This is a genomic window from Paracoccus benzoatiresistens, from assembly GCF_026913015.1.
Classification (GTDB): Bacteria; Pseudomonadota; Alphaproteobacteria; order Rhodobacterales; family Rhodobacteraceae; genus Paracoccus; species Paracoccus benzoatiresistens.
This window is the reverse complement of the sequence record NZ_JAPTYD010000030.1, coordinates 1-42,694: the sequence shown is the minus strand read 5'-3', so window position 1 is coordinate 42,694 and position 42,694 is coordinate 1. Positions and strand designations below refer to the sequence as shown.

General features: G+C 66.9%; 39 protein-coding genes. 19 read left to right on the top strand and 20 right to left on the bottom strand.

Features of this window, described 5'->3' with window-relative positions; translation table 11 throughout:
* A partial coding sequence (locus tag OU682_RS16395) for a Crp/Fnr family transcriptional regulator (protein WP_268943266.1) occupies positions 1 to 373 on the bottom strand: 373 nt, incomplete at its 3' end.
* Positions 374 to 426: 53 nt separating this feature from the next.
* Here OU682_RS16395 and OU682_RS16390 point away from each other — a divergent pair.
* Positions 427 to 636 carry a hypothetical protein gene (locus OU682_RS16390; RefSeq protein ID WP_268943265.1) on the top strand — a complete coding sequence of 70 codons (210 nt, stop codon included), beginning with the start codon at positions 427 to 429 and terminating at the stop codon, positions 634 to 636.
* Between the two features lie 97 nt (positions 637 to 733).
* Positions 734 to 1,474: a Crp/Fnr family transcriptional regulator gene (locus OU682_RS16385; RefSeq protein ID WP_268943264.1), complete on the top strand. Its 741-nt coding sequence runs from the start codon at positions 734 to 736 to the stop codon at positions 1,472 to 1,474.
* Positions 1,475 to 1,627: 153 nt separating this feature from the next.
* Here the strand turns inward: OU682_RS16385 and OU682_RS16380 are convergent, their stop codons facing one another.
* The 3 genes from OU682_RS16380 to OU682_RS16370 form a co-directional block, all read right to left on the bottom strand.
* Positions 1,628 to 2,080: a c-type cytochrome gene (locus OU682_RS16380; RefSeq protein ID WP_268943263.1), complete on the bottom strand. Its 453-nt coding sequence runs from the start codon at positions 2,078 to 2,080 to the stop codon at positions 1,628 to 1,630.
* 172 nt (positions 2,081 to 2,252) lie between these two features.
* Entirely contained in the window at positions 2,253 to 2,849 is a 597-nt protein-coding gene (locus OU682_RS16375) for an exopolysaccharide biosynthesis protein (protein WP_268943262.1), read from the bottom strand.
* Positions 2,850 to 2,868: 19 nt separating this feature from the next.
* Entirely contained in the window at positions 2,869 to 3,270 is a 402-nt protein-coding gene (locus OU682_RS16370; RefSeq protein ID WP_268943261.1) for a c-type cytochrome, read from the bottom strand.
* A 277-nt stretch (positions 3,271 to 3,547) separates the two neighbouring features.
* On the opposite strand from OU682_RS16370, the gene OU682_RS16365 reads away from it, so the two are divergent.
* The gene (locus tag OU682_RS16365) at positions 3,548 to 4,063 is read left to right on the top strand and encodes an Hsp20/alpha crystallin family protein (protein ID WP_268943260.1); all 516 of its coding nucleotides are present in this window, start codon (positions 3,548 to 3,550) and stop codon (positions 4,061 to 4,063) included.
* A gap of 363 nt (positions 4,064 to 4,426) precedes the next feature.
* Here the strand turns inward: OU682_RS16365 and ppsA are convergent, their stop codons facing one another.
* Positions 4,427 to 6,859, bottom strand: a complete 2,433-nt coding sequence (gene ppsA / locus OU682_RS16360) for a phosphoenolpyruvate synthase (protein ID WP_268943259.1) — start codon at positions 6,857 to 6,859, stop codon at positions 4,427 to 4,429.
* 440 nt (positions 6,860 to 7,299) lie between these two features.
* Between ppsA and OU682_RS16355 the strand changes: the two genes are divergently transcribed.
* Positions 7,300 to 8,526, top strand: coding sequence for an SIR2 family protein (locus OU682_RS16355; protein ID WP_268943258.1), 1,227 nt, complete (start codon positions 7,300 to 7,302; stop codon positions 8,524 to 8,526).
* A gap of 51 nt (positions 8,527 to 8,577) precedes the next feature.
* Here the strand turns inward: OU682_RS16355 and OU682_RS16350 are convergent, their stop codons facing one another.
* Positions 8,578 to 8,895: a DUF2934 domain-containing protein gene (locus OU682_RS16350; RefSeq protein ID WP_268943256.1), complete on the bottom strand. Its 318-nt coding sequence runs from the start codon at positions 8,893 to 8,895 to the stop codon at positions 8,578 to 8,580.
* Between the two features lie 169 nt (positions 8,896 to 9,064).
* Positions 9,065 to 10,138: a class I SAM-dependent methyltransferase gene (locus tag OU682_RS16345; protein WP_268943255.1), complete on the bottom strand. Its 1,074-nt coding sequence runs from the start codon at positions 10,136 to 10,138 to the stop codon at positions 9,065 to 9,067.
* A 136-nt stretch (positions 10,139 to 10,274) separates the two neighbouring features.
* Between OU682_RS16345 and OU682_RS16340 the strand changes: the two genes are divergently transcribed.
* The 4 genes from OU682_RS16340 (at position 10,275) to OU682_RS16325 (ending at position 13,961) form a co-directional block, all read left to right on the top strand.
* Entirely contained in the window at positions 10,275 to 11,288 is a 1,014-nt protein-coding gene (locus OU682_RS16340) for a GlxA family transcriptional regulator (RefSeq protein WP_268943254.1), read from the top strand.
* 228 nt (positions 11,289 to 11,516) lie between these two features.
* Positions 11,517 to 11,966 carry a hypothetical protein gene (locus OU682_RS16335; RefSeq protein WP_268943252.1) on the top strand — a complete coding sequence of 150 codons (450 nt, stop codon included), beginning with the start codon at positions 11,517 to 11,519 and terminating at the stop codon, positions 11,964 to 11,966.
* Between the two features lie 93 nt (positions 11,967 to 12,059).
* A complete protein-coding gene (copM, locus tag OU682_RS16330; protein WP_268943251.1) occupies positions 12,060 to 12,566 on the top strand; it encodes a CopM family metallochaperone in 507 nt (168 codons plus the stop codon).
* Positions 12,567 to 12,671: 105 nt separating this feature from the next.
* Positions 12,672 to 13,961, top strand: coding sequence for a PQQ-dependent sugar dehydrogenase (locus OU682_RS16325; protein ID WP_268943249.1), 1,290 nt, complete (start codon positions 12,672 to 12,674; stop codon positions 13,959 to 13,961).
* 248 nt (positions 13,962 to 14,209) lie between these two features.
* Here the strand turns inward: OU682_RS16325 and OU682_RS16320 are convergent, their stop codons facing one another.
* From OU682_RS16320 to OU682_RS16295, 6 genes are all read right to left on the bottom strand, one after another.
* Positions 14,210 to 15,436 (bottom strand): serine hydrolase domain-containing protein, encoded by a 1,227-nt coding sequence (locus OU682_RS16320; RefSeq protein WP_268943247.1) that lies wholly within the window; start codon positions 15,434 to 15,436, stop codon positions 14,210 to 14,212.
* A gap of 214 nt (positions 15,437 to 15,650) precedes the next feature.
* Positions 15,651 to 16,220 carry a histidine phosphatase family protein gene (locus OU682_RS16315; protein WP_268943246.1) on the bottom strand — a complete coding sequence of 190 codons (570 nt, stop codon included), beginning with the start codon at positions 16,218 to 16,220 and terminating at the stop codon, positions 15,651 to 15,653.
* Entirely contained in the window at positions 16,217 to 17,326 is a 1,110-nt protein-coding gene (locus tag OU682_RS16310) for an MBL fold metallo-hydrolase (RefSeq protein WP_268943245.1), read from the bottom strand. The genes OU682_RS16315 and OU682_RS16310 overlap by 4 nt, the downstream gene beginning before the upstream one ends.
* Positions 17,319 to 18,392, bottom strand: coding sequence for an ABC transporter ATP-binding protein (locus OU682_RS16305; RefSeq protein ID WP_268943244.1), 1,074 nt, complete (start codon positions 18,390 to 18,392; stop codon positions 17,319 to 17,321). Before OU682_RS16305 ends, OU682_RS16310 begins: the two co-directional genes overlap by 8 nt.
* Complete coding sequence (locus OU682_RS16300) at positions 18,380 to 20,080, bottom strand: ABC transporter permease (RefSeq protein ID WP_268943243.1); 1,701 nt, start codon at positions 20,078 to 20,080, stop codon at positions 18,380 to 18,382. The genes OU682_RS16305 and OU682_RS16300 overlap by 13 nt, the downstream gene beginning before the upstream one ends.
* Positions 20,077 to 21,048, bottom strand: a complete 972-nt coding sequence (locus OU682_RS16295) for an ABC transporter substrate-binding protein (RefSeq protein WP_268943242.1) — start codon at positions 21,046 to 21,048, stop codon at positions 20,077 to 20,079. Before OU682_RS16295 ends, OU682_RS16300 begins: the two co-directional genes overlap by 4 nt.
* Before the next feature lie 130 nt (positions 21,049 to 21,178).
* Between OU682_RS16295 and OU682_RS16290 the strand changes: the two genes are divergently transcribed.
* The 3 genes from OU682_RS16290 (at position 21,179) to OU682_RS16280 (ending at position 23,714) form a co-directional block, all read left to right on the top strand.
* The gene (locus OU682_RS16290) at positions 21,179 to 22,741 is read left to right on the top strand and encodes an alpha/beta fold hydrolase (RefSeq protein WP_268943241.1); all 1,563 of its coding nucleotides are present in this window, start codon (positions 21,179 to 21,181) and stop codon (positions 22,739 to 22,741) included.
* Positions 22,742 to 22,851: 110 nt separating this feature from the next.
* On the top strand, positions 22,852 to 23,214 hold the full coding sequence (locus OU682_RS16285; protein ID WP_268943240.1) for a nuclear transport factor 2 family protein: 363 nt from the start codon (positions 22,852 to 22,854) through the stop codon (positions 23,212 to 23,214).
* A 113-nt stretch (positions 23,215 to 23,327) separates the two neighbouring features.
* Entirely contained in the window at positions 23,328 to 23,714 is a 387-nt protein-coding gene (locus tag OU682_RS16280; RefSeq protein WP_268943239.1) for a cupin domain-containing protein, read from the top strand.
* Positions 23,715 to 23,758: 44 nt separating this feature from the next.
* Here OU682_RS16280 and OU682_RS16275 read toward each other — a convergent pair whose 3' ends face one another.
* Positions 23,759 to 24,649 (bottom strand): LysR family transcriptional regulator, encoded by an 891-nt coding sequence (locus tag OU682_RS16275; protein WP_268943238.1) that lies wholly within the window; start codon positions 24,647 to 24,649, stop codon positions 23,759 to 23,761.
* Positions 24,650 to 24,815: 166 nt separating this feature from the next.
* Between OU682_RS16275 and OU682_RS16270 the strand changes: the two genes are divergently transcribed.
* Positions 24,816 to 25,715 carry a DMT family transporter gene (locus OU682_RS16270; RefSeq protein ID WP_268943237.1) on the top strand — a complete coding sequence of 300 codons (900 nt, stop codon included), beginning with the start codon at positions 24,816 to 24,818 and terminating at the stop codon, positions 25,713 to 25,715.
* Between the two features lie 15 nt (positions 25,716 to 25,730).
* Here the strand turns inward: OU682_RS16270 and OU682_RS16265 are convergent, their stop codons facing one another.
* Both OU682_RS16265 and OU682_RS16260 read right to left on the bottom strand, forming a co-directional pair.
* Entirely contained in the window at positions 25,731 to 28,109 is a 2,379-nt protein-coding gene (locus tag OU682_RS16265) for an AI-2E family transporter (protein ID WP_268943236.1), read from the bottom strand.
* A gap of 109 nt (positions 28,110 to 28,218) precedes the next feature.
* Positions 28,219 to 29,886, bottom strand: coding sequence for a Na/Pi cotransporter family protein (locus tag OU682_RS16260; RefSeq protein ID WP_268943235.1), 1,668 nt, complete (start codon positions 29,884 to 29,886; stop codon positions 28,219 to 28,221).
* A gap of 271 nt (positions 29,887 to 30,157) precedes the next feature.
* Between OU682_RS16260 and OU682_RS16255 the strand changes: the two genes are divergently transcribed.
* The 5 genes from OU682_RS16255 (at position 30,158) to OU682_RS16235 (ending at position 36,091) form a co-directional block, all read left to right on the top strand.
* The gene (locus tag OU682_RS16255; protein WP_268943234.1) at positions 30,158 to 31,549 is read left to right on the top strand and encodes an APC family permease; all 1,392 of its coding nucleotides are present in this window, start codon (positions 30,158 to 30,160) and stop codon (positions 31,547 to 31,549) included.
* 114 nt (positions 31,550 to 31,663) lie between these two features.
* The gene (locus OU682_RS16250) at positions 31,664 to 33,685 is read left to right on the top strand and encodes a CheR family methyltransferase (protein ID WP_268943233.1); all 2,022 of its coding nucleotides are present in this window, start codon (positions 31,664 to 31,666) and stop codon (positions 33,683 to 33,685) included.
* Between the two features lie 78 nt (positions 33,686 to 33,763).
* Complete coding sequence (locus OU682_RS16245; RefSeq protein WP_268943231.1) at positions 33,764 to 35,329, top strand: sensor histidine kinase; 1,566 nt, start codon at positions 33,764 to 33,766, stop codon at positions 35,327 to 35,329.
* A complete protein-coding gene (locus OU682_RS16240) occupies positions 35,326 to 35,703 on the top strand; it encodes a response regulator (RefSeq protein WP_268943230.1) in 378 nt (125 codons plus the stop codon). Before OU682_RS16245 ends, OU682_RS16240 begins: the two co-directional genes overlap by 4 nt.
* A 49-nt stretch (positions 35,704 to 35,752) precedes the next feature.
* Positions 35,753 to 36,091, top strand: coding sequence for a hypothetical protein (locus OU682_RS16235; protein ID WP_268943228.1), 339 nt, complete (start codon positions 35,753 to 35,755; stop codon positions 36,089 to 36,091).
* An 82-nt stretch (positions 36,092 to 36,173) separates the two neighbouring features.
* On the opposite strand, the gene OU682_RS16230 is transcribed toward OU682_RS16235, so the two are convergent.
* Positions 36,174 to 36,809: an arylesterase gene (locus OU682_RS16230; RefSeq protein WP_268943227.1), complete on the bottom strand. Its 636-nt coding sequence runs from the start codon at positions 36,807 to 36,809 to the stop codon at positions 36,174 to 36,176.
* 82 nt (positions 36,810 to 36,891) lie between these two features.
* Between OU682_RS16230 and OU682_RS16225 the strand changes: the two genes are divergently transcribed.
* Both OU682_RS16225 and OU682_RS16220 read left to right on the top strand, forming a co-directional pair.
* Positions 36,892 to 37,614: an ABC transporter ATP-binding protein gene (locus tag OU682_RS16225; RefSeq protein WP_268943225.1), complete on the top strand. Its 723-nt coding sequence runs from the start codon at positions 36,892 to 36,894 to the stop codon at positions 37,612 to 37,614.
* Entirely contained in the window at positions 37,611 to 40,136 is a 2,526-nt protein-coding gene (locus OU682_RS16220; protein ID WP_268943224.1) for an ABC transporter permease, read from the top strand. Before OU682_RS16225 ends, OU682_RS16220 begins: the two co-directional genes overlap by 4 nt.
* 19 nt (positions 40,137 to 40,155) lie before the next feature.
* Here the strand turns inward: OU682_RS16220 and OU682_RS16215 are convergent, their stop codons facing one another.
* The 3 genes from OU682_RS16215 to OU682_RS24280 all read right to left on the bottom strand — a co-directional run.
* Positions 40,156 to 40,812: a hypothetical protein gene (locus OU682_RS16215; protein ID WP_371832265.1), complete on the bottom strand. Its 657-nt coding sequence runs from the start codon at positions 40,810 to 40,812 to the stop codon at positions 40,156 to 40,158.
* A 3-nt stretch (positions 40,813 to 40,815) separates the two neighbouring features.
* Positions 40,816 to 42,213, bottom strand: a complete 1,398-nt coding sequence (locus tag OU682_RS16210) for a selenium-binding protein SBP56-related protein (protein WP_268943223.1) — start codon at positions 42,211 to 42,213, stop codon at positions 40,816 to 40,818.
* Positions 42,214 to 42,617: 404 nt separating this feature from the next.
* Positions 42,618 to 42,694, bottom strand: a 77-nt coding sequence (locus OU682_RS24280; protein WP_218629015.1) for a 4Fe-4S dicluster domain-containing protein, incomplete at its 5' end; no start/stop codon positions are given.

Genomic DNA, 42,694 nt, shown 5'->3' with positions numbered 1-42,694 from the left:
CCTGCAGGATGAGGCGCTCGAAGGGATCGCGCCGGAAGCACAGCACCTTGCTGTCGGCGGCCGCCTCGATCGCATAAGGCATCGGCCCGTCGAAGATCCTGCCGAACATGTCGCCGTCCATCAGCAGCGCCACGATGTGCCGGCGGCCGTCCGGAAGCAGCTTCTGCATGCGCAGGATGCCCGACTGCACAAAGCCCACGAAGGCGGCGGTGTCCCCGGCCACCAGCACGGACTGCCCCGCAGGATAGCTGCGGACCTGGCAGATCCGCTCCAGCAGATGCAGGGTGTCCGGAGCAAGGCGCGAGAATGGCGCAAGGTCCAACCGCTTTCCCTGGCTATCGCCATTCCCCCCGGAAGCGTAGACCTCGCTCATCTGCTGCTTCCTTCTTGCCAAGCCGCCGCCGGTCATAGCCGTTACCGGACTCAATGGTCTTTGATTTTCATTGTAGGCAAATTTCCGCCGCGGGACTGGTCGCGGGTTTGTTTCCTATGGGCCGATTGCGCTTCGTCAACGCACAGTCCGAATTGAGGCGCATCATCCAAATACAACGACCGGCCAGCCTGCTGCAGGGCTTCTTTCGACACTCAGCCTTCAAGAAGGACTTACCCGATGCGACGGTCTTTTTCCTGTCTTGAGGACGGAACGCATAATGGCGCTGTTGTCGGTCATCCTGCGGTCGCCTGTGCCGCCTGCCACTTGGCCGCCTCGGCCGTATGCCGCGCGATGCGTCACATGAAAAAGCCCGCTTGGCCCACGGTGCGCCGCTTGCCGCGCGATACGGTTCTCTCGGGCGAGGATCGGATGCTGTCCTGGGCCGGCGTTCTGAAGACCGGTTTCCTGCGGGTCGAGCATGTGACCCGCGACGGGCACAGGAACGTTCTGGCCCTTTATGTGCCGGGCGATCTTGTCGGCAACTGGACGGGAAGAACGGACTTCCACACCGTTGAAGCCGCCACCGATGTCGAGATCTGCAGCTTCGATCCAAGGCGGATTGCCGGGCTTCTGGAGCAGGACACCTGCACCAAGATCTATGTCCTTCAGGAACTGGCCAATACGCACCACCGCCTGTTGAACCTGATCTGGTCTCGCGGTGCGTTAAGCAGCTTCCAGAGAATTGTCGCCTTTCTTGTGGCCGCTATGGAGATCATGCCTACGACGCGACGATCCGATGGCAGTGCCACGGTCAGGATGGAAATCTCCAGAAGGGACTGGGCGGCTCTTTGCGGCACGACGGTGGAGACGATCTGCCGGACGCTGAAGGACCTGTCCAAGGCTGATCTTGTCCAGCAGGTTGAGCCGGGTCTCTACGAAATCAGAAATGTCAGGATGCTGATGCGGCAAGCTGGCATGGAACATGAAACGATCTGGTCGCCTCGGGTCCGTCAGGACCGCGCAAGGCCTTACTGGGATGAGCTTCATGAAGAAAACGATACCTTCGGGCAGAGCGTGGGGCTGAAGCGGACAAAGGGTTGAAGGCGCCAGCATATCGGGCGGGATATCAAGTTGTCATGGTCGGAATTGTATCTTTCAGACGCTGGATCGAGAATGTCGAAGCCCAGCCATCTGTTTGGGACTGGAATTTTCCCTGTCTTATGAAGTCACTGATACGCGCGCCATTAACCGCGATTACTGCTGGATGCTTTCCAGATACAGCGCGATCGACAGGATCTTGCCCCGGACTTCAAGTACCACGTCCTGATCGCTGGCGCCTCCGGCATGCTCATGAGAAAACAGTGTGCCGAAGATCGGCATCACCCCGTCATGCCCACGCTTTTCCGTGCGGCCGTCGATGATCTGGATGACCTCGAGCATCGGAAACCTGCCACCGTTGCGTGCGGCAAGGTCGGTCAGCGCCGGCACGGGGATCCTGAACACCTCGGACACGGGTCCTTTTCCATCGGCCTTGGCGCCATGGCATCCGGCGCAGGAGCCGGCATAGAGATCGGCTCCGATGTCCCGGTCCTGCGCAAACGCGCCTCCGCCGGCGATGATGACTGCGAGGATAAGGGGAAGTCTCATTTTGATGCCCGGAACAGAGATGGATCGGGCCAGCATGAACCTCTGCTTCTCGCCGGGCATTGACGGCCGTCATTGCGCGGCATCCCATGCCAACGGGAGATCGGCCAGAGGGGCTTGGCTTGATCCTCGCCTCCGGCCTTCATGGGGGCTCGCAACGCCCGAGAGCCATGGCAATGCTGCCGGGGAGCGAGGCCGAAGTCCGAAGCGGGACGGCCCTTCTAGACAGTCTGGATCACGTCCCTTCCAGCCACCAGGCAAGCCCTGACAGCGCGAGGATTAGCGAGGCAAGGACCAGAACTGATCCGGCCACGCCGATCACAACAAAGAGGCCGTCGCGCCGCAGCAGGCCCCAGGCCAGCAACGCCAGGCATGCTGCGGGCGCCATGTTGAAGAGAGGCAAAGGCAGCAACAGGATCATCGACAGAAGCAGGCACAGCCCACCCACGGCACGGTCACGCCCGACGATGCTTGTCCAGCGCGGCCGGGACAGACGCTCGCCCCGCGCGACCAGATCGGCCAGCCTTGTCCGGACAATCGTGACCAGCGATGGCGAGAGCGGATAGCGGCCAAGCCAGGCAGGCAGGCGGCCGTTTTCCCCGTTCAGCATCAGATGAAAGGAAACCGCCGCCATGGGCAGGCCCAGGATGGCAGCCATGCTGGGCAATGGCAGCGGCAGCGCCTCGGGCAGCGCGAGGATGAGCAGCGCAAGGCCATGGACGCGCGTGCCAAGCTCTCGGGCCAGATCCGAGATCGACATCGGCTGGTTGTCAGGCAGGGCGCGCAAGCGGGCGGAAAGCGGCTGTTCGTCCGAATTCCCCGCATCGCCCACCGATATCCATCAACTCCGATCAGGGTTTCTGCAGCTGTTCAAGGTACAACGCGATCGTCAGAATGCGACCGTTGCGATCCACAATCGCGGTCATCTGGTCATAATAGCCCAGGTTCTCTTCGTCGAAAAGCGGCCCGAAGTCCGGCATCGGTCCGCCGTGAAGCTTGTCTTCGCGCGTGCCGTCAAGCTGGTGGACCACATCGAGCATCGGGAATTCGCCCCCGTTGCGCGCGGCAAGGGCGGTAAGATCCGGCACCGGAATCTTGAGAAACCGGGCAAGCGTGCCATCGCCGGTCGCATTCACGCCATGGCAATAGGCGCAGTAATAGCCATAGAGCTGCGCACCGGGCGTGACTTCTTGTGCATGTGCGACGCCGGCAGTGGCGGCGATGAGGGACAATCCCAGCAGGAAGAAGCGCATCGTGGACTCCATCTGACATGCTGCCATGGTCGCCTGCCGCCGGGCGTTTGCATTGATTGCCGTCAATCCTGCTGGAGGTTGCCCGACGCAAAAGTGGGCCGCGACATCAAGAAAGAGGCCCGCTGTTGATCCTGATCAATGTGCGCGATCGCCTGGCAAGGCTTGATACCCCTATCCGCAGGGCGGCAAGGAACTTCCGAGCTTCCATGCGGATCCCAGAGACAGGCCCTTGGAACATGTCGGCAGGGGCGTGCCTACCTGCTTTGAGGAGTGTGCAATGACAAAGAACACCCAGGTTTCCGTCTCTCAAGCCCCTCGAGCGTCCGGTCTTGATCCGGACATCTGGCCCGGTTTCGGCAACCTGCGCAGCGAGATGGACCGCCTGTTCGAGGTCTTTGAACCCCGCGGATGGTTTGGCCGCAGCCTGCCTGCCCTGGGGCAGGACCTTGCTGCGCTGCGGCTGGCGCCTGCCGTCGATCTGGTCGAGAAGAATGGCGGCTACGAACTTTCCGCCGAATTGCCGGGCCTTGACGCCGAGAATGTCGAGGTGAAACTGGCCGGCGGGGTGTTGACGATCCGCGGCGAGAAAAAAGAGGCCAAGGATGAGGAGCGCAAGGATTATCACCTCAGCGAGCGCCGCTGGGGAAGCTTCCTGCGCCAGATCCGGCTGCCCGAGGATGTGGACGACAGCAAGATCGAGGCAAGCTTTGCCAATGGCGTGCTGACGGTGTCCTTGCCCAAGTCCGAAAAGGCAATCGCGGCCGAGAAGAAGATCGAGATCCGGGCCGCGTGATCGCCTGGATCCCGGGAACGGGCACGGCCGGCCCGCTTTTCGGCAGAGTTCCCGCGGCGGCTGTTGATATGTTGCGCGTGTGAGTCTTTTTGCCCCGCAGGGCGGGCGTGGCGTCCTTGTACGCCACGCCCGTTAATCAAACGGAAATCCCCCACGTCATTCGAATCAGCCGGCGGCTTGCGTGCTGCTGGTGCAACGAAGTTGCCCGAAAATTGTCTCACCAGACCTTCGTCCCCCCGTGGCAACAATATGTCTGCCATGCGCGGCACGCGCAGGGATCCCGCGAAGGCGATTGGCTGACGAAAATTCCATTTTCCGACATGAAGGTTGGTGACAGGCGGCTTCCAGGCAGGGGGGAAACCGTCAGGTGACCTTTCCTGTCCCGGAACCCGCCTTCCCGGAAGCTCTGCTTCCGATTTCCCGCTCGGCGGCGGCAACATGCGCCTTGACAGCCAGAAAGCTGTCCGGCGTGACCGAGATGGAATCGATTTCGGCCTGCACCAGGAGCCGCGCGAAGGCCGGGTCGCTGCTGGGCGCCTGGCCGCACAGACCGACCTTGCGCCCCGCCTGATGCGCTCGGGCGATCACGGTTTCTATCATCCATTGCACGGCGGGGTCGCGTTCGTCGAACAGGGCGGCAAGCTCGGCCGAGTCGCGGTCCACGCCCAGCGTCAGCTGCGTCAGGTCGTTCGACCCGATGGAGAAGCCGTCGAACCGCCGGGCGAATTCCTCTGCCAGGATCACGTTCGAGGGGATCTCGCACATCACGTAGATCTCCAGACCATCCTGCCCACGCACCAGCCCTGCCTCGGCCATGGCGGCAAGGACCTGGTCAGCCTCTTTCGGGGTGCGGCAGAAGGGCACCATGACAAGGACGTTCCGAAAGCCCATCGTTTCGCGCAGGCGACGGATTGCCCGGCACTCCAGCAGGAAGCCGTCCCGGTAGCGGTCGGAATAATAGCGCGAGGCGCCACGGAAGCCGATCATCGGGTTCTCCTCGGCCGGCTCGAACTGCGCGCCGCCCAGGAGGCCCGCGTATTCGTTGGTCTTGAAGTCGCTCATCCGGATGATGGCGGGACGCGGATGCACCACGGCCGCAATGCGCGACAAGCCCCGCGCCAGGCGATCCACGAAGTAGTCTTCCCGTTTCGCATATCCCTGCGTCAGGCTCTCGATCTCGGCCTTCACGGCCGGATCCTGCAACGCGTCGAAGCGGGTCAGGGCAAGGGGATGGATCCTCACGGCATTCGAGACCACGAATTCCATCCGCGCAAGTCCCACCCCGTCAGAGGGCAGCCACCACCAGCGGAAGGCTGCGGCGGGATCGGCAAGGTTCAGCATGACGTGGGTGCGGGTGGCGGGGACGGCGGCGGGGTCCAGTTCCTCGACCGTGAAGGCGGCGGTGCCCTCGTAGACGATGCCCTCCTGGCCCTCGGCGCAGGACACCGTGATCTGCTGGCCGTCGCGCAGAAGCCCGGTCGCGTTCCCCGCGCCGACGATCGCGGGCAGGCCCAGTTCGCGGCTGACGATGGCGGCGTGGGACGTGCGGCCGCCGTGGTCGGTGACGATGGCGGCGGCGCGCTTCATGACCGGGACCCAATCGGGATCAGTGTTGGAGGTCACCAGGATCGAGCCGTCCACGAAGCGGTCGATGTCCTGCGGGCTTGCAATCGAACAGACGGCGCCCGAAACCACGCTTTCTCCGATGCTGAGACCGCGCAGCAGTTCGCGGCCGTGCTGCCCGATGCGATAAGACAGGAAGGTGCCCTTGCCTCCGGACCGGACGGTCTCGGGGCGGGCCTGGACGATGAAGATCGGCCCCGTCTCGCCGTCCCTGGCCCATTCGATGTCCATGGCCCTGCCATAATGGCGCTCGATCACACAGGCCTGGCGGGCGAGGTCGAGGATCTCCTCGTCGGAAAGGACCAGGCGCCCGCGTTCGGCGCCTGATGTGGGAACATCGCGGGTGGCCTCGCCCGGCTCTTCTCCATGGACCAGCTTGTGCTCCTTGGCGCCCATCTTCTTCTCGAGAATGGGCACGAGGCCGGGCTGGTCCAGCAAGGGCTTGAAGACCTGGTATTCGTCAGGGCTGACCGTTCCCTGCACGACCGTCTCGCCCAGGCCCCAGGCCGCATTGATGAGAACGACCTTGTCGAAGCCCGACTCGGTGTCGATCGAGAACATCACCCCGGCCCCGCCAATATCGGATCGGACCATGTGCTGGACGCCGACGGAAAGCGCGACCTTGCCGTGCTCAAAACCCTTGAGGGAACGGTAGGTGATCGCCCGGTCGGTATAAAGCGAGGCATAGCAGCGCCGGCAGGCATCCAGCAGTGCCGCTTCGCCGCAGATGTTCAGGAATGTCTCTTGCTGCCCCGCGAAGCTTGCGTCTGGCAGGTCCTCAGCGGTGGCGCTGGATCGCACGGCGACAGGGGGATTTGTCACGCCTGTGCGGCGGGCAAGTTCGCGATAGCCAGCCAGGATGGCCTGGCGCGCATCTTCGGGCCAGTCCGCAGCCAGAATGGCGGCGCGGATGGTCTGGCCTGCCCCGGCCAGAGAGATCTCATCCCTGTCGAGGCGCGTGAAGATTTCGTTCATGGGCTCGCGCAGGCCGTTGAACGCCAGGAAGTTCCGGAACATGTCGGCCGAGGTGGCAAAGCCGGGCGGCACGCGGATGCCCGCACCAGAAAGCCGCGCCACCATTTCACCCAACGAGGCGTTCTTCCCGCCGACCGTGGGCACGTCCTTTCTGGACAAGTCCTCGAACCAGATCACAAGGGGCGACGAGCGTGCCATGGGAACCGTCAGACCGGGGAACAGGATTGTTGTTCCACTTTGCCACGCTGCGGGCGTTTCTTCCATCCCCAGTCACTGCCGCCTTGCCGCCATGGGCGGGCAAGCGACGCGGGTCCTCTCCAGGCCCATATTGCAGCCTTTGCTGTCGCGCGGCTGGTCACTGCGACATGGACAGCACCGTGCCGCCTTCGGATGAAAATCCTGCTGCCTGGCTGGAACGTCGCGGACTTTTGATTGTTTCGCACATCCGGCGGCGGGAGGCGCGGATGACAAACCACGATCGCAAGGGTTCTGGCAGCCAGGCAGACTGCTGCCGACCACCGGCCTGCCCATGAGGGCGCGGCAGGAAGCGCGGATGATGTTTTCGACATCACCCCCCGATCCGGGCGGCGCCGGTCATGTCCCGCAGCCGCGCATAACAGGATAGGAAACCCTGGATCATGCATCAGAAGACCCCTCTGTCCTCCTCTGGCACGCCTGCCGAACTGTTCATGGGGTATGTCGACCAGTTCAGCTATCGCAAGGACAGGTCGGACCGGGCAATGGCACTTACCAACTTCACCTTCTTCGCAGGGGCAGGATTTTCAAAGGCATGGGATGCCAGGGCTCCGATCGGATGTGAGCTCTTCACCCTCGATACGAGATTGATCGAGAGCGTTGCGGAAGCCGGAACGTTGATGCGCATGTTCGGGCTGAACGCCTCCGAAGAGATCGATCCCGATACTCTCAGGCAGATCGTCTACCAGCTCGACATGTACGACCGCTTTCCGGATGTCCGCCCCCGCTACCTGGATGAACAGAACCTGCGCATGTTTCGCGGCGTTCTCAGGGCCGCTGTTGTCGACCGCTACGACAAGTTCACCAGGCTTAACTATTTCGACGAGTCCGTCGGCGGCTTTCCCCTGAAATCGCAGACAACCTGCCAGCGCGACATCCTGAACTTCTTCCGGCACCTGCGCTTTGGTCCTGCTGCAGAGGACTGTCCGACAGAGGGAGTGCGGACGCACTTCATCACGACCAATTATGACTACGTCATCGAGACGATCCTCGACAACCTGACCAGCGAGAAGAAATCGCTGTTCTTCAACACGTACCGGGGTTTCACGCCGACGCAGGTCCTGGGAAGCCGCAGCTTCGCGCCGGTCCATGAGCACTGGCGCGTGCAGCACCTGCTGAAGATCAACGGCGGCTTCGAGATCCTGCGGCGGGGCAGCGGCTATGTCCTGGACTACAGCGAACGTGATCCAGGCGCGATCATGGCCGACCCACCGATCGTGACGCTGGCGTCTCGGGAACAGGATTACTCGGACCCCTACTTCAAGATGGTGTTTCCCAAGGTGGTCCGGCTGATGCGGGATACCACCGTGCTGGTCATCGTGGGCTACAGCCTGCCCTCGGATGACGCCCTGATCAGGTTCTTCCTGCGCCAGTTCGCCGAAGAGCCCGAGGACGGCCTGGGCAAGGTCATCTTCTATCTCGGGCCGGGAAACGACGAGGACAAGCGCAAGATCATCGCCGAGGTGTTCCCCGCGATGGAAAGGATGCGGGCCCCGCATCTTGTGCCCTATGACGGCGGCTTCGACGAATTCGCCAGGGAATGCCTGCAACATCTCGGCGCGCGTAACCAGGCGCCCGGCCTGCCGGACGCCCCGGCAAGCCAGGCCTAGGTCACTCCGCGTCAGTGGCCGCACGTCGGCCTTGCCGCATGGTGCGGCGCGCTAGCGGCCCTCGCGGGCGTCCGGAACCCCCGAGGCAAGCGCTTCTTCCGCCTCGTCAGGTCCACCGGCCGTTCCGCCTTGGCCTGCCTCGATGATGCGCCCGTCCGCCGGGCCGCTGTCTTCGGGAACAAAGTCGGCGGGAACTTCGGACAGGCTGCCGTCTTCCTGCCTTTCGGGAAACGCGCCGTCATCCGGCGCTCCGCTGATGCCAAGCTCGTCCCGGGCCTGGGCCCAATGCTGGGCCGCGCGGCCCTCGGGGCGTCCTTCGGTTTCCCAGATCTGATACGCGCGATGGCGAATTCGTTCGTCGTCTTCCATCCTGCCTCCGGGGTTTGTCCGCTGCTGAACCCGCAGGCCGACGAAATGTTCCGCTGCACCACCGTCCGGCATGGCCCCATGATGCCTGGCAAGCGGGTCCAGGGGGCGCGCAAGACGGTCCGGCGCGCTGCAAAAAGCAAGGCGCCGGATCCCGGGGCAGCAAGGACGATCAGGGACGCGCCTCGAGGATCAGGTTGAAGGGCGTTTCGGTCGCCTTGCGGATGCGCGAAAAGCCTGCCTCGCGACACACCTGCGCCAGTCGCGCCGTGCCAGCCTGCGCGCCCAGGACATGCGTGCCTTCCTCGGAGATCGCATGGGCGCAGCAAAGCCAGGTGGATCCGGTGTAGTAGATCCGCCCAATGGGGTTCAGGTTCTCCTCCACATGGTCCGAGGCGGCGGGCTCGACCAGCATCAGCGTACCGTCCGGGGTCAGCGCCTCGCGTGCGCGGCGCGCAGCCTCGATCGGATGGCCGAGGTCGTGCAGACAGTCGAAGAAACAGATCAGGTCGAAGACCCCCGGCAGCGGCGCCTTTGCATCGGCCAGCAGGAACTCCACCCGGTCCGACAGCCCGGCGTCCCTTGCATGGGCCTGCGCAGCGGCGATGGAACCGGGATGGGTGTCGATCCCCACGAAGCGGCTGGCCGGAAAGGCCTCGGCCATCAGCAGGGTCGAATGCCCGTGGCCGCAGCCGATGTCCGCAACGCGGATCCCCGCCTGCAGTTTCGGCAGCACGCCGTCCAGCGCGGGCAGCCATTCGGATACCAGGCTCGCGCGATAGCCGTTGCGGAAGAAGGCCGCGACGCCGCAATGCAGGCGGCCGTCGTGATCGCCCCAAGGGATGCCCTTGCCGGTGCGGATCGCCGTGGCCGTCAGTTCGGCATCGGCCCAGGCAGCGGCAACGACCTGCCAGACGGACGGCATGAACACCGGGCTTGTGTCGTCGGCCAGGACGGCCGCCTGTTCGGGCGTCAGTTCGTAGGTGCGGCTGGCGGGATGATAAAGGACGTATCCGCCGGCGGCCTGCCCGTTCAGCCATTCGCGCACATAGCGTTCGGCGCAACCGGCGGCCTTGGCGAGTTCGTGGCTGGTCATCGGGCCTTTCCCGGCCATGGCCCGATAGAGGCCCAGCCGATGGCCGATGTCGATCATGACGCCGCCATATCCCGCGGCGAGTTCCGTGACAGCCTTGCCGACCAGGTCATCCAGCCTGCCGGCGTCGATCGTCTGATTGTCCAGTGCCATGGTTGGCTCCTTTCCAGAAAACACCCTGCCATCATTGCGATTGCCGCACCGGCGCACGAGTGCGAGACTGGCCACAAAGGGTCCGCATCGGTCAGGAGCGCCGGAGATGGGCAGCGGGGGATCAAGGCCGGTTCGCGTGGGCATCGTCGCGGTCCCCGAGGCCGGCCTTGCCACCCTGAGCGGCATCTTCGATGTCCTGAACAGCCTCTCCTGGCTTGCCGGGCGCGATGGCATTCCCCCCGATCCGCCCTTCCGGGTCGAGTTGCTGGGCGAGGGCGACGGCCCCGTGCAGCTTGCAAGCGGCATCACCCTGCCGCTGGACGGCGCGGCCCAGGGGCGGCCCTGCGACCTGGTGATCGTGCCGTCGCTGTTCGTGCGGGACGACGGCTGGACCCCCGGGCGCTATCCCGGCCTCGTTCGCTGGATCCTGGAGCGGCACGGGGCCGGGGCGACGATCTGTTCGGCCTGTTCCGGGCTGTTCCTGATCGCCGAAACGGGGCTTTTCGACGGGGTGGATGCGACGATCCACTGGCCCTATGCACGGATGTTCACCGCGCAGTATCCGGCCGTGCGCGCCCATCCCGATCGCGCTCTGATCGTCGCGGGTCCGCGGGGCGAGCTGGTCAGTTCGGGCGCCTCGACCAGCTGGCACGATCTTGTCCTGTACCTGATCGGGCGCGAGGCCGGCCCGGCCGCCGCGCAGGCCGTCTGCAAGGTCTTCGCCTTGCAGCGCCATGTGGACGGGCTGGCACCCTTCATGGTCTTCGACCCGCCGCGCGGACATGGCGACGCGCTGGTCGAGGCATCGCAGGCCTGGCTGGACAGCCACGCTTCGGTCGCATTTCCGGTGCGAGAGATGGTCAGCCGCTCGGGCCTTTCCGAGCGGGGCTTCTCGCGTCGCTTCCAGGCCGCGACGGGTCATTCGCCGCTGGACTATGTGCAGCACCTGCGGGTCGAGCACGCCAAGCGCCGCCTGGAGCGCACCCTCGAGCCCATCGAACAGGTTGCCTGGGCCGTCGGCTATGAGGATCCCTCCGCCTTCCGCCGCCTGTTCGCGCGGATCGCCGGGATCAGCCCGGGCCAGTACAGGCGGCAGTTCGCGCAACCGGATTCGGCCAACGGCGGACACCCGGATGCCCCGCCTTGTTGAAGGCGGGGCAGGCAAGCTGGTGAGGAAGTTCCTTTCAACGCCGGGTCGCGCGCCGGGTTCCATCCGGAAGCCCTGCCCGGAGCAAGGCCGGGGCTCGGCGACAGCGCGACCGGGGTCGGTCCGCCTGCCGGGCGGCGCCAGACCTTGCCTGACCCTTGTGGCTCTGCCTCCCGGCCGCTAGCCTGTCTCCAGCGCGGAACAACTTGTCCCGAAGGGCGTTTTCATTCCATGAGACGGCTGGCCATCAGCACGGACGCGGCGACGCTCTGGCAGAAGCTTGCACGGGCGCTTGCGGTTCTGGCGGTCGTCATGCTGGCGGCACATGGTGTCGCGGCCCGGGCTGCAGTTCCGCACGGCCATGACCATCATGCCTCTCCTGCAATGGCAGCACCGGCTGACGGATATGCGCCGGCCAGGGCGGCTCCGGGCCACGAGCACTCACCTGTGGTGGCCCACAGCCACCGGGCTTCCGCCGAAGGGATGCCCTTGTGCTGCGGCGATGCATGTCTGCTGGGACTGGTGCCGGTCGCTGATCATTCCCTGCCCGAACCTTGGGGCATGCCCTTGAAATCCCTGACGGGCGATCCTTCCAGGACCGGCCAGGATCCCGAAGAGCCGCAGCGCCCTCCCCCGGCAGGCGGCTTTCCGATCATCTTGCCTTCCGGTCCGGCCGCCTGACCCGACAAGGGCGCCACGGCTTCGGGCCTGCACCGACGGCAGCCGAAAAGGGCTGCCCGATCCGACCAGCACTTTTCCATCAGGAGAACTCTCATGCGTAAATTCGAAATCGCCGCCATCCTTGCCGCCTTTCTTGCCGTTCCTGCCGCCTTTGCCCAGGACAGCGCGACGGACCGCCCCGCGGGCCGTCCCGACCATGCCAGGGGCCCGCACGCCCAGACTGCCGACCTGTCCGTCCTGCCGCAGGGCTGCCGGGACGCCATCCAGCAGTCCGGGATGGGGGGGATGATGGGGGGCATGGACATGCCCGCGATGATGGGCGGCATGGGCGGCATGGACGAGGCCCAGAAGGCCTACATGCAGACCATGATGAAGATGAACATGCCGATGATGGCCGCCCACAGCATCAAGGATCCCGACCTGGCCTTTCACTGCGGCATGATCGCGCATCATACGGGCGCCATCGCCATGGCCGAGATCGAACTGAAATACGGCAACGACGAGCAGTCGAAAGCCATGGCGCAGAAGATCATCGACGCCCAGGGTCCGGAAATCGAAGAGATGACGGCCTGGGTCGAAAAGAACGCGGGCCAGCAGTAGGCGGTCCGGCCGCCGGACCCCGGCTTCGGCGGCCGCAGCAGGAAAACCTCTGTCAAGCTTCTCGCGGTCCCGCTAGCGTGGCCTTCGTCAGATTGGAGGCCGAATATGGAACTTATCGCGAAGGCGACCGCTGTTGTGGGGGGCGCGGTGGCGCGCCTGCGTCGGATCGGGGCGCCTGCACATCAGTCCATGGGGCCAAGTCCGCAGATCCCGGATGCGAAGGCCCAAGGGATCATGACCCTGAAGATGCCAGTCGCCCGGGGCTGGAAGGACGGGCACGTTCCTGCATGCGCGCCCGGCCTCAGGGTCAACGCCTTCGCATCCGGCCTCGACCATCCCCGGTGGATAGAGGTTCTGCCGAATGGCGACGTTCTGGTGGCGGAATCCAAGGAACAGGCGACGCCGCCCAGGACCCTGATGGACCATGCGGCCCAGGCGACGATGCGGCGGGCCAAGGCAATCGGGGACAGCGCGAACCGCGTTTCGCTGTGGCGGGACGCGGATGGCGACGGAGTGGCCGAGATCCGGGAGGTCTTTGTCGAGAACCAGAACCAGCCCTTCGGCATGGCGCTGATCGGGAACAGGTTCTACCTTGGAAACACCGACGGCATCGTCGTGTTCGACTATCATCCGGGTGCCACGTCCTTGTCGGGGAGCGGGCAGAAGCTCGTCAGCTTCAAGCCGCACGGGCACTGGACGCGCAGCCTCATCGCGTCCCCTGACGGCACCAAGGTCTATGCGGGCGTGGGATCGCTGTCGAACATCGGGGATCGCGGCATGGAGGCCGAACAGGGGCGCGCGGCGATCTGGGAACTGGATGTCAGGACGGGAACCGCCCGCATCTTCGCGTCGGGCCTGCGGAATGCCGTCGGCATGGCATGGGAGCCGATGACCGGGAAGCTCTGGACGGTTGTCAACGAACGGGACGGACTGGGGGACGAGACGCCTCCGGATTACCTGACCTCCGTGCAGGACGGCGGGTTCTACGGCTGGCCTTATTCCTATTGGGGGTCCATCGTGGACGACCGGGTTCCGCAGGACGCCGCGCTGGTCGCCCGCGCGATCACCCCGGATTATGCCCTGGGGGGACACACGGCGTCGCTCGGGCTGTGCTGGATGCCCGCCGGCACCCTGCCCGGCTTCGGCGACGGCATGGTCATTGGCCAGCATGGATCGTGGAACCGCTCGAAGCTGAGCGGCTACAAGCTGATCTTCGTGCCCTTCGAGAACGGCGCGCCAAGCGGCCCGCCCCGAGACATCCTGACCGGCTTTCTGTCCGAGGACGAAAGGCTCGCCTATGGACGCCCCGTCGGCGTTGCCATCGGGCCGGACAGGAAGTCCCTGTTGATGGCGGACGACGTGGGGGACGTGGTCTGGCGCGTCACGGGCGCTTGACGATCGCGGGATCGGAAGGCGGGTTCGTCACCTTGGACGGATCAGGGGACAAGCTTGGCGCCGCAATGCCTGTGATGGGCATCGCGGCGGCAGGCTGCACGCTAGTTCTCGGGGACGGCTGCCTGGCCGCATGAGGATGGCGGCGCGGGTCCTGGGTGGTGCCCCGCATCGTGATCAGTCGCGGGGATGCGACGGGGGCACGATCCTGCGTGTCGATCGACAATCCCCGCCCGCGGACGATCTGCCTGTCACTCCAGGGCTGCCGAAACCGCGTCGAAGAACACCAGCGGGTCGATGGGCTCTTTCCCGACGGGCTTCGGCTGCGCCATGTGCGTGGCGATGACGATGTTCTTCGCCGGGTTGATGTAGATGTTCTGGCCCTGGATGCCGATGGCCGCGAAGGCCTTGTCGGCGATCGAGGGCTCTGTCCAGCCCGGCCACCACATCAGCCCGTATTCAATGGTCGTGCCATCGTCCAACGTCTGGGGGACGCCCGCCTGTTCGGTCCAGCCATCAGGCAGGACAGGCGTGCCGCCGATTATCCCGCCTTCCAGGAAGAACTGACCGAAGCGCGCGAAATCCCGCAGCGTGGCCGAAATGCCGCTGCCGCCGATCTCGATCCCGTCGGGCGAGGCCAGCCACCAGTTGGCATCGGCCTCCATCCCGTAGGGCTGCCAGATCTTTTCCGACAGATACTCGGCCAGGGGTTTCTTGACCGCGCCGCGCAGGACCTCGCCCAGCACCTGCGTCTCGCCGGTCGAATAGACATGGACGGTGCCGGGTTCCGCCGCGCGCGGCAGGGCGGCCATCACCTTCATCGCCGCATCCGGCTGCTGCGAGATCTGGGCGCGCAGAAGGGCGCGGCGATCCGACTGCGGATCTGTATAGGTTTCGTTCCATTGCACGCCCGACGCCATGCGCAGGACGTCGCGGATGCTGACCCCGTCATAGGCGCTGCCCTTCAGGACGGGCACGTAGTCGACCACCATGTCGTCCAGGCTGCCGATATGCCCGTCCCGGATCGCCGCGCCGACCAGGGTCGAGGTGATGGACTTTGCCACCGACATCGACATCCAGCGGGTGTCGGGCGTGTTGCCCCGCTGGTAGGTTTCATAGACAACGGCGCCGTCCTTCAGCACGACCAGACCGGTCACGTTGTCCAAGGCAAGGAAGTCGTAAAGGTCGTAGGTCACGCCGTCGATGTCAAAGGACACCTTGGCAGCCAGATCCTGCGGCGCCGCGGGCAGATCGCGTGGCGCGTCACCGGCCTTGATAGTCCGGACCGGGAAAAGGCGATCGATGTTGCGGAACGTGCTGACCGCCAGGTCGGGCGTCAGGTGCCCGTCATAGATTTCCTCGACCGTGCCGATGGGTTCGCTGGCATGGGGATAGTCCCCTGCGGCAGAGATGCAGGGCCAGGCCAGCGTTGCGACCATGGCTGCCAATAATACCTTGTGTTTCCCGAATGCCGGCATCCCTACCTCCTTGATGAGCGTCAATTGGTCGCCCAATCCCCACGACATTGCAAGCAATCTGGCCACCCGCACCAAGCCGCCCTGAAACGCTTGATCAGGCTGGTGGATCAGGCATGTTCCATCAGAATTTCAGCAGCCTGCTGTGACCTGTCTGGTGACATCGCGCGGCCATATCGTGGCGCGGCTTGCCGCGTCGGCAGGCCCCCTGCCCGCTTCAGGCTGGCTGCAATCGGACCTGGGAGGAGGCTGTCAGCGGCTGTTCCCGCCAGCCGCCGGATACGACCGTGTAAAGCAGCGGGGTGGTGTTTGGCGCCGACGGCCCGGTGAAATCCTGCCCCGTCAGCGCCCGCGCGGCGCGGATCACGCCTGAATGGGCCACGATGACGGGAAGCGCGTCGCCTGCCATGACCATGCAGCCGCCCAAGGCCGCGGCAATGCGCGCCAGCATGTCATGCCAACTCTCACCGCCTTCGGGGGTTGATGTGCGAGGGGGCAGTTCGGCCACGGGGCGGCCCTCGAAGATGCCCCAGTCCCGTTCGCGCAAATCCTCGACGACGCGGGCCGTCTGCGATGGAAAGGCAAGGGACGCGGTTTCCCGCGCCCGGTCCTGCGGGCTGGTGAACAGCGCGACAGGACAGGGCCACGGGTGATCCGCAAGGGCGCGGGCGGCGTCGCGGCCCCTGTCCGTCAGGCGGGCCTCGGTCCGGCCCGCGATGATGCCGTCCCGGTTGGCGCCGGTCTGGCCGTGGCGGATCAGGCAGAACGGGCGCTTCGGCAGGATCATAGCAGCGTCCGTCCGGCAAGCAGCGGCGGAAGGTCCGGCTCCAGCAGGTAATCCTCGGGCATGGGGCAGAACAGCGGGGCGAAGCGCCGGGCCCCGAGCCGCGCCAGCATGCGCTTCTGATCGCCAAGCGGAGGATGGACGTTCCAGCGCGCGAAATGCCCAAGCTGCGCCGCGATGGCCCGGGCATGGGCGGTCATGTAGCCGGTGAAGACCACAACGCCGCGTCGTCCCAGGACACCGGTGTCGCGCCAGGCCTGCACGATGCGCCAGGCCATGCCGCCGTCGGCATTGGGCGTGTCGCAGATCAGGAAGCGCGCCGCCGGATCGAAGGGTGCGGCGACAACCGTGGCAAGCCGATGCGCATCCTCCGAAACCGCGCCCGAGGCAAGCGCATCGCGCAAGGTGGCGCGGCACGCATCGTCCAGGGTGACGCGGCCGCGGGTCATCAGATGCAGCGCCAGTTCCCCTGCCCGGCCCGAGGGCGGCACGGGAAACAGCACCTGGGCCGCCGGATCAAGGGCGGCAAGCTTCAGGTCCAGCGCCTTTCGGCGTTCCGATTGCGGCACCGCATCCAGATGGTAGGACGCATCGAGAAGGGCGGTTCCGGCGGGCGGAGGCGCATCGAAGGCGAACCAGCCGGATTCTTCGGACCAGTCGCCGGAATAGAACAACCCCTCCTGCCCAAGCGCAAGATGCAGCCAGACGCCGCCAAGGGCATGTCCGTTGCGGCCCGTGGTCACGGTGATCCCGTCGATGATCACCTGCCCGCGCGCGGGCAGCAGCCGCAGATCGGCGCCGAACGGAAGCGCGCGGGCCGTCTGCGCCGTGGCATGGATCGGCAGCCCTGCCCGGATCACATGCGCGGCCCCGCCGATATGGTCGATGTGGTCATGGGTGATGAAGACGGCCTCTGCCCCTTCCAGCCATTCGGCTTGGAAAGGAGAGGTTGCCTCGGGGCCGGAACCCACGTCCAGAAGCCAGAGCCGCCGCCCCGTCCACAGACGGATGCAGGCGGGGCCCTTCTCGCCCAGGCCGGACAGGACCTCGATCCAAGGGGCGGTGCCCCGGTTCCTTGCGGCGGCGGCGGGGGCAGGTCGGTCAAGCATCCTGCAGCATCCTCAGCACTGCCGGGGAGGCGGGATCGCGAAATGCCCAGGGGCTGTGCAGCGACAGGCGCATGTCCTCTCCCACGCGCGCGCGGGCGGGGGCATGGGCGACCAGCGTGTCGCCCTCGGTCTCCAGAACCAGGCGGAAGCGCCCGCCCTGATAGGTGCAGGCGCTGACGCGGGCGCGGATCGGGCCGGCGGGATCGATGCGCAGCTGTTCCGGCCGGATGCAGAGATGGGTCGGCGCCGCGCCATCGCAGCGCGCCTCGATCTCCTGGCCAAGGGCGCGGACGGCGACACGGCCCGCATGGGGCGCCCCGGCGCCGGCAAGCGCGATCACCGCGCCATCGCCCACGAAGCCCGCCACGAAGCAATCCACGGGGCGGTCATACAGCGCCTCGGGCGAGGCGAATTGCCTGATCCGCCCGCCCTCCATCACCGCCACGCGGTCGGCAAGCGCCAGCGCCTCGGTCTGGTCATGCGTGACATAAAGCATGGTCGCGCCGGTGCGGCGGTGAAAGGCGGCAAAAGCCTCTTGCATCGCGGCGCGGAGGGCGAGGTCGAGATTTGCCAGAGGCTCGTCCAGCAGCACCGCACGGGGGTCGGCCACCAGGCAGCGGGCCAGCGCCACCCGCTGCCGCTGCCCGCCCGACAGCTGCGCGGGCGCGCGGTCCGCAAGGGCGGAAAGCCCCGTCAGCTCCAGCGCCTCGGCGACGCGGCGCCTGCGCTCGGCGGCGGGGATGCGCCGCACCTCCAGCGGATAGGATACGTTGCCCGCCACGGTCTTGTGGGGCCACAGGGCATAGGACTGGAACACGATGCCGATGTTGCGATCCTCGGGCGCGACAAAGCGGCCAGCGCCAGCAAGCACCTGCCCGTCCAGGGTCACGGTGCCGCTGTCGGGTATCTCGAATCCGGCGGTCAGGCGCAGCAGCGTGGTCTTGCCGCAGCCCGAGGGGCCCAGAAGCGCCACGAATTCTCCCTTGGCGATGGTGGCGTCGATCCCGTCCAGCGCGCGCGTGCCCGCAAACAGTTTCGAGACATCGGAAAAGCTTAACCCTGCCACGGCACGGTTCCTTTCGGCAGACGGGAGGCAGACAGCTGCACGACCCCCATGAGGGCGATGACAAGCGCGACGATCGAGGCGGCCAGGGCCGAGGCCATCACCGTGTCGCCGCTGTCCTCCAGGTTGAAGATGACCACCCCCAGCGTTTCCGTGCCCCCCGCCCACAGCAGCGCCGAGACGGTCAGTTCGTTCACCGCCGTCAGGAAGACAAGGATCGCGCCCGCCGCCGCGGCAGGCGCGGACAAGGGCAGGACGATGGTGCGCAGGCGGCGGCCAAGGCGCGCGCCGGCGCTGGCGGCCGCTTCCTCCATCGCGGGGTCAAGCTGTCCGATCGCGGCCTGCACCGGGCGCAGCATCACCACAAGGAAGCGCGACAGATAAGCCAGCAGGATGATCGTCAGCGTGCCGTAGAGCGTGAACCCGAAGGGCAGCCGCATGAATGCCAGGATGCAGGAAATCGCCAGCACGACGCCGGGAAGCGCATAGGGCAGGTCCACCAGGGCATCGACGGCGCGGGTCAGGCGCGTCGGGCGGCGGTGCATGATCCAGGCCAGCGGAATGGCGACCGCCATCAGGATCGCGGCGGCCAGCGTCGCCAGCAGCAGGGAATTGGCATAAGCGCGGCGCGTGACGGGCTGGTTCAGCAGGACCTCGGCCCAGGCCTCCAGGGTCGCTGTCTTATGCGTCAGGGGAACGCCATAGGCCGGGATCAGCGATGTCGCCACCAGCGCCAAAAGCGGCAGGACAAGCGTCAGGACGACGAAGGTCCAAAGCAGCGCCTCGACCAGGGGGCGCTTGCGGCCAAGCGACAGGGACAACGGCTGCGCGGAAAGCCCCACGAGGCCGTGGGCACGTCGCCGCAGGAACAGGCGGCCGGCAAGCACGCCCGCAATCGCCACGGTCCCGATCAGCAGCGCAAGAACAGCGACTTCCGGCAGCACCGACTGCCCCATTCCCGCGAGCCGCTGATAGATCAGCGTCGGCAGCGTCGAATAGCGCGCCGGAATGCCCAGCATCGCGGGAATTCCGAAATTGCCAAGGGCGGTCACGAAGGTCATGGCGGCACCCGCCGCAAGGCTGGGCAGGCAAAGCGGCAGGACGATTTGCGCCCAGACCCGCCAGCCGCGGGCGCCGGAAATGCGCGCGGCTTCCACCAGATCGCCGGGGATCATGCGAAGGCCCGCGCGGAGCGTCAGGAATACGATGGAGGCATGCTGGATGCCCAGCAGCACCGCGATGCCCCATGCGGAATGCAACGGCTGCGGGCTGCCCAAGGGGGGCGCGATGCCCAGCGTCTTCAACAGGACCGAGGACGGCCCCGTGACCTGCATCCATGCCAGCGCGGTGATCTGCGGGGGGATCATCATCGGGATCATCAGGCAGAACACCAGCGCCCCCTTGGCGCGGATATCGGTCAGCGCGACGACAAAGGCAAAGCCCGCGCCGATCGCGACCGAAATCAGCGTGCCGGCTCCGGAGGTGGCCAACGAATGCCGCAGCGCGGTCAATGTGCTGTCGCGGCCCAGGACCTCGGCAGCATGGGACAGGGTGGCGCCGCTGCCGATGCCGAAGCCTTCGCCCAGAAGGCGCAGGATCGGGCCAAGGGCGATCAGCGCAACCGGCAGCAGAAGCAAGGAGATCAGCCGGTCCGGAGAACGGCTGATCGCAGTCCGGGGCGAGGCGATCATTGGACGCCGAAGATTTCCGAGAAGCGGGCCTTGTTGGCTTCGGTGTCGGCAAGCGCCCTGGCGGCGTCGAACTCCATCAGCTTCAGGCTGTCCCGGGCCGGGAAACCGTCGGGGCTGGCGATGCCGTTGCGGGCGGGGATATAGCCCATGTCGGCGACCAGTTGCTGTCCCTTCTCGGACAGCACGAAATCGACGAATGCCTCGGCCGCCTCGCGGTTGGCCGCGCCTTCCATGATCGCGACCGGCTCGGTCACATAGGTCAGGCCCTCGGACGGGAACACGAAGTCCACGGGCGACCCCTCGGCCTTGGCGCGCAGCGCCATGTAGTCCACCAGGATGCCATAGGGTTTCTCGCCCGAGGCCACCGCCTTGAACACGCCGCCATTGCCGCCTTCGGCGCGCACATCATTGGCGGCCAATGCCTCGTAATGCTTCCAGCCCAGATCGGCATTGCCCGTCAGCGTCGCCAGATGGACCAGCGCCGCACCCGAATACAGCGGCGAGGGCGAGGCGACGAGGCCCTTGTATTCGGGCTGTTCCAGATCCGCCCAGGACGCCGGGACATCCTTTGCCCCGGTGTTGTAGACGATGCCGGTCGTGATCAGCTTGGTCGAATAGTAATGGCCGTCCGGGCTGTAGAGGCCGGGATCGTAGGCCGAAGCCTCGGGCGAGGCATAGGCGGCCAGCCTGCCCTCCTGCGCCAGCCCTTCCAGCGTCACGGTGTCGGCGATCAGCAGCACGTCGGGCTGGCCCGCGCCCGCCTCCATCTCGGCCGCCATGCGCGCCATCAGCTGCGTGGTGCCGTCGCGCACCCAGTCCACGGGGATGCCGGGATTCGCCGCCTGGAAGGCATCGACGGTCTTCTGCGCATCCTCGTTCGGCTGCGAGGTGTAGAGCTTCAGCGTTTCGGCCGAGGCGGCGAAGGGAAGCGCCAGCAGAGGGATCAGCGCAAGGGCAAGGCGGGACATCTTGATCTCCGAACATGTATCTTCGCACGAAAGCCGCTCGCCTTCGTCGCAGGTGGCACATAGCGATGCTCTGTGACGGACAGGTGACGAATGTGCTATCCTGGGCTGCGAAGGACCCGGTGTGCAGGACATGCGGAAGGTCATCAGCCGATACGCCACCAGTGGCGGGGCAAGGATCGCCTATCAGACGGTCGGCAATGGCTCGCTGGACGTGGTTCTGGTTCCGGGTTTTCCCTCAAACATCGAAATCCTTTGGGAGGACCCCGGCTTTGGCCATCTCGTCAAGCGGCTGGCGGCCTTCTGCCGGTTGATCCTGCTTGATCCGCGCGGAATGGGGCTGAGCGATGGCATCGACTCGCGCAACCCTCCGGACGCGCGGGGGCGGGCCGCCGACATCCTGGCCGTCATGGATGCGGCAGGCAGCGGGCGCGCCGCCCTGATCGGGGCATCGGACGGAGCGGCAGCCGCCATGCTTGCAGCGGCAATGTGGCCGTCGCGCTGCCGGGCGCTGGTGCTGCACGGGGGATATGCCTGCTTTCTCGCCTCGGTCATGGATGCGAAGGCCCTGCAGGCTTTCGCGTCGGCCACCGAGGGCGCGTGGGGGACCGGGGCCACCTTGGCGCGGCTCGCGCCCCGACGCGCCGCCGACCGCGCCCTTGTCGGCTGGTGGGGACGCCTGGAACGCCTTTCGGCCAGTCCGACGGCTGCGGCAGCCCTGGTGGGAATGTGGGGCGCCCTTGATGTCCGCGACAGCCTGCCTTCGATCGCCGTGCCGGCCCTGGTTCTCCACCGGACCGGGGATGCGCATGTTCCCGTCGAAAGCAGCCGCGCGCTGGCGCGCGGCATACCGGGCGCCCGGCTTGTCGAGTTGCCGGGTGAGGAGCATCCGATCTGGATGGGCGACGTGGACGCTGCCGCCGACGCGATCGAGCAGTTCCTGACCGGCGAGAAGCCGGTGGCCCATGGCGACCGGATGCTGGCCGCGCTGCTGGTCCTGCGCGTCCTCGGGATGTCCAGCGGAGCCGGCAGGACCGTGCCGGGGCGGCACCTGGGCGAAAGGATGGAACTGTTCCGCGACGCCCTGCCCCCGGTCGTCGCCCGCCATGGCGGTCACGCGCGATGGACCAGGCCGGACCAGGCCCATGCGCGCTTCCCGGCTGCCGCCCGCGCCGCAAGCTGCGCGGTGGCCCTTCGCGAGACCGCCGCCTCGCTGGGGCTGTGGGTGGCCCAGGGCATCCATGTGGGCGAGATCGACCCCTCACCCGAAGACCTGTCGGGACCCGTGCTGGACGTCGCCGACCGGATCGCCGCCCGGGGCAGCGGGCCCGAGATCCTGTTGTCGCGCCTGGCAAGCGAACTGGTCTCGGGCTCGGGCCTGCAATTCGTGGATCGCGGGGCGCTTGCCGGGATCGATTGCCGCGCCCCCCTGCCCCTTGTGGCCATCGCCAGCGAACGCCATCTGGAGCCGCGGAGCCGGACCGCGCCCCGGGCAGCAAACCTGGACGCGCTCACACCGCGCGAGCGCGAGGTCCTGGCCTTGGTCGCGGACGGCCTCAGCAACCCGCATATCGCCGTGGACCTCGGCCTTAGCGAACATACCGTCAAGCGGCATGTCGCCAACATCCTGCTGAAGCTGGACCTGCCAAGCCGGGCCGCCGTGGCCGGTCTGGCCGCCCGGCGGGACGCGCCGTGACCATGGCTCTTTCGGGCCATCGAAGGCATGGCGCTTTCGGTGGAAGCGGGGGCGGCGGAAAGGGGCTAGGCTTTGATCAGGATGAGGATCGGCCGGAAAGGAGAAACACCATGCTGACCACATCGACACCCGTGACCGGAGATGCGATCAAGCAGGCCATCGAGAACCGCGACGGCCGGACGCTCGCCTCGTTCTACGCCGACCATGCGGTGACCCGGATCATCGACCGCAACAATCCGCCAAGCCGTCCCAAGGAAATCAGGGGCCGGGGCGCGATTGCCAGCTTCTGGGACGATATCTGCAGCCGGATGATGACGCATCACGTCGACATCACGCTTGCCGACGGGGACCGCATGGCCTTTTCCCAGGCCTGCACCTATCCGGACGGCGCGAAGGTCTTCTGCATCGCGCTGCTCAGGCTTGAAGACGGGATGATCGCCGAACAAACCGTGGTCCAGGCCTGGGACGAATAGTTCACGACCCGGACGTTCCGGCATTCCCCGACACCCCTGGCCGCCGGGCAGCGGTCCGGAACTGGGGCGGCTGCGCCGGACAGATGCGCCCCTTGACCGAAAGGGTTCAAACCATGCTTGTCGAAAACGCCGCGAAGGCGGAAGTGAAGGCCTTCACCACCCCGGACGAGGTCCGCGAATTTCCCAAGGGCCGCCTTGAACTGGTCAAGGTCGGCGGGGCCACCGTCGGCCGGGGCATCTTCGAGCCGGGCTGGCGCTGGTCCACCTCGGTCCAGCCGCTTGCCAATACCCCCAGCTGCGAGGCACCGCATTTCCAGTATCACGTCTCGGGCGTGCTGAGGGTGCGGATGGACGACGGCTCGGAATTCGACTGCAAGCCGGGCGATGTCTCGCTTTTGCCAAGCGGGCACGATGCCTGGACCGTCGGCGACGAGCCGGCCGTGGTGGTCGATTTCCAGGGCATGATCGACTATGCGACCAGCCGCCATTCGCACGGCTAGGATCGCCCGGGCAGGGCGCGGGGCGGCAGGCGCCGCGGCCTGCTTCAGACCGCCAGGGCCAGCCCGCCACGGCGGCTGATCTCGTCCTCGATCACCGCGACAAGGCTGTCCATCGCCGGGTTCCGGGACTTGCGGGCCCGGCGGATGACATAGGCGAGATCCGGCGGCGCCGGAAGCAGGTCCGTGATGATGTCCATCCCTGCCGTCACGTGGTGCTCGTTCAGCAGCGCCACGCCAAGGCCCGCGCCGACGGCGGCAACAATGCCGGCGGCGCTTGGGCATTCGAAGACGGTTTCCAGATCGATCCCTCCGTCCTGCCCGATATCCAGGGCCCAGCGGCGGTAGAAGCAATCGTCATCAAAGGACAGAAAGGGAATCGGCCCGCCTGCCGGAATGGCCAGTCCGCGCGCCCTGACCCAGTGGAGCCGTTCGCGCAGCACGACCGTGTCGGTCGGCCTGACTTCATGCGCAAAGACCTGCACGATCGCGGCATCCAGTTCGCCCCGGTCAAGCATCGCGCGCAGGACCAGGCTCATGCGGACCTTGGTCCGGACCGCCACCTGCGGATGCACGCGGCGGAAGCGCCCCAGGATGCGGGACAGATCCGAGCAGCTGGTATCCTCGGTCAGCCCCAGAAGGACGCGGCCCGCGAGCTCGGTCCTGGTCAGGTTCAGAAGCGCCTCGTCATGAAGCGACAGGATCCGGCCGGCATAGTGCAGAAGCTCCTCGCCAAAGGCGGTGAAGATCCGCCCGCCCGCCCGTCGGTCAAGAAGATCGCAGCCCAGGCTGGATTCCAGCCGCCTGATCTTGTGGCTGACGGCGGATTGCGTCAGGCCAAGCGCCTCGGCCGCGCGGGTGACCCCGCCATGCTGGTCGATCGCGCGCAGGGCGCGCAAGGCGTCGATGTCAAGGCGTCGGGCGATCAGTTCGGTCATTGGCGAATGTCCTGCAACCTTCCCCTTCCATGACCCGACTGGCTGCCAAAAGCAACAGTTCATGACGCCACAAGCTGCACTGTCATGCCCTGATCGAAATTTGTCATGTGCATCCTTCCCGGCGCCCGGTTAGGCAGGGTCGGTAACCCCGCTTTGAAAGCGACACATGACCGATCTTGCGCCTGCCTCCGCGGCACCCCGGCACCATCCCCTGCTCTGGCCCATCATGGCCACGGTCCTTGTGATCGGGTGGAGTTCGGGGTTCATCGGGATCCGCTATGCGAACGAAGAGGCAAGCGTCTTTCTGCTGCTGTTCTGGCGCACGCTGCTGTCCGGCCTGATCCTTCTGCCCTTCGCGATCCTCTCCGGGCCGCGCCTGCGGATGCGGGCGGTGCTGCTGCAGATGGGCTTCGGCGTGATGGCGGTCTTCCTTTATCTGGGGGGCTTCGCGCTGGCGATCGAACAGCGGGTCCCGACGGGGCTGGTGGCCCTGATCAGCGATCTTCTGCCGCTGGCCATCGCGGCGCTGTCCCAACCGGTCCTTGGCGAGCGCCTGACCGCGCGGCAATGGCTGGGAACGGCCATCGCGACCGCTGGCGTGCTGATCGTATCCCTCGACAGCATCAGCGTCGGGACGGCGCCGCTCTGGGCCTATGGCCTGACGGTGGGATCGATGCTGGTCTTCGCGCTTGCCTCGGTCCTGCGCCGGGGCCGTCCTTCCCTGCAGATGCCGATCCACCAAAGCCTTTGCATCCACTCGCTGACAGGCTCGGTCCTGTTCGGGTCGTTCTCGCTGGCGGCGGGGGATGGGCTTGCCCCGCCGATGACGCGCGAATTCGCCATCGGCATGGTCTGGCTGGTGCTGATCGCGACCTTTGTCGCCTATGGGATCTATTATGCCAGCCTGCGGATGTTTCCGGCCGCCAAGGTCAGCGCGGTCATCTATCTGTGCCCGCCTGTCACGATGATCTGGGCCTGGGCCCTGTTCGACGAGCCGCTGACGGCGGTCATGTTCGTGGGGCTTGCGGTCACGCTGGCGGGCGTCAGGCTGACCTCGCAGGCGTGACCCGCGCCCCCGGCGTCACTCCGGCACCTGCTGGCCCACCTTGGCGGAAACGACAGGCTCCTCGGGTTCGCGGAGCGGTGCGGCCTCCTCGCCGGTCAGCCGCTCGGCAAGCTCGGCGGCCAGTGTCTCAAGCAGCCGCACCTCCTCCTCGTCAAGCTCTCGCACCTCGTCGTGGATCAGGCACAGCGCGCCCAGGACCACGCCATCTGCCTGCCGCACCGGCGCGGCGGCAAGCGCGCGGGCCGACCAGGCGCGCAGGATGTCGTTGTCCGCCAGCTCGGGGTCGCGCTCGATGTCGGGGACCATCAGCGGATGGGCATCGACAAGAAGCCGCGCCGCCAGGGCCGCGTGCGGCGGCAGCAGGACCAGGCCCCGCCCGTCGGCACTGCGCGGACCAGGCAGGTCGCGGCTGGCGCCGATCACCAGTTCATGGGCAGGCTCGATGGCGATGATCACCGCGGTCTTCACGTCGAACACGTCGGCGGCGCGGATCGCGTAATCGTTCAGATCCTCGCGCAGGTCCTGGTCTCCCAGCGGGACGTCCTTCAAGGTCTCGTTCCGGGCGGCCGCGGCCTGCGGGTCCTGCTCGACCGGGACCGCAGCCTTTTCTGCCTCGCCAGTCAGAAGCACGACGCGGCGCACCGCCTCCCCGATCGAGGCCACCACCGCATCGGCGCCAAGCGCATCGCGCCGCCGGTCGTCCAGTTCGTCGGACGGCACGCCCCAGAGGCCGAGCACGATCTTGGCCCGCGGCCAGCGGCTGCGGATGCGCCGGGTCAGGTTCCGGGCCGCGGCGTCCGGTTCGCGGCTGAAGAAGCTCAGCACCACGACCTCTGCCCCTTCCAGTTCCAGCCCGGCCACATGGCGCGAGGTGATGCTGCCCGGCGCACGCACGGCGGCGGGCAATCCGTCAAGCTGCAGGCTGTGGGCCAGCATCTCGCCGGCCTGGCGGTCGATTTCCCACTTGCCGGCAATGCAGACGACCCTGGGTGCGGCGTCTTCCGGCAGATCGGCGGGGTGTTCGTCGCGGATTTCCTGCAGCAGATCGTCCATGCCGTTGGCGATCCGCAGCCGGTGCTCGGCGCGGGCGTTGTTGATATAGTCGATGCTGGCCTGGCGCAGCACCTCCATCCCCTCGTCGTTGTAGAAGTCGACCACCGACGCCTCGCCGATGGCGTCCTCGGCAAGGTCGATGGCGTCTTCGGGATCGTTGGCGATGAGGCGCTGGTAGATCCGGGTCTGCCGGCTGAGCGCGGGACTGGAACCGAGCAGCGTTTCCAGGATGGATAGCTGCGGAAGGTAGCGGCCGACGACCAGCAGGCAGACGGTCAGCGGCGTCGAAAGGACCAGCCCCACCGGGCCCCAGATCGCGGTCCAGAAGGTGGCCGCCGCGATCAGCGACAGCACCGACAGCCCCGTGCTGCTGCCATAAAGAAGCGGCTCGACCACGTTGTTCGACACAAGCTCCAGCACGAGGATCAGCCCTGCCGTCAGCAGCACCATGTTCCAGCCCGGATCGACCGCGAAGGCCAGGCTGAGGGGGAAGACGGCCGACAGGATCGGCCCGACATAGGGGATGAACCGCATCACCGCGGCCAGCGTGCCCCACAGGATCCATCCCGGCACCCCGATGGCCCAAAGCCCCAGCCCCATCGGGATCGCATAGGTCACGTTCACGACCAGCTGCATCAGCAGGTATTTCGAGATGCGCTTGCTCGCCTCCTCCAGCGCGTCGGTCGAGCGATAGATGTTGCCGCCGAGTATCCTGAGCAGCCTGTCCCGCAGGTCCCCCTGGTCCAGCAGGATCAGCACCACGAACACCAGCACGATGCCCGCCGTGGCGATCGGCGCAAGAAGCGGCGCAAGCCACTGCATTGCGGTCTTCAGGGGCGAGACCGGCTCGGGGATGACGCGCACCCGCTGCGGGGGAACGGCGTTTTCCTCTCCCTCGCCCACGACCTCGGCCACTTCCTTCTGGACGGTATCGACGGTCTGCAGCGCGCCTTCCAGAAAGCCCGGCCCTTGCATCCGCGTGCCCAGATCCTCGATCTTGGTCCTGATGGTGGACTGATAGGTCGGCAACTGGGCACTGAGCGACTGCACCTGCAGCGCGACAACGGCCCCGAGCGCGCCAAGCACCGTCAGCACCAGCGCCATTGTCAGCGACACGGCAAGGATGCGCGACAGCCCATGCCGCACCAGCCAGTGCACCAGGGGCCCCAGTGCGAAGCTGATGAGAAAGGCGATGGCCAGCGGAATCAGCACGACCTGGCCAAGGTAGAGGGTGGCGATGATGACGGCTGCGATCACCAGCGCCGCGGCAAGGCGCAGCACGTCGAACTGTTGCGGTTGCGGCGACGGCTCGGCGCGCGACGGCGGAAGAGGTGGGATCACACAGGCACCCTGCTGCCAAGGATTAGTAACGCCAAACGCCAGGACAGCACAGGTGGTTCATATCGGAGGAAAAAAGAAGCCGGTCGCGCCCCCCCCGGACGGGACGGCGTCAGTTCATTCTGTAGCTGATCGGCTCGGCAAGCCGGGTTTCCAGCAGATGGCCGTGTTCGGACAGGATGGGATAGGCGACCTTGACCAGCAGCGAGTTGATCTCCTTCAGGGCGCGCACCACCTCCAGGTGGATGTCGCTGGTCTCGATGCTGTAGGGATTCCCGCTGCGCAGGCGCGACAGGTGGCGGTCGTGGCAGTCACGTTCCATCTGCCGCAGCACCGCCTTTTCGGCCACCAGGTGCCTGGCGCTTTCCACATTGCCCGAAACCAGCATGTTCAGCGCGATCTGCATGTTCGCCATGACCCGGTCGTGCAGGGCGTTCAGTTCGCGCCAGCCCTCGTTCGAGAACCGCAGCCGGGCGCGGGCTTTGTCGGTGGCCTGCCCCAGCAGGTTCCTGGCGATCAGGTCGCCGATGGCCTGGAAGTCGATGGCCAGGCTGGCAAGCTCCAACCCATGGCGGGTTTCCTCGGCGGTCAGGTTGGCATGGTTCAGCTCGGCGATGAACATCTTGATGTCGCTGTGGCGGCGGTTGATCTCCTGGTCCATGCCGCGCAGGCGGGCGATCCGACGTTCGTCGCCCGTTTCCAGGACATCCATGACCGGCCGCAGCATCGCTTCAAGGGTTTCCCCCATGCGCAGCAGTTCCCGCCGGGCGCTGGCAAGCGCAAGGTTGGGCCGCGACACCAGGGCGCGATCCAGGGCGCTTCGCCAGGCACCGTTCGCCGTGTCGGGTTCCGCGGGGGTGGGCCAAAGCTGCGCGGTCAGCCGGTCCATCAATCCCGCAAGGGGCAGCGAGGCGACCAGCAGGCACAGGTTGAACAGCACATGAAGGTTGACAAGCCGGACAGCCGCGTCGCCTCCCAGCCAATGCAGCGGCAACAACGGCAACAGCAGAAGGACGGCAACCGCGCCGATGCCGCGGAAGATCAGGTTGGCCAGCGGGATCCGCCGCGCCGGAAGCCCCGACCCCCGGGTCAGCCATGCCGCGACAAACCCGCCGCCCAGGTTCGCGCCCAGGACCATGGGGGCCGCCGCCTCGACCGATAGAAGGCCCCCTGCGGCGAAGTTCGCCACGATCAGCAGGGTGGCCACGGACGAATGAAGCCCCCAGGCTAGCAGGGTGGCCACGGCAAAGGCCGTCAGCGGATCGCCGGCCAGCCATTCCACCACCTGCGGAAGCACGGCGCTGTCGCGCAGGGGCTGCGTCGCCTCGCCCATCATGCGCAGCGACAGAAGGATGAAGGCGATGCCCAGGACGATCCTCCCGGCCTGCCGCACCATCCGGCGCTCGGACTTGAGGAAGGCCGTCGTGCCGACCAGAAGCAGCGCGGGGATCAGTTCGCGAAGATCGAAGGACAGCAGCTTGACCACCAGGGCGGATCCCAGATCCGCGCCAAGAAGCGCCGCGATGCCGATCTTGACCCCGATCAGGCCGGACGCGGCAAAGCCGGTCGCCAGCACCCCCACGGCGGTCGCGCTTTGCAGCAGGATGGCAAGCCCCAGCCCCATCGCCGCCATGGCGGGCAGGCTGCTTCCCGCCTGCCGCATGGCGCCCCGCAGGCGGGCACCGAAGGCGCGCTCGACACCGGTCCGCACCATCCTGACAGCCCAGAGCAGCAACATGACGGCTGCAGCCAGGTGGATCAGGACAAGGAAAGGATGCATGGCCGGCTCCGAAATAAATGCAAAAATCGGGCGTTTGCGGGAAATCGCGGGTCGTGGAGCCAGACTGTAACACGGATGCGCGGAAAGCCACCGAGCGTTTTGTCGGGGGAGGAGGCGGATCTGAAGCAGGGCGATTTCCCTTGCTGCCATGCGACCCAGCAGACATCCTTTGGTTGAAGCGATCACGGGGGGCAACATGTCTGACGCAAATCCGACACGGGCTGCGACGCCGCATCAGCCTGAACTTCATCGTGTGATGGGACCGAAGCTCTTGTTGCTGTTCATTGTCGGCGACATCCTGGGGACCGGCGTCTATGCCCTGACCGGAACCGTCGCGGCCGAGGTGGGCGGCGCGGCCTGGGCGCCGTTTCTCGTGGCCTTCCTGGTGGCCACGATCACGGCCATCTCCTATCTGGAGCTGGTGACGCGCTATCCGCAGGCCGCGGGGGCCGCGCTTTACGCGCACCGTGCCTTTGGCATCCACTTCCTGACATTCCTGGTCGCCTTCACGGTGATGTGCTCGGGGATCACCTCGGCCTCGACGGCGTCGAATGCCTTCGCGGGCTTCCTGAACGACGGCTTCGGCCTGGGCCTTGCCAAGGGCAGCGCGGGCATCCTGCTGCTTGCGCTTGGCTTCATGGCGCTGGTCGCCGTCATCAACCTGCGCGGCGTGGGGGAAAGCGTCAAGGCGAACGTGGTCCTGACCTGCGTGGAACTGACGGGCCTTCTGATGATCATCCTGGTCGGCTTCTATGCCATGGCGCAGGGCCGGGCGGACTTTTCCGAGGTGATGGTCTTTCAGTCGTCCGAGGAAAAGGGCGCCTTCCTGTCCCTGACCGCCGCGACCGCCCTGGCCTTCTTCGCCATGGTCGGCTTCGAGGATTCGGTCAACATGGCCGAGGAGGTCAAGGACCCGGTCCGCATCTTTCCCCGCATCATGCTGACGGGGTTGGGGATCACGGGCGTCATCTACATCCTTGTGTCGATCTGCGCCGTGGCCCTGGTGCCGGTGGGCGACCTGTCCAACCCCGACAAGGGCTCTGCCCTGACGCAGGTGGTGCGCGCCGGCGCGCCGAACCTGCCCTTCGACAAGATCTTTCCCTTCATCGGCATGTTCGCCGTCGCCAATTCGGCGCTGATCAACATGATGATGGCCAGCCGGCTGATCTATGGCCTGGCGCGCCAGGGGGTGCTGCCGCACGGCCTTGGGCTGGTCCATCACGCCCGGCGGACCCCCTGGGTCGCGATCCTGTTCACGACCGCGCTGGCCTTCGGACTGATCTATTTCGTCGTCACGCGGTCCGATCTTCCCGCGGTCAGCCTGCTGGGCGGCACGACATCCCTGCTGCTGCTCTGCGTGTTCACGGTGGTCAACATCTCGCTGCTGGTGCTGCGCCGCCGTCCGGTCGAGCATGACCATTTCCGCGCGCCGGGGGCCCTGCCCTGGATCGGCGCGGCGACCTGCGCCTTCCTGGCGGGGCCCTGGGCACGAAGCGCGGCCCAGATGGACCAGTACCGCATCGCGGGCTGGCTGCTGGCCACGGGCATCGTGCTGTGGGCGGGGACCTGGCTTTGGAACAAGGCGCGCCACAAGCCCCATCCGGGAAGCCTGGGCGATATCGACCAGATGCGTGAACACCATGGGGATTCGCCCAGGAACTAGCCGGCTCGGCACCGTCCGGCAGATCGGCCTGCCCCGGTGCGGGCAGGCAGGGAACCCGGCTTCTTTCCGCCCCTGGAAAGACCTATCATGCCCCGCGCCACCAGGGATTCCCGCGTGAGACAGGACGAACAAGCGAAAAGGCAGCGTCCGGGCCGGCCGGACGGATCGGACATGCCCTTGGCCGTCATCGGGATCAGCGTATCGGCACAATCGCTTCCGTCCTTCCGGACGATCCTCGCCGACCTCGACGAGCCGACGGGCGCCGTCTACCTGATCGCCCTCCACCAGAACGAAGGGCTGGACGTGCCCGCCGTGCTGGAGGCGCTGGAAGGTCTTTCGGCCTTGAAGGTCAGCATCGCGCGCGACGGCGAGGCGATGGCCCCCGATCACATCTATGTCTGCGGCTCGGACGACTTGATCACGATCGAGGACGGCCACATGCGCGTCCGGCCCGCGGCCGAGCCGATCGGCCATCGCGGCACTGTGGACACGCTGCTGATCTCGCTGGCCGAACATGCCCATGAACATGCGGTGGTGGTGATCCTATCCGGCCTGGGCAGCGACGGAACGGCGGGCGTCACGGCCACCAAGAATTTCGGCGGGTTGTCGATTGCCGAGCTGGGCCCGGACAAACAGCCGCCGGGCAATGGCGCGGGGCCCTCCGGCGCGGTGGACCTGCATCTGCCCGCCGATGCGATCGCCGCCCAGATCCGGCGCTATGTGTCCAGCCTGGGCCAGGCCCAGGCCGCCGACGAGGAGGTGCCGTCCGCCCTCGAGGCGCATCTGACGCAGATCACCACCATCATGCGCAATGTCACCGGCCACGATTTCCACGGCTACAAGCGCGGGACCCTTACCCGCCGCGTCCAGCGCCGGATGCAGGTGCTGCAGATCGAAACGGTCGAGGCCTATGCCGAACGGCTGCGGGCCGACCGTGACGAGGTGCAGAACCTGCTCCAGGACCTGCTGATCGGCGTGACGCAATTCTTCCGCGATCCCGCCGAATTCGAGGTGCTGGAGGCCGAGATGCCCCGCCTGTTCGAGGGGAAGGGCGCCGAGGACCGGTTGCGGGTCTGGGTTCTGGGCTGCGCCACGGGCGAGGAAGCCTATTCCATCGCCATCCTGCTGCGCGAATACATGGCGCGGCTTGACCACCCGCCCGAGGTGCAGATCTTTGCCACCGACCTGGATGCGCGGGCCTTGGGCATCGCGCGGGCGGGACGGTATTCGGCCAGCGTCGCCACCCATTTCCGGCCCGACCGGCTGGCGCGCTGGTTCGTCCGCGAGGGCGACACCTATTGCGTGTCCAGGGAACTGAGCGAGATGTGCATCTTCTCGCCCCACAACGTGGTCAAGGACGCGCCGTTTTCCAGGATCGACATCCTGTCCTGCCGCAACCTGCTGATCTACCTGACCAGCGAATTGCAGGACCGGATCATGCCGATCCTCCATTTCGCCCTGCGGCCCGGCGGCGTCCTGTTCCTGGGCTCGTCCGAGAACGTCACCCGGCATGGCAGGCTGTTCGCGGCCGTGGAACGCAAGAACCGGGTGTTCCGCCGGCTGGAAACCGCGGCGCGGGTCATTCCCGATGTCCCGCTGAGCCTGCGGGCGTGGGCCGGCGACCCTGTGGCCTCGGCGCAGGGGTTGATGCTGTCGCCCGCGCGCCTTGGCGATGCGATCAGCCGCCAGGCCGAGGCCGTGGCCGAACGCTATGCGCCCGCCTATGTCGTGGTGGACACGCATGGGGACGTGCTGCAGTTCTCGGGGCGGATGGGCCAGTATTTCAAGCCCGCCCCGGGCGCCGCCAGCCTGAACCTGATGAGCCTGGTTCACCGCGACCTGCGCCTTGATGTCCGGGCCGCCCTGCAAAGCGCCGTGGCCGGGGGCAACCGGATCGAGGTGCCGGGCGTGCTGGTCCGCCACGAGGACAGGACCAATGCCGTCAACATCATCATCGAACCCTTGGGGGCGGGGGATATCACCTCGCTGGTGGTGCTGTTCCAGGACATGGGGCTGATGGCCGAAGGCTGGCTGGCCAAAAGCGCGCGCCTGAACGGCGATGAACATGTCCAGCGGCTGGAAACCGACCTGCCCGTGACCCGCCACCGGCTGCAGGCCACCATTGACGAACTGTAATCGACCAACGGGGAGCTGAAGTCCTCGAACGAGGAATACCAGTCCATCAACGAGGAATTGCAGGCCGCCAACGAGGAAATGGAAACCTTGAAGGAGGAACTGCAATCGGTCAACGAGGAACTGCAGACCGTCAACGGCGAACTGGCGTATCGGGTGTCGGAACTGGGCCGGGCCAATTCCAACCTCAAGAACCTGCTGGAAGCGACGCAGATCGCCACGGTGTTCCTGGACAACGACCTGCGGGTGCGCAACTTCACCCCCGCCGCGACTGAGATATTCCACCTGCTGGAAACCAAGGCGGTGGGCGTGATCTCGTTCAGCTATGACGGCGTCATGCTGAGCGCGAACGACGTGTTCCTGCGCATGACGGGCTACAGCCGGTCGCAGGTGGAACAGGGCGAGCTGACCTGGCAGAAGCTGACGCCCGAGGAGCACATCCCCGAGAGCAACAGGCAGATAAAGATCCTGAACCGCACCGGGCGGATCGGGCCCTATGAAAAGGAATACATCCTGGCCGACGGCTCGCGCTGCTGGATGCTGTTTGCCGGGCGCGATATGGGCGACGGCACAATGGCCGAGTTCTGCATCGACATTTCCGGGCGCAAGGCGATCGAGGCCGCGCTGCGCAAAAGCGAGGAACAGCTGCGCGAATTCGGCGAGGCATCATCCGATGTCCTGTGGATCCGGGACGCCGAAAGCCTGCAATGGGTTTATCTGACCCCGGCCTTCGAAAGGATCTACGGTCTCCAGCGCGATCAGGTCATGGGCGGGAACAATCTGCGCAGCTGGGCCGAACTGATCGTTCCCGAGGACCGCGACCACGCGCTGGACCATATCCGCCGCGTCCGGCAGGGCGAGCGCGTGAATTTCGAGTACCGGATCCGGCGCCCCAGCGACCAGGAAATCCGCTGGCTTCGCAACACCGAGTTTCCGCTGTTCGGCGACGACGGGACGGTGCGCCAGATCGGCGGCATCGGCCGCGACGTCACCGACGAACGAGCCGCCGCCAATCGGATGGAGGTTCTGGTTGCCGAATTGCAGCACCGCACCCGAAACCTGATGGGGGTGATCCGGTCGGTCGCGGAAAAGACCCTGCGCAGCGCCGCGAATTCCGGCGATTTCGAGAACAGCTTCCTTGGCCGCCTTGATGCGCTGGCCCGCGTGCAAGGCCTGCTGTCGCGCCTGCCCAAGGGGGACCGGGTGGCCTTCGACGAATTGCTGCGATCCGAACTGTCCGCCCATGGCGCGCAGGACGGCAAGTCCGCGGCCCTGCATCTGGACGGGCCATCGGATGTCCGGCTGCGTTCGTCCACGGTCCAGATCATGGCCCTGGCCTTGCACGAACTGGCGACCAACGCCGTCAAGTACGGTGCCCTGGGCCAGCCGGCGGCACAGCTTACGGTCCGGTGGCGGGTTGACCCGTCCCAGGCCGACGGACGGTCCTGGCTGCATGTCGACTGGCGCGAAGCGGGGGTGGTTCTGGGGCAGAAGGACCCGGCCCTCTCGACCTCGGGGCAGGGGCGCGAACTGATCGAACAGGCCCTGCCCTATCAGCTGGGCGCCAGGACGAGCTACAGCCTGAAAGACGACGGGATCCATTGCACCATTGCAGTCCCCCTGACGTCGGAAAGCCCGCCGCCATGACCGGCGTCTCGCTGCATCACCGGCACATCCTGGTCGTCGAGGACGATTTCCTGCTGCCCTCGAAACCGCGCCGCGCATTGGAGGAGGCGGGCGCAACCGTTGTCGGGCCTGTCGGCACCGTCCCCGGCGCACTGGACCTGATCACCTCGGCCCCCGTGGCCGACGGGGCGATCCTGGACGTGAACCTGCGCGACCAGATGGTCTTTCCCGCGGCCGACATGCTGGTCCGGCGGGGCGTGCCGTTCCTGTTCACCACCGGCTATGACCAGACGGTTCTTCCCCCGCGCTTCGACAATTTCCCCCGGCTGGAAAAGCCGATCACCCCGGCAGGCGCGATCCGCGCGATGGCAGAGCCGATCGACCACCGGCAATGATCCGGCGGACGTCAAGAACCAGGGCACCGCGCCCGCGGCTGCAGGAAAGATGACACTGATCACCCCCGACAAGCGCTATATCGTCGTTCGCGGCAGGCTCTGGCGGGCGGCAAATCCGAACCTGCCCGAAAGCGAGCGCCAGCGGCTTGTCTCGCAGTTGATGGCGGCAAGGCGGGCTGTCCGCGCGGCGCGTGCGGCGGGCGACGCAACGGCCGAGGATGCCGCGCATCGTGCCGTGGACGCGGCCAAGCAAGGCCTGGGCGAACGCGGGGCCGTCTGGTGGGACGACGGCACACCCGATCTGAACCGGAAAATGGCAAGGAACACCCCTTACGCGGCGTGGTTCGCGGCCCAGCCACAAGAGCGGTCGCCAGATCGCGGCAAGTAGCCTTGCCAAGGCGTGGCAGGCCATGCCCCGGCTGCATCAATGTCCCGGCGGTTGCAGCGGTGCGGGCACCCGTGGCCGCCGATCACTCCGCCGATGCCTTGATCTCCTGCAGCCATTCGGCCACCGCCGGGCCCATGGCGGCGACGATCGCCTCGACCCCGGCGGCGCTAGGGTGCAGGCGGTCGTCCTGCATCAGGTCGCCATAGCTGTCCCCCGTCGCGTATCGCTGCGTGATGGGCGCCAGCAGGTCGGGATAGAGCGTCGCGCCGTGCTCCCGGGCCAGTTCGGGATACATGGCCCCGAAGGCCTGTTGGAACTCTGGGCCATAGTTTCCCGGCGCGGGCAGGCCCACCAGCATGGCAGGAACGCCCGCGGCCCCTAGCCGCGTCAGGATCGCATCCAGGTTGGCGCGGCTGACCCCGGGGTCGATGCCGCGCAGCATGTCGTTGCCGCCAAGCGCCACGATCATCGCATCGGGCTTGTCAGCCAGCGTCCAGTCCAGCCGCGACAACCCGCCCGCCGTGGTGTCGCCGCTGACGCCCGCGTTGATCACGATCACGTCATGGCCGGCCTTGCGCAGCCAGCCCTGCAACTGCGGCACCAGCCCCTGATCGGGGGGCAGGCCATAGCCCTGCGTCAGCGAATCCCCCAGTGCGACAAGGCGCAGCGGTTCCTGGGCCAGCCCGGCTGCCGGAAGGGCTGCCAGGACCAGCGACATGAGAATGTTGCGCCATTGTGGTTTGCCTGGGACGCGGCAAGACCTAGATGGCAAGGAACGCAGGTTTTCGGGAACGATGTTCATGGCCGATCCGGTTTTGTCACTGAAGGACGTTGAACTGACCCTGCAGGGCAATGCCGGGCCCGTGGCGATCTTGCGAGGCGTTTCGCTGGATGTCCACCGGGGCGAGACCCTGGGCCTGGTCGGCCCCTCGGGGTCGGGCAAGTCGTCGCTTTTGATGCTGATGGGGGGACTGGAACGCGCGACCGGCGGGACGGTGCAGGCCCTGGGACAGGACCTCACGGCGCTGGACGAGGATGCGCTGGCCCGGTTCCGCAGGGGCAGGATGGGCGTGGTGTTCCAATCCTTCTACCTGATCCCGACCATGACCGCGCTGGAGAATGTGGCCACCCCGCTGGAGCTTGCAGGCCAGGGCGACGTGTTCGACCGCGCCGCGACCGAACTGCGCGCCGTGGGTCTTGGCGCGCGGATGAACCATTACCCGGCGCAGATGTCGGGCGGGGAACAGCAGCGGGTGGCCCTGGCGCGCGCCACCGCGCCGCGGCCCGCGATCCTGCTGGCGGACGAGCCGACGGGAAACCTGGACGGCGCAAGCGGAAAGGTGATCATGGACCTGCTGTTCGACCTGCGCGACCGCCACGACGCGACGCTGGTGCTGGTCACCCATGCCGCCGAACTGACCGCGCGCTGCGACCGCGTCCTGCACCTGCGCGATGGCCGGATCGAGGGTGAAAGCAGCCACCGCAAGCCTGCTTCGCGGTCGGCGTCAGGAACCGCAATATGACCGCCGCCTGGCGCATCGCCCGGCGCGAACTGCGGGGCGGGCTGTCGGGCTTCTGGATTTTCCTTCTGTGCCTGGCCTTGGGCGTCGGCGCCATTGCGGCGGTCGGGTCGGTCCGTGCAGCCTTGGAATCCGGTCTGTCGCGCGAAGGCGCGGTGCTGCTGGGCGGCGACGCGGAGCTGCGCCTGACCTATCGCTTTGCCGAACCCCCCGAGCGGGCCTGGATCGAGGCCAATGCCGCGCGCGTTTCCGAGGTTGTCGATTTCCGGTCCTTGGCGGTGGCAGGTGGGGCCGAGGATGGCGAACGGGCACTGACCCAGGTGAAGGGCGTCGATGCCGTCTGGCCTCTTTACGGGCAGGCGCTGTTCGATCCGGCCATGCCGGTCGCCGACGTGCTGGCCGGACGCGACGGCTTGCCCGGCGCGGCCATGGATCCGCTGCTGATCGACCGGCTGGGGCTGGCCGTGGGCGACCGCTTCCGGCTGGGTGTGCAGGACTTCGTCCTGATGGCCGCGCTGGTCAGGGAACCCGACGCGCTTGGCGCCAGCTTCGGCCTGGGGCCGCGCACGCTTGTCTCGACCGAGGGTCTTGCCGGGTCGGGGCTGCTGGCGCCGGGGAGCCTGTTCGAGACCAGCTATCGCCTGGCGCTGCGTCCAGGCGACACGCTGGACGGGCTGCGCAGGGCCGCCTTGGCGGAATTCGAAGGCGCGGGGATGCGCTGGCGCGACAGCCGCCGCGGCGCACCGGGGGTCGAACGCTTCGTGGACCGGCTGGGCTCGTTCCTGGTGCTGGTCGGGCTCGCCGGGCTTGCGGTGGGCGGGATCGGCGTGTCCTCGGCCGTGCAAAGCTATCTGGACCGCAAGACCCCGGTGATCGCCACGCTCAAGACCCTGGGCGCCGAGGGGCGGACCATCGTCGCCGTCTATGTCATGCAGATCGGCGTGCTGACCCTTCTGGGGGTTCTGGCCGGGCTGCTGATCGGCGGTCTGGCGCCGGTTCTTGCCGCGCCCCTGCTGCAATCGCGCCTGCCGATCCCGGCAGAATTCGGCTTTTATCCCGCCCCCTTGGCCGAGGCGGCGCTGTATGGCGTGCTGACCGCGCTGGTCTTTACCCTGCTGCCGCTGGCGCGGGTGGAACGGGTGCGCGCTGCCGCCCTGTTCCGCGGCATCGGGACGGGGTCGCGCGCCCGCCCCAGCGGTCCCTACCTGCTGGCTCTGGTGCTGGCGGTTCTGGCGCTGATCGGGTCGGCCGCCCTCATGGCCTCGGTGCCGCGCCTGGCGCTGGCGGTGGCCGCGGGCGTTGCGGCGGCCTTGGCGGCATTGGCGCTGGCGGCCCTTGGCCTGCGCGCGTTGGCGCGGCGACTGGCGCGCCACCCTGCCCTGCGCGGGCGCACCGCCCTGCGGCTGGCCCTGGGGGCCGTGGGCAACCCGCGGGAAGGATCCACGGCCGTGATCCTGTCGCTGGGCCTTGGCCTGACGGTTCTGGCAACCGTCGGGCAGATCGACGCCAACCTGCGCCGCGCCATCGCGACCGAGATCCCCGCGCGCGCGCCGTCCTTCTTCCTCATCGACATCCAGCCCGATCAGCTGGCGGGCGTCCTGGACCGGCTGGCCGGCGATCCGGGCGTGGCCGAGGTCGAGACCGCCCCGTCCCTGCGCGGGATCATCACCGCGATCAACGACATTCCGGCCCGTGAATGGGGCGACCATTGGGTGCTGCGCGGCGATCGCGGCGTCAGCCATGCCGCGGCCCCGCCCGATGGCACGGTGCTGACGGCGGGCGAATGGTGGGCGCCCGACCATTCCGGCCCGCCGCTTCTCAGCTTTGGCGCAGAGGAAGCCGAGGAGCTGGGCCTGCGCCTTGGCGACCGCGTCACGGTCAACATCCTGGGGCGGGACATCACCGGTACCGTGGCGAATTTCCGGCAGCTGGACTTCCGCAGCGGCGGCATCGGCTTTGTCATGATCTTCGACGCGGCCACCCTGGGGTCCGCGCCCCAGACCCATATCGCCACCCTTCATGCCGCGCCCGAGGCCGAGGGCCGCATCCTGCGCAACATCTCGAACGCCTATCCCAACATCACCGCCGTCAACGTGCGCGAGGCCGCCGGGCGCGTGGCCGAGGCGATGACGGCGCTGGCGCGCGCCACCTCGCTGGCCTCGCTGGCGACGCTGGCGACCGGCTTCGTGGTGCTGATCGGCGCGGCGGCGGCAGGCGAACAGGCCCGCGTCTTCGAGGCCGCGGTGCTGAAGACCCTTGGCGCCACGCGCGGGCTGGTGCTGGCAAGCTTTGCGCTGCGGTCCGCGATGATGGGCGCGGCGGCGGGCCTGGTCGCGGTTGGTGTCGCCGTCCTAGCCGCGGGGGCGATCCTGACCCAGGTGATGGAACTGGATTACCGCTTCGCCCCGGGATCGGCGCTGGCCATCATCGCGGGCGGGGTGGCGGCCACCCTGGCCGCGGGTCTGGTCTTCGCCCTGCGGCCCTTGTCGGTCCGCCCGGCCCGCGTGCTGCGCGCCCAGGAGTGAGGCGCGGCATCCGCCGTCGTCAGGCGGTCGCCAGTGCGATGGCGCCCACAAGCACAAGGCTGGCCGCCCAGAGCCGCTCCAGGTCGAGCCAGGCCATCCTGAGGAAGGCCAGCCCGAGCCAACGATAGACCGCCCAGGCAAGGGCGCCACCGGCCAGGACCATGGCGGCGGTATGGGCCAGGGCCACGGCAAGGGCGATGGAAAGCGTGTCCCGCATCAGCATCCCGGCGGCGCGGTGGCCCGCATCGGGTTCCGTTCCGCAGAGCCCCAGATAGACCGGCACCAGCATCAGCGCCGCGCCATGGGCAAGCGCGACCAGGAACGACCACAGCGCCAAGCGCGACGGCTTCACCCGCGACAGGAACCTCGGGTGGCGCTTCGTGACCAGGATCCACAGGCCGAGGGCGATCACCGCAAGCCCGGCCGCCAGCCGGATCGCGCGCTGCCACTCCAGAAGCACCGTCATCACCGCGAAGGGCGTCAGGATCGCCAGCATGGCCAGAAGATGCCCCGCCCCAAGCGCGGCCAGCGCCCGCCACAGCGCACCCTGCCGCCGCTCCATCAGCGCGGCGGAAACCGCCAGCGGCCAGCCCATGCCGGGATTGAGGCCGTGGTAAAGCCCACTGGCCACCACCGCCAGCCACAGCGCGGCCGTGGTGCCGATGGGGCCGCCCAAGGATCAGGCCGAGGGATAGCAGAAGCTGTCGGTCGAACAGTCGCCGCCTTCCAGCCGGATCTGGTGGCTCCGGTATCCCTGGGGAAATTCGACGAAGAAGTCCGGGTCCAGCTCCAGCCCGCCATCCGCGCCCGCATCGGCCTTGACCATCGCGCCGCCCCGGTCGCCCGGATAGAACTGGTCGTCCCAGGCCGAATACAGCGAGTTCGTCCAGTAGACCCGCCTTCCGTCGCGGCTGATCTCGACCATCTGCGGGCCATAGCCGAAGCCGCGGCCGTTGGGATGCTTGGCCCGCTTGACGATGCCGCCGATCTCGACCTTGCCGGCAAGCCTTGGCGCCATCGGGTCCGAGACGTCGTACTGGTGCATCTCGCCCGTTCCCCAGCAGGACACGTACAGGAACCGATCGTCGAGGCTGAGATCGATGTCCGTGACCAGCGGCGGCACCGCCCCGAAGCCCTTCAGCAGTTCGGGCAGGTCGTCGGGGCTGGCAGGCTGCGGCGGGATCGTGACGGTCTTGCGGGCCTGCCATTCGCCCCCTTCGCGCCACCAGGTCCAGACCGAGCCTTCAAGGTTGGTCGTGTCCACCACGACCCCGCAGAAGCCGTATTCCTTGACCGGGTCATGGGCGGGCCGCACCTCGAGCGCCATCTGGTGATTGGCGCCAAGATCGATCGTCTGCACGTTGCGGCGTTCGCGCAGGTTCCAGAAATGCAGCCGGTGGCCGTATTTGTTGGACAGAAGATCCTCGGGAACAAGGCCGTTCTCGAACTGCGGCGGCAGCGCCCATTCCGAACTGACCATGTAGTCGCGCGGCAGGTTCCACCAGAAATCGTATTGCTTGTCCTGACTGCCCCGGTCGATCTCGTAGCGGCCGATCACGTCGAAGGTCTGGCAGTCCAGAAGGAAGATCCCGGGCGGCCCGTCGGTCCCGTCCGGGCCGCCGCCCCCCAGGGTCGAGATGTAGATGCCGTCCGGGCCGCAATGGACGGTGTGCGGTCGCGAATAGCCGGTCTTGGCGAAAACCTCCTCGGGCTCGATGATCCTGTGGATCCGGGCCTCGCGCGGCTCCTTGGCGTCGATGATGTAGATCCGGCTGGAGCGGATGCCGGGGATGATCAGGTAGCGCCGTTCCAGGAAGGCATGCCCGGAAAGCGGCGACAGCGCCGAGGAGCAGGCGTTCCAGCCGAAATGGTGAAATTCGTCGCCCTTGTAGGGCATGATCACCTGGTGGACGATCTGACCATAGCTGGCAGAGGTCGGATCCACGTCCACGACTGCAAGCCCGTCGGGCCGCGAGCGGTCGGGGCTGAGCATCAGCATGAAGGCGATCGTCTCGGTCGGCGCGGCCATCGCCAGCTTGGGCGAGGGATAGAAGGTCGGATCCGGCCTGAGGTTCATGATGCGTCCTCCTTCTGTGGATGGCGTTGGCATCTTGACATGTGCCTGTCCGGCGCTTCCGGCCGATACAGGCACGAACAAGGGCATGATAAGGCAGGCGGGCCGAAATTGATAGCATTCCCAGGACCGGCGGCAGTCCGATTCCGGCCGACTTCACCGGCATCCGAGCGCCTCTGCAGGACCCGCTGCCGCTTCGAATGCCTTCGCACGCGTGAAGGACTGGCGCGGCATCGCCACCGCTCACGAGCGCTGCGGAGGCATCGTCCTCAATGCCATTACCCTCGCCCGTGTCGCCCTATCCCGGATCCGATGTTTACGGGGTCCGACCTTGGGCAGGTCGATCATGAAAGACACTACAGGCTGGTGATGTGTCCATCATCGGCTGGCCGTGTTGGCGCCGCAGTTCACATATTCGGGTAATTTGGCCCGTCGCCGCCCTGGGGGGTGGTCCAGGTGATGTTCTGGGAGGGGTCCTTGATGT

Bases quoted from the DNA above. Each gene is read 5' to 3' on its own strand.
- OU682_RS16385 (WP_268943264.1), top strand. From the start codon at position 734: ATGAAAAAGCCCGCTTGGCCCACGGTGCGCCGCTTGCCGCGCGATACG.
- OU682_RS16310 (WP_268943245.1), bottom strand. From the start codon at position 17,326: ATGCTTGACCGACCTGCCCCCGCCGCCGCCGCAAGGAACCGGGGCACC.
- OU682_RS16370 (WP_268943261.1), bottom strand. From the start codon at position 3,270: ATGCGCTTCTTCCTGCTGGGATTGTCCCTCATCGCCGCCACTGCCGGC.
- OU682_RS16210 (WP_268943223.1), bottom strand. From the start codon at position 42,213: ATGAACCTCAGGCCGGATCCGACCTTCTATCCCTCGCCCAAGCTGGCG.
- OU682_RS16270 (WP_268943237.1), top strand. From the start codon at position 24,816: ATGACCGATCTTGCGCCTGCCTCCGCGGCACCCCGGCACCATCCCCTG.
- OU682_RS16300 (WP_268943243.1), bottom strand. From the start codon at position 20,080: ATGATCGCCTCGCCCCGGACTGCGATCAGCCGTTCTCCGGACCGGCTG.
- OU682_RS16280 (WP_268943239.1), top strand. From the start codon at position 23,328: ATGCTTGTCGAAAACGCCGCGAAGGCGGAAGTGAAGGCCTTCACCACC.
- OU682_RS16260 (WP_268943235.1), bottom strand. From the start codon at position 29,886: ATGCATCCTTTCCTTGTCCTGATCCACCTGGCTGCAGCCGTCATGTTG.
- OU682_RS16355 (WP_268943258.1), top strand. From the start codon at position 7,300: ATGCATCAGAAGACCCCTCTGTCCTCCTCTGGCACGCCTGCCGAACTG.
- OU682_RS16290 (WP_268943241.1), top strand. From the start codon at position 21,179: ATGCGGAAGGTCATCAGCCGATACGCCACCAGTGGCGGGGCAAGGATC.
- OU682_RS16295 (WP_268943242.1), bottom strand. From the start codon at position 21,048: ATGTCCCGCCTTGCCCTTGCGCTGATCCCTCTGCTGGCGCTTCCCTTC.
- OU682_RS16240 (WP_268943230.1), top strand. From the start codon at position 35,326: ATGACCGGCGTCTCGCTGCATCACCGGCACATCCTGGTCGTCGAGGAC.
- OU682_RS16235 (WP_268943228.1), top strand. From the start codon at position 35,753: ATGACACTGATCACCCCCGACAAGCGCTATATCGTCGTTCGCGGCAGG.
- OU682_RS16390 (WP_268943265.1), top strand. From the start codon at position 427: ATGGTCTTTGATTTTCATTGTAGGCAAATTTCCGCCGCGGGACTGGTC.
- OU682_RS16315 (WP_268943246.1), bottom strand. From the start codon at position 16,220: ATGATCCTGCCGAAGCGCCCGTTCTGCCTGATCCGCCACGGCCAGACC.
- ppsA (WP_268943259.1), bottom strand. From the start codon at position 6,859: ATGGCACGCTCGTCGCCCCTTGTGATCTGGTTCGAGGACTTGTCCAGA.
- OU682_RS16285 (WP_268943240.1), top strand. From the start codon at position 22,852: ATGCTGACCACATCGACACCCGTGACCGGAGATGCGATCAAGCAGGCC.
- OU682_RS16345 (WP_268943255.1), bottom strand. From the start codon at position 10,138: ATGGCACTGGACAATCAGACGATCGACGCCGGCAGGCTGGATGACCTG.
- copM (WP_268943251.1), top strand. From the start codon at position 12,060: ATGCGTAAATTCGAAATCGCCGCCATCCTTGCCGCCTTTCTTGCCGTT.
- OU682_RS16275 (WP_268943238.1), bottom strand. From the start codon at position 24,649: ATGACCGAACTGATCGCCCGACGCCTTGACATCGACGCCTTGCGCGCC.
- OU682_RS16365 (WP_268943260.1), top strand. From the start codon at position 3,548: ATGACAAAGAACACCCAGGTTTCCGTCTCTCAAGCCCCTCGAGCGTCC.
- OU682_RS16335 (WP_268943252.1), top strand. From the start codon at position 11,517: ATGAGACGGCTGGCCATCAGCACGGACGCGGCGACGCTCTGGCAGAAG.
- OU682_RS16350 (WP_268943256.1), bottom strand. From the start codon at position 8,895: ATGGAAGACGACGAACGAATTCGCCATCGCGCGTATCAGATCTGGGAA.
- OU682_RS16245 (WP_268943231.1), top strand. From the start codon at position 33,764: ATGGAAACCTTGAAGGAGGAACTGCAATCGGTCAACGAGGAACTGCAG.
- OU682_RS16230 (WP_268943227.1), bottom strand. From the start codon at position 36,809: ATGTCGCTGGTCCTGGCAGCCCTTCCGGCAGCCGGGCTGGCCCAGGAA.
- OU682_RS16380 (WP_268943263.1), bottom strand. From the start codon at position 2,080: ATGCCCGGCGAGAAGCAGAGGTTCATGCTGGCCCGATCCATCTCTGTT.
- OU682_RS16225 (WP_268943225.1), top strand. From the start codon at position 36,892: ATGGCCGATCCGGTTTTGTCACTGAAGGACGTTGAACTGACCCTGCAG.
- OU682_RS16325 (WP_268943249.1), top strand. From the start codon at position 12,672: ATGGAACTTATCGCGAAGGCGACCGCTGTTGTGGGGGGCGCGGTGGCG.
- OU682_RS16220 (WP_268943224.1), top strand. From the start codon at position 37,611: ATGACCGCCGCCTGGCGCATCGCCCGGCGCGAACTGCGGGGCGGGCTG.
- OU682_RS16320 (WP_268943247.1), bottom strand. From the start codon at position 15,436: ATGCCGGCATTCGGGAAACACAAGGTATTATTGGCAGCCATGGTCGCA.